Genomic DNA, 56,520 nt, shown 5'->3' on the forward strand with positions numbered 1-56,520 from the left:
GGGACGAGTGCTCGCGCAGTATTGCGAGCGCCTCGGCCAAGCGCGCGTCGTCGGTCAGGTCGGAGTCGAGGAGCTCGAGCAGCCTGGCGTCGGCCGGATCGTTCGGGTCGGCCTGGGCGCGGAAGATGAGGACCGGCAGCGTCGGAACGCCTTCGCGCAGGTCCGTACCAGGAGTCTTGCCGGACTGGCCGGACTCCGAGGTGACGTCCAGGATGTCGTCGGCGAGCTGGAAGGCTGCGCCGATCTCCTCACCGAAGGCTCGCAACGTCTCCTGGATCTCGTCGGACGCACCGGCGAACCGGGCTCCGAACAGAGCCGAGGTGGCGATCAGCGAGCCGGTCTTGTCCGCGACCACCGACAGGTAATGCGCGAGCGGGTCCTGCCCCTCCGTGACTCCGAGGGTCTCGCGGATCTGGCCCTCGACCAGCCGGCCGAAGGTCCGCGCCTGGATCCGGACCGCTTCGGGCCCGAGCGAAGCGACCAGGTCGGAGGCCCGGGCGAACAGCCAGTCGCCGGTCAGGATCGCGACCGAGTTGTCCCAGCGCGCGTTCGCGGTGGACGCACCCCGGCGCAGCGCGGCCTCGTCCATCACGTCGTCGTGGTACAGCGTCGCCACGTGGGTGAGTTCGACCACGACGGCGGAGTCCACCACCTCGGGGGCGACCGGCGTCGGACCGAACTCCGCGGCCAGCAGCACCAGCAACGGGCGGAACCTCTTACCACCGGCGGCCATCACGTGCTGGGCGGCTTCGGTGACGAACGGAGCCTCGGACCGGGTGGAGTCGCGGAGCGCTTGCTCGACGGCCTCCAGCCCAGCACGAACCCGGGCTTCGAGCGCCGAATCGACGAACTCGAACCCCAGGCTCTCAGCTGGTGACGGGCTCACCGGATGAACTCACCCGCTCGGGACGCCAGGTCGAGCACCGGACCGGGAACCAGACCGAGTACGACGGTGGCGGCGAGACCCAGCGCGACGGCGGTCGTGGTCTGCCACCCGGGCAGGGCCACGTCCGGGCTGTCGGCCGGCAGGTCGGAGAAGAACATCAGCACGATCACGCGGACGTAGAAGAACGCGGCGACCAGGCTGCAGAGCACCGCGACGACGACCAACGGCCAAGCACCACCGGTCCAGGCCGCCGTGAAGACGGCCCATTTGCCGGTGAACCCAGCGGTCAGCGGGATGCCTGCGAACCCGAGCAGGAAGAAGGCGAAGATGCCGGCCAGCAGCGGTGACTTCTTGCCCAGTCCGGCCCAGCGGGACAGGTGGGTGGCCTCGCCGCCGGCGTCGCGGACGAGCGTCACCAGCGCGAAGGCACCGATGGTCGGGAAGCCGTAGCAGACCAGGTAGAACAGCACCGCCTGCGTCGAGGTGATGCCGTTGGCAACGCCGCTGCCGCTTTGCGCCAGTCCGACGAACGCGGTCAGCAGGAAGCCCGCGTGCGCGATCGAGGAGTAGGCCAGCATCCGCTTCACGTCGGTCTGGGTGATCGCGACGATCGAACCGACCACCATCGTCAGAATGGCGACGATCCACATCATCGGCGCCCAGTCCCAACGGGTGCCGCCGAGTGCGACGTAGAAGACCCGCATCAGGCCGATGAACGCGGCGATCTTGGTGCAGGCCGCCATGAACCCGGTGATGGGGGTCGGAGCGCCCTGGTAGACGTCCGGCGTCCAGGAGTGGAACGGAACCGCGCCGACCTTGAACAGCAGGCCGACCCCGACCAGGCCGGTACCGGCGAGCAGGATCACGTCGCCATCGGTCTTGGTGGCGAGCGCGTCGGAGATCCCGGGCAGCGACATCGTCCCGGCGTACCCGTAGATCAGGGCGATGCCGTACAGCAGGAAGGCCGACGCGAAGGCGCCGAGCAGGAAGTACTTCATCGCGGCTTCCTGCGAGATCAGCCGGCGACGACGCGCCAGCCCACAGAGCAGGTACAGCGGCAGCGAGAAGACCTCGAGCGCGACGAACAGAACCAGCAGGTCGTTCGCCGAGGCGAACAGCATCATGCCGCCGACCGCGAACAGCGTCAGCGGGAAGATCTCGGTGTGCTCGACCTTGGCGGCCGTGCCCTCGCGCTCGGCCTCACTACCCGGTACTGCGGCAGCCTGGCCGGCGAAGGCGGACAGCCCACCGTCGATGGAGCGTTCGGCGAACAGCAGCACGCTGATCAGCGTCAGCGCGAGCAGGATGATCCAGGTGAACAGCGCCGGGCCGTCCACCGAGATGGCACCCTGCGCGGCGACCAGCGACTTCTTGTCGTGCATCAGGATCCCGGTCAGCACACCGGCCGCGACCAGCGCCACGATGGCGAGCGCGACCTGGACCAGGTGCCGGTAGGCGCGCGGCAGGAAAGCCTCCGCGACCACGCCGACACAGCCCGCGCCGAACACCACGAGCAGCGGAGCCAGCTCGTTGTACTCGATCTTCGGCTTGACGAAGTCCGCCAGCGGCAACACCTGCGCTGCCAGCGGCATGAGAACTGCACTCACTTCTGTCCCTCCGTCACGGGAACCTGCGGGGCCTTGTCGGTGACGCCCACGCGCTGCATCGTCGACTCGACCGCCGGCTTGATGATGTCGACCACGGGCTTCGGGTAGATGCCGAAGCCGATGATCAGCACGACCAGCGGAGCGATCGCGAGCACCTCGCGGACGTTCAGGTCCTTGAGCTTCTCGATGCCTTCACGGACCGGACCGGTCATCAGGCGTTGGTACATGATCAGGATGTAGAGCGCCGCGAAGACGATCCCGAGAACGGCGATCACCGCGATCACCTTGTGCTTGCTGAACGTTCCGGCCAGCACCATGAACTCGGAGATGAACGGCGACAGACCGGGCAGCGCCAGGCTGGACAGACCGGCGAACAGGAAGGTGCCGGCCAGTACCGGAGCCACCTTCTCGACCCCGCCGTAGTCCGCGATCCGGGCCGACCCGCGCCGCGAGATCAGGTAGCCGGCCACCAGGAACAGCGCCGCGGTGGAGAGACCGTGGTTGAACATGTACAGCGTCGACCCGGTCAGGCCCTTGCGAGGTGAGCGCGAAGATGCCCATCACGATGAAGCCGAAGTGCGAGATCGAGGTGTACGCGATCAGCCGCTTGATGTCGGTCTGCCCGATCGCCACCAGCGCGCCGTACAGGACGCTGATCAGGGCGAGCACCAGGACCACCGGGGTGGCCCACTTCGAGGCCTCCGGGAACAGGCCCAGGCAGAACCGGATCATCCCGAAGGTGCCGATCTTGTCCAGGATGCCGACCAGCAGCACCGACGTGCCCGGCGTCGCCTCGGCAGCGGCGTCCGGCAGCCAGGTGTGGAACGGCACCATCGGCGCCTTCACCGCGAAGGCGAAGAAGAAGCCGAGGAACAGCCAGCGTTCGGTGTTCTGACTCATGTCGAGCTTGACCAGGTCGGTCAGCAGGTACGACGGGTCGCCGTGCTTGGCCGAGATGACGTAGAGGCCGACCACGGAGGCCAGCATCAGCAGTCCGCCGAGCAGCGAGTAGAGCAGGAACTTCACCGCGGCGTACGAGCGCTGCGCGCCGCCGAAGCCACCGATCAGGAAGTACATCGGGATCAGCGTGGCCTCGAACAGCACGTAGAAGAGGAACACGTCGGTCGCCGCGAACACGCCGATCGACAGCATCTCCAGGCCCAGGATCCAGGCGAAGAACGACTTCTCGCTCCAGCGACCGGTCTTCGCGTCGTTCCAGGAGGCGATCAGCACGATCGGGGTGAGCAGTGCGGTGAGCACCACCAGCACGATCCCGACGCCGTCCAGACCGAGCGCGTAGTGCGCGCCGAACGCCTTGATCCAGGTGACGTCCTCGGCGTAGTCGGCCGGGCCGTTGCGGTGGTAGCCGATCGCGATCACGATCGTCAGCGCCAGCGTGACCAGCGCGAAGCCGAGCGCGACCTGCTTGGCCAGCAGCGCCTTCGACTTCGGCACCGCCATCGTCGCCAGGGCTCCTACGAACGGCAGGAGCAGTGTCAGGGTCAGCCAACCGATGTTCACGACAACCTCACCGCGAGGAGGGCGACGACCACGAATGCGGCGCCGAAGACCATGCTGAGTGCGTAGGAACGGACGAAGCCCGTCTGGAACCGGCGCAGCCGGCCGGACAGCCCACCGAAGAGCGCGGCCAGCCCGTTGACCAGGCCGTCCACCCCGCGGTTGTCGAGCCAGACCAGCGTCCGGGTGAGGTACTGGCCCGGACGCATCAGGACAGCCTCGTTCAGCGCGTCGCCGAAGAGATCACGGCGGGCGAAGGTGGTGACCGGCGAGACCCGGACGGGCGCCTCGCGCGGGATGTCGCGGCGGTACCGCAGTACCGCGATGACGATGCCGACGGCAACGACCGCGAGGGTGATCAGCGTCATCACCAGTGCGCTGACCGGTGCGTGCTCCTCCTCGTGACCGACGACCGGCTCGAGCCAGTCGACGATCCAGTGGCCGGCGAAGTACAGCGCACCGCCGCCGAGCGACAGGGCCGCCAGGATCATCAGCGGGACCGTCATCACGGCCGGCGACTCGTGCGGGTGCACGTCCTTCTCCCAGCGCTTCTCGCCGAAGAAGGTCATCAGCATCACCCGGGTCATGTAGAACGCGGTGATACCGGCGCCGAGCAGTGCGCAGAGACCGATCACGATGTTGTCCGCGAACGCGGCCTCGATGATCTTGTCCTTGCTGAAGAAGCCGGCGAACGGCGGGATGCCGAGGATCGCCAGGTAGCCGAAGGCGAAGGTGACGAAGGTGACCTTCATGTACTTCGCCAGGCCGCCGTAGTGGCGCATGTTCACGTCGTCGTTCATGCCGTGCATCACCGAGCCGGCGCCGAGGAACATGTTGGCCTTGAAGAAGCCGTGGGTGAGCAGGTGGAAGATCGCGAACACGTACCCGACCGGGCCGAGGCCGGCGGCGAGCATCATGTAGCCGATCTGGCTCATCGTCGAACCGGCCAGCGCCTTCTTGATGTCGTCCTTGGCGCAACCGATGATCGCACCGGCGAGCGCGGTGACCGTTCCGACGATCACCACCGCGGTGGAGGCCGACTCGGTGACCGCGTAGATCGCGTGCGAGCGGACCACCAGGTAGACACCGGCAGTGACCATCGTCGCCGCGTGGATCAGGGCCGAGACCGGGGTCGGGCCCTCCATCGCGTCCAGCAGCCAGGACTGCAGCGGCACCTGCGCGGACTTGCCGCAGGCCGCCAGCAGCAGCATCAGGCCGACCAGCGTCGCCCAGGTCTTCGACATCCCTTCGGCGCCGGCGTTCACCGTGGTGAAGGCCGAGGAGCCGAACAGCGCCCACATGCTCATCACCGCGAGCGAGAGGCCGATGTCACCGACCCGGTTCACCACGAACGCCTTCTTCGCGGCGGTCGCGGCCGAGTGCTTGTGCTGCCAGAACCCGATCAGCAGGTACGACGCCAGGCCGACGCCTTCCCAGCCGACGAAGACCAGCAGGTAGTCGGCCGCCAGCACCAGCAGCAGCATCGAGGCGATGAACAGGTTCAGGTACCCGAAGAAACGGCGCCGCCGCGGGTCGTGCGACATGTAGCCGATCGAGTAGATGTGGATCAGCGATCCGACACCGGTGATCAGCAGCACGAAGAGGATGGACAGCTGGTCGACCAGCAGGGTCACATCCACCTTGATGCTGCCGACCGAGAACCACTCGAACAGCCGGATCGTCGCCGACCGCTCCTCGCCGGACTTGCCCTGCATCTGGAAGAACAGCACGACTCCGCAGACGAATGAGGCCAGCGACGCCGCGGTGCCCAGCAGGTGACCCCACTTGTCGGTGGCTTTACCACCGAGCAGCAGGACCGCAGAAGATAAGGCCGGGATCGCGACCAGCAACCAGGTCAGTGTCACGGTCAGCTCATGACTCATCGGTTTCAGACCTCAGTACTTGAGCAGGTTGGCGTCGTCGACCGAGGCCGAGCGACGGGTGCGGAAGATCGCCATGATGATCGCCAGTCCGATGACCACCTCGGCCGCGGCCACCACCATCACGAAGAAGGCGGCGATCTGACCGTCGAGGTTGCCGTGCTGGCGGGCGAAGCTGACGAACGCGAGGTTGGTCGCGTTCAGCATCAGCTCGACACACATGAAGACGACGATGGCATTGCGGCGCACGAGGACGCCAAGCGCTCCGATGCTGAACAACATCGCCGACAAGACGATGTAAGGCTCAGTACTCACAGCTTGTCTCCTTCGCCGAATCCGGTCAGATCCGTGCCCGTGGGTTCGGGCGGGACCGTGTCGCCGGGGTCTCCTTCGCTGATCCGGCGGACCGTGGCGACCTCGTCGCGCTCCTCCGTCTCGGGGAACACCGTGCCACGTGCCTGCAGCACCCGCGAAACCGAGGTCGGCGCGATCGATCCGTCCGGCAGCAGCGCCGGGGTGTCGACGGCGTTGTGCCGGGCCAGTACGCCGGGGGTCGGCAGCGGGCCGGGGTGTACGCCGAGCTCGGCGTACTTCCGGATCCGCTCCTCCGCGTGGTCGCGCTGGGTCAGCTTCTTGGTCAGCCGCTCGCGGTGCGCCAGCATCATCGCGCCGAGCGCCGCCGTGATCAGCAGCGCCGAGGTGATCTCGAAGGCGAACACGTACTTGCCGAACAGCAGCTGGGCGATCCCCTTCGGGTTACCGTCCGGCTGCGCGTTGTTCAGCCCGACCGGGTCGCCGTAGACCGAGCTGCCGGTCGCGAAGATCAGCAGTACCGCGATGCCGATGAAGCCGATGCCGGCCCACAGCCGCTGACCCTTGATGGTCTCGACCAGCGAGTCGGAGGCGTCGACGCCGACCAGCATCAGCACGAACAGGAACAGCATCAGGATCGCGCCGGTGTAGACGATGATCTGGACGGCGAACAGGAACGGCGCGTCCTGCGCGGCGTACTGGACCGCCAGGCAGATCATCACCGTTGCCAGCAGCAACGCCGAGTGCACCGCCTTGCGGACCAGGATCATCGCGATCGCGGCCAGCACCATGATCGGTGCGAGCATCCAGAAGGCGACCTGGCCGCCGGTGACGAGACCGATCACTTGTCGCCACCACCCTCGGTCGGCACCGCGGCGCCGACCATCCCGCGGTAGTAGTCCTTGTCGGTGGTGCCGAGCTGCATCGCGTGCGGCGGCTCCTCCATGCCCGGCAGGAGCGGCGCCAGCAGGTCCTTCTTCTCGTAGATGAGGGACTCGCGGCTGCGGTCTGCCAGCTCGTACTCGTTCGTCATCGTCAGCGCCCGGGTCGGGCAGGCCTCGATGCAGAGTCCGCAGAGGATGCAGCGCAGGTAGTTGATCTGGTACACCCGGCCGTACCGCTCGCCGGGTGACATCCGGCCGCCCTCTTCGTTGTCAGCGCCCTCGACGTAGATGGCGTCCGCCGGGCAGGCCCACGCGCACAGCTCGCAGCCGATGCACTTCTCCAGCCCGTCGGGCCAGCGGTTCAGCTGGTGCCTGCCGTGGAACCGCGGCGCGGTCGGCTTCTTGTCGAACGGGTACTGCTCGGTGAACACCTTGCGGAACATCGTCCGGAAGGTGACACCGAACCCGGCTACGGGGTCCCAGAGGGACTCTTTGACGCTAGCCACGGCTGCCTTCCTTGCTACGGATATCAGTCTCGCTCTTCGTTTCGACGAGAGGTGGTGGGACCGGGAAGCCGCCGGCGAAGGCGTCGAACTCGCCCTCGCTGACCGGCTCGGCCTTCTCGGTCTTCTTTTGCGGCAGGAACGTCGAGATGATCGCGAACAGCAGCACGACCCCGGCGGCCACCAGCAGGTAGCTGCGCTGGTTGGCGCCGCTGGACTCGCGGCCGATCGCACGGACGGTCGCGACCAGCAGGATCCAGCCCAGCGAGACCGGGATCAGGACCTTCCAGCCGAGCTTCATGAACTGGTCGTAGCGCAGTCGCGGCAGCGTTCCGCGCAACCAGATGTAGAAGAAGATGAAGCACATCATCTTGCCGACGAACCACAGCACCGGCCAGTAGCCGGAGTTCGCGCCGTCCCAGATCGAGATCGGCCACGGAGCCCGCCAGCCGCCCAGGAACAGGGTGGTCGCGAGCGCCGACACGGTCGCCATGTTGATGTACTCGGCCAGGAAGAACATCGCGTACTTCATCGACGAGTACTCGGTCAGGAAGCCGGCCACCAGCTCGCCCTCGGCCTCCGGCAGGTCGAACGGCGCCCGGTTCGTCTCGCCGATCATCGAGATCACGTAGATCACGAAGGACGGGAAGAGCAGGAACGCGTACCAGCCCGGCACCGGGATATCGGCGCCGAACAGGTGCAGCGACTGGTGCGAGCCCTGCGCCGCGACGATCTCCGAGGTGGACATCGAGCCGGCGAACAGGAACACCGTCACCAGCGCCAGGCCCATCGCGACCTCGTAGGAGATCATCTGGGCGCTGGAGCGCAGACCACCGAGCAGCGAGTACGTCGAGTTGGACGACCAGCCGCCGAGCACGATGCCGTAGATGCCGATCGAGGCGATCGCCATCACGTACAGCACCGAGACCGGCAGGTCGGTGAGCTGCAGCCGGGTGTAGGTGTCGGTGAACGGGATCTTCACCGTCGGGCCGAACGGGATCACCGCGAAGGTGAGGAAGGCCGGGATCGACACGATCACCGGTGCCGCGACGTAGACGAACCGGTCCACGCCCTTCGGCATCAGATCTTCCTTGAACATCAGCTTCATGCCGTCGGCGAGCGACTGGAGCAGACCGAACGGGCCGTGCACGTTCGGGCCGATCCGGTGCTGCATCCGGGCCACCACGCGGCGTTCCCACCAGATGTTGAACAGCGTCAGCACGATCAGGAAGACGAAGATCAGCAGCACCTTGAGGCCGACCACCCACCAGGGGTCGTGGCCCACTCCGGCGTCAGGCACCGCGAGTGCGACGGTCATGAGTTCCCTCCGGCGATCGTCACGATCGAGCCATGGTCTGCGTGCAGCGACCGGCGGACGTGACTGTCGGCCGAGTTCGTCGGCAGCCAGACCACGTTGTCGGCCATCGCGGTGATCAGGACCGGCAGCCGGATCGAGCCGGCATCGGTGCTGACGACCAGTTCGTCGCCGTCAGCGACGCCGACCCGGTGGGCCGTGGTCAGTGACACCCGGGCCACCGGCTTGCGCGCGGTGGCGACCAGGTGCGGCTCGCCGTCGTTGCTGCGGCTGTCGTCGATCAGCATCCGCCAGGTGGCGAGCCGGGTCGAGTCGAACGCGCCGAGCGCGGGTCCGGGCCTGGTACGTCGGCTCGCTCGCGCGATCGCCGTCCCACCGGCCGAGCTCGTCGAGCTCCTTCTTCGCACCGGCCGGAGTGCTGAACCCGAGCGTGGCGTTCATCTCCTGGGCCAGTGCGGCCAGCGCGCGGACGTCCGGCATCGCGGCCGGAACCTTCAGCACGACCGGGAAGGGCCGCTCGCGGCCCTCCCAGTTCACGAAGGTGCCGTCCTTCTCGGCCGGCGGTACGACCGGGAAGATCACGTCGGCGTGCTCGGTGACCTGCGAACTGCGAACCTCGAAGCTGACTACGAACGGCGCGGCCTCGAGTGCGGCCAGGGCCGCCGCCGGGTCCGGCAGGTCGTCGATCTCGACGCCGGCAACCACCAGCGCCCGCAGCGATCCAGCCGCGGCGAGAATCTCGCTCGTGTCCCGGCCGCCCGTGCTCGGCAGGTTCTCGACGCCCCAAGCGGCTTGCAGGTCGACCCGCGCCGCCGCGTCCGCGACCAGGCGACCGCCCGGCAGCAGACCCGGGAGGCAACCGGCCTCGAGCGCACCACGGTCACCCGCGCGACGCGGGATCCAGACCAGGTGAGCGCCCGTGTCCAGTGCGAGTCGCAGTGCCGCGGAGTACGCACCCTGGACGGTCGCCAGGCGCTCACCCACGATGATGACCGAGTCGGCGCCGAGTGCGGCCCGCGCCGCGGCTCCGGCCTCGCCTGTGTTGCCGAGGTCGCCCAGTACTGCGGCCTCGGTGCCCGGCGAGGCCTGGACGACGACACCCTCGAGCTTCTCGACACCGCGCGACGCGAACGACGCGAGAGCGAAGACCTTGGTGCCGGTGTTGCGGACGCCCTTGCGCAGCCGCAGGAACACGGCCGGCGATTCCTCTTCCGGCTCGAACCCGGCCAGCAGCACGGATCCGGCCCGCTCGAGGTCGGCGAACGTCGTACCGAGTCCGGCGCCTGCCACCGCGGCGGCCAGGAAGTCGGCCTCCTCGTCGGAGTGCGGCCGGGCCCGGAAGTCGATGTCGTTCGTCCCCAGCGCGACCCGCGCGAACTTCGAGTACGCGTAGGCGTCCTCTAGGGTCAGCCGACCACCGGTCAGTACCGCGGCGTTGCCACGCGCGGCCGTCAGCTTCTCCGCCGCGAAGGTGAGCGCCTCGGGCCACGAGGCCGGCCGGAGTTCACCGTCCTCGCGGATCAGCGGGTGGGTCAGCCGGTCACCGGTGGTCGCGTAGTTGAACGCGAACCGGTCCCGGTCGGAGATCCACTCCTCGTTGACCTCGGCGTCGTCACCGGCGAGCCGGCGCATCACCTTGCCGCGCCGGTAGTCGACCCGGATCGCCGAGCCGGACGCGTCGTGCTCGGCGACCGACGGGACCGAGACCAGGTCGAACGGCCGCGAGCGGAACCGGTACGCCGCGCTGGTGAGCGCGCCGACCGGGCAGATCTGGATCGCGTTGCCGGAGAAGTAGCTCTCGAACGGCTCCTTCTCGTAGATGCCGACCTGCTGCAGCGCGCCGCGCTCGATCAGCGCGATGAACGGGTCACCGGCGATCTGCTCGGAGAACCGGGTGCAGCGGGCGCAGAGCACGCAGCGCTCGCGGTCCAGCAGCACCTCGGCCGAGATGTTGATCGGCTTCGGGAAGGTCCGCTTCACCGCGTCGAAACGGCTCTCGCCGGCGCCGTTGGTCATCGCCTGGTTCTGCAGCGGGCACTCGCCACCCTTGTCGCAGACCGGGCAGTCCAGCGGGTGGTTGATCAGCAGGAATTCCATGATCCCGTGCTGGGCCTTGTCCGCGACCGGCGACGTCACCTGGGTCCGGACCACCATGCCGTCGGCGACGGTGATCGTGCAGGAGGCCTGCGGCTTCGGCATCCCCCGGCCGTTACCGGCGTCGGGGATCTCGACCAGGCACTGCCGGCAGGCGCCGACCGGGTCGAGCAGCGGGTGGTCGCAGAACCGCGGGATCTGGATCCCGATCTGCTCGGCCGCCCGGATCAGCAGGGTGTTCTTCGGAACCTTCACCTCGATGTCGTCGATGGTGACCGTGACGGTGTCGGTTACCGCGACCTTCTCGACTGCACTATCTGCGGGCGGGTTCGCTTGGACGGTCATGCGCTTGCTCCAGCGGTCGCGAAGAGAGTGGACGCCATCGGGTCGAACGGGCAGGCGCCGTTCTCGAAGTGGGCCAGGTACTCGTCCTTGAAATGCTGGATCGAGCTGGTGATCGGCGCGGTCGCACCGTCGGCCAGGGCGCAGAACGACCGGCCGGTGATGTTGTCGCTCAGGTCCAGCAGGGTGTCGAGGTCTTCCTCGCTGCCCTTGCCGGCTTCCAGCCGCTCCAGGATCTGGACCAGCCACCAAGTGCCTTCGCGGCAAGGCGTGCACTTGCCGCAGGACTCGTGCTTGTAGAACTCGGTCCAGCGCAGCACCGACCGGACCACACAGGTGGTCTCGTCGAAGATCTGCAGCGCCTTGGTGCCCAGCATCGAGCCGGCCGCACCGACGCCCTCGTAGTCCAGCGGTACGTCGAGGTGCTCGCTCGTCAGCAGCGGCGTGGACGAACCGCCAGGAGTCCAAAACTTCAGCGTGTGGCCCTCACGGACCCCGCCGGCCAGGTCCAGCAGCTCGCGCAGCGTGATGCCCAGCGGCGCCTCGTACTGGCCGGGCCGGGTGACGTGTCCGGACAGCGAGTACAGCGTCATGCCCTTGGACTTCTCGGTGCCCATGGAGGCGAACCAGTCCGGGCCGTTCTTGATGATCGCGGGAACGGATGCGATCGACTCGACGTTGTTGATGACAGTGGGGCAGCCGTAGAGGCCCGCCACCGCCGGGAACGGAGGACGCAGCCGCGGTTGACCGCGACGACCTTCGAGCGAGTCGAGCAGTGCCGTCTCCTCGCCGCAGATGTACGCGCCGGCGCCGGCGTGCACGATCACGTCGAGGTCGTAGCCGGTGCCGAGGATGTCGGTACCGATGAACCCGGCGGCCTTGGCTTCCTCGACCGCCTGCTGCAACCGGCGGACGACGTGCAGGACCTCACCGCGGACATAGATGAAGGCCGTCGACGCCCGGATCGCGAACGACGCGATGATGACGCCTTCGACCAGGGTGTGCGGCGAGGCCAGCATGAGCGGGATGTCCTTGCAGGTCCCCGGCTCGGACTCGTCCGCGTTCACGACGAGATAATGAGGTTTCGGGTTGGCTGCGTCTTTAGCCGGGATGAAGGACCACTTCATCCCGGTCGGGAAGCCCGCGCCGCCACGGCCGCGCAGACCGGAGTCCTTCACCGCGGTGACGACGTCGGCCCGGCTGCATCCGCAGCGCGGTCTTCAGCGCGTCGTAGCCGCCGGAGCGCTGGTACGACGCCAGCGTCCAGGAGCGGATCTGGTCCCAGTTGTCGGACAGTACCGGGGTCAGCACGGTGATCAGTCCTCTTTCCGCGAGTCGGGAGTCGCCGGGGATCCGGTGCCTGATTCCTTGCCCGGCTGGTCGCTCGGACGCGGACCGGCCGCGGCCTCCGGCGACACGGTCTCCCGCAGCTCCGGCGTACCGTCGCTGTGGTTCGAGTCCGGCGCCGTCCAGTTGCGTTCGCGGGCCAGCCGCAGCCCGGCCAGGGTGGCCTTGCCACCGGTCGGGCCCTCGTCGGCGCGGCCGTCGGGGAAGCCCGCCAGCACCCGCTCGGCTTCCTTCCAGGTGCAGATCGTCGCACCGCGCGGCGACTTCACCTCGGTGCCGTCGCGCAGGTCGTCCACCAGCTGGGTGGCCGACTCCGGCGTCATGTCGTCGAAGAACTCCCAGTTCACCATCATCACCGGCGCGTAGTCGCAGGCGGCGTTGCACTCGAGGTGCTCGAGGGTGATCTTGCCGTCCTCGGTGGTCTCGTCGTTGCCGACCTCGAGGTGGCCCTTGAGCCGCTCGAAGATCAGGTCGCCGCCCATCACCGCGCAGAGCGTGTTGGTGCAGACCCCGACGTGGTAGTCGCCGACCGGGCGGCGCTTGTACATCGTGTAGAAGGTCGCCACCGCCGACACCTCGGCGCCGGTCAGCCCGAGCACGTCGGCGCAGGCCTCGATGCCTTCCGGGGTGACCCGGCCCTCGACCGACTGCACCAGGTGCAGCATCGGCAGCAGGGCCGAACGGCCGACCGGGTAGCGGGCGGCCAGCTCGCGCATCTCGGCGATCGTGGTCTCGGTGATCTTCGAGTCGCCCGTGCTGTACGGCACGGTCTTGTTCGTCGCAGTCGTGTGGTTCTCGGCCATTTAGCGGTCCACTCCACCCATCACCGGGTCAAGGCTGGCGACGGCGACGATCACGTCGGCGACCTGTGAACCCTCACACAGGATCGGCATCGCCTGCAGGTTGCAGAAGGACGGGTCACGGAAGTGCGCCCGGTACGGCTTGGTGCCGCCGTCGGAGACCAGGTGGCAGCCGAGCTCGCCACGCGGCGACTCGATCGCCACGTAGGCCTGACCGGCCGGCACCCGGAAGCCCTCGGTGACCAGCTTGAAGTGATGGATCAGCGCTTCCATCGACTCGCCCATGATGTGCTTGATGTGGTCGAGGGAGTTGCCCATCCCGTCGTTCCCGACGGCCAGCTGGCTCGGCCAGCCGATCTTCTTGTCGGCCACCATCACCGGCTCGCCCTCCATCTTGGCGAGGCGGTCGGCGCACTGCTCGACGATCTTCAGGGACTCGTGCATCTCCTGCAGCCGGATCCGGAACCGGCCGTACGAGTCGGCGGTGTCCCAGGTCGGTACGTCGAAGTCGTAGGTCTCGTAACCGCAGTACGGCTGCGTCTTGCGCAGGTCCAGGCCGTACCCGGTCGCGCGCAGCGGCGGGCCGGAGATACCGAGTGCCATGCAGCCGGCCAGGTCGAGGTAACCGACGTCCTGCAGGCGGGCCTTGAAGATCGGGTTCGCGTTGCAGAGTTCGGCGTACTCGGGCAGGTGCTTGTTCATCCAGGTGATGTACTCCCGGATCTTGTCCAGCGCACCGGCCGGCAGATCCTGGGCGACGCCGCCCGGCCGGACGAACGCGTGGTTCATCCGCAGCCCGGTGATCAGCTCGAACAGGTCGAGCGTCATCTCCCGCTCCCGGAAGCCGATCGTCATCACGGTCAGCGCGCCGATCTCCATCCCACCGGTGGCGATGCAGACCAGGTGGCTGCTGATGCGGTTCAGCTCCATCAGGAGCACCCGCATCACGTTCGCCTTCTCCGGGATCTGGTCCTCGATGCCGAGCAGCCGCTCGATCGCCAGGCAGTACGCCGTCTCGTTGTAGAACGGCGACAGGTAGTCCATCCGGGTGACGAAGGTGACGCCCTGGGTCCAGGAGCGGAACTCCATGTTCTTCTCGATACCGGTGTGCAGGTAGCCGATGCCGCAGCGGGCCTCGGTCACCGTCTCGCCCTCGATCTCGAGAATGAGCCGGAGCACGCCGTGCGTCGACGGGTGCTGCGGGCCCATGTTGACGACGATGCGCTCTTCGGGCTCGTCGCCCAGGCCGGCCACGACCGAGTCCCAGTCCTGACCGGTGACGGTGAAGACCTTGCCCTCGGTGGTGTCGCGGGTTGAAGCCAACGGAGCGTACGGGTCCTGTGTTTCAGTCATCAGTTGTAAGACCTCCGCGTGTCGGGCGGCGGGATGACGGCGCCCTTGTACTCGACGTCGATGCCGCCGAGCGGGTAGTCCTTGCGCTGCGGGTGCCCCGGCCAGTCGTCGGGCATCTGGATCCGGGTCAGTGCCGGGTGCCCGTCGAAGATGATGCCGAAGAAGTCCCAGGTCTCCCGCTCGTGCCAGTCGTTGGCCGGGTAGACCGAGACCACCGACGGGATGTGCGGATCCGCCTCGGACACCGACACCTCCAGCCGGATCCGCCGGTTGTGGGTGATCGAGAACAGGTGGTAGACCGCGTGCAGTTCGCGGCCGGTCTCGTTCGGGTAGTGCACGCCGCTGACGCCGGAGCAGAACTCGAACCGCAGCGCCTCGTCGTCGCGCAGGTGCTGCGCGACCTCGACCAGCTGCTCGCGGGCGATGTGCAGAGTCAGTTCGGTGCGGTCGACGACGACCTTCTCGATCGCGGCGTCGCCGACCAGGCTCTCGAGCCGCTCGGTGGCGCCGTCGAACCAGCCGCCGTACGGCTTGGCCGATCCGCCCGGCAGCGCGACCTGGCGCTGCAGCCGGCCGAAGCCGGAGGTGTCACCGGTACCGCGGACACCGAACATGCCCTCGCGCTGGTCGACCACCTCGGCCGCCGGCGTCTGAGCGTCGCCACCGGCCGTGGTCGCCGGAAGGTTCTCGGGTTGGGTATCGCTCACCGGAGCAGCCCCTTCATCTCAAGCGTCGGGGCAGCAGTCAGCGCGGCGGCCTCTTCGTCGGCCTGCAGCGCCTTCTTGTTCGCGCCGAGCTTGCCGTGCTGGATGTCGTCGTGCAGCTTCAGGAACGCGTCCAGCAGCATCTCCGGCCGCGGCGGGCAGCCGGGCAGGTACATGTCGACCGGGACGACGTGATCCACGCCCTGCACGATGGCGTAGTTGTTGAACATGCCGCCGGACGACGCGCAGACGCCCATCGCCAGCACCCACTTCGGGTTCGGCATCTGGTCGTAGATCTGGCGCAGCACCGGAGCCATCTTCTGGCTCACCCGGCCGGCCACGATCATCAGGTCGGCCTGGCGCGGCGAGGCCCGGAAGACCTCCATGCCGAACCGGGCCGCGTCGTAGCGGGGCGCGCCCGTGGTCATCATCTCGATCGCGCAGCAGGCCAGCCCGAAGGTTGCCGGCCACAACGATGCCTTGCGCATGTATCCCGACAGACCCTCGATGGTCGTCAGCAGTACGCCGGCCGGAAGTTGTTCCTCAACACCCATAGGTCAGTCCCACTCCAGTCCGCCGCGGCGCCACACATAGGCGTACGCGACGAAGACGGTTGCAATGAAGATGACCATCTCGACCAACCCGAACAGCGCCATCTGGTCGAAGGCGACCGCCCACGGGTAGAGGAAGATGATCTCGATGTCGAACACGATGAAGAGCATCGCGGTGATGTAGTACTTCACCGGGAAGCGCCCGCCACCGACCGGCTGCGGGGTCGGCTCGATCCCGCACTCGTAGGAGTCGAGCTTGGCCCGGTTGTAGCGCTTCGGGCCGACGACAAAGCTCGTCACCAGGGTGCCCGCCACGAAGATCGTCGCGAGAATCCCGAGGATCAGGATCGGTACGTAAGGGTGCATCGGAGCAGCTCCCTCCTTACTTGCGTCCGTACTGCCGGCTATGGACCTGCTACTTCGTCTGAACGTCTGCCTGCACTGTGTTATCAGTACCGCTGTGGCTCACGTCACTCGCCCCGCCGGTTTCAGGCGGCGGGGGCAACCTTCGTGAGCCCGTTGATGATCTTGTCCATCACGTCGCCGTCGCGCGGATCGGTGAGGTTGGCCAGGAGTTTGAGGGTGAACTTCATCAAGGTGGTGCGCGGCAGACCGTACTTCGTGCACAGCCGCATCACCTCCGGATTTCCGATCAGCTTCACGAAGACCCGGCCGAGTGTGTAGTACCCGCCGTACTCCTGCTTGAGCGCCTTCGGGTACGCCGAGAGGGCGCGCTCGCGCTGACCCGGCTGCCGGTGCAGCGCCTGGGCGGCGACCTCCGCGGCGAACGCCCCGGACTCCATCGCGTACGGGATGCCTTCGCCGTTGAACGGGTTGACCATGCCGCCCGCGTCGCCCAGCAGCATCAGGCCGCGGGTGTAGTGCGGCTGCCGGTTGAAGCCCATCGGCAGTGCCGCCCCGCGGATCGGGATGGTCTGGAACTCGTCGCGGAACTGCCACTCGTCGGGGGTGTTCTTCAGCCACTGCTTGAGCAGGTCCGAGTAGTCCACCTTGCCGAAGGCGTCCGAGGTGTTCAGGATGCCGAGGCCGACGTTGACCGTGCCGTCGCCCATCCCGAAGATCCAGCCGTAGCCCGGCAGCAGTTGGCGCTGGCCCGCGTTCTGCGGGTCGTCCGCCCACAGCTCCAGCCACGACTCGAGGTAGTCGTCGTCGTGACGGGGACTGGTGAAGTACGTCCGGACGGCGACACCCATCGGCCGGTCGTCGCGCTTGTGCAGGCCCATCGAGACGCTGAGGCGCGACGAGTTGCCGTCGGCGGCCATCACCAGCGGCGCGCGGAACTCGATGTCGGCGCCGTCGCGGCGGCCGTTGTCGTCCACCGGCTTGGCGGTGACGCCGACGATGAAGCCCTTGTCGTCCAGCACCGGGCCGACGACGTTGGTCCGCTCGCGCAACCGGGCGCCGGCCTTGACCGCCTGCCGGGCGAGCAGGTCGTCGAAGTCCATCCGGTTCCGGGTCAGCCCGTAGTTCGGGTGGCTGGACAGGTCCGGCCAGTCGAGCTGCAGGGTGTGCCCGGCGCCGCGGATCCGCAGGCCGTAGTTCTGGATCCAGCCGGCCTCGGGCGAGATGTCGATGCCCATGTTGATCAGCTGCTTGGTGCCGCGCGGGGTGAGCCCGTCGCCGCAGACCTTCTCGCGCGGGAACGCGGTCTTCTCCAGCAGCAGGACGTCGAGCCCGGCGTTGGCCAGATGGTAGGCGGCCGACGAGCCGGCCGGACCGGCACCGACGACGATCACATCCGCGGTCTCGGCCTGCCGTGGCGACGTGCTCTGACTCATCTCATCCCGGCCTGGAAGTTGGGGGCTGGTCACTCGTGAAGGGATTCACGAGGCCCGATCACCCGACAGTCTAGGACTGCCTGACGAGGACGCGAAACCGGCCCGGAGTCCCTTACCCGCAGGCGATTTACGCACTCTCCACCTTGCGTAATTCAGGCCCGCCGGTACTGCGAACCAGTGACTCAGGTGGTCTGTTCCAGCGGCTTCACGCCGCGGTGGATCGCCACCAGGCCGCCGGTGAGGTTGCGCCATTGGACTCCGGACCAGCCGGAGGCCTCGATCGTGGTGGCAAGTGGCTCCTGACCAGGCCAGGCGCGTACTGACTCGGCCAGGTAGACGTAGGCATCGGGGTTCGTGGAGACCGCCTTCGCGACCACCGGGACCGCTCGCATCATGTACTCCAGGTACGCCACCCGGAACGGCTTCCAGGTCGGGTGCGAGTTCTCCAGCACCACCAGCCGGCCGCCCGGCTTCGTCACCCGGAGCATCTCCTTCAGCGCGACCGTGACGTCGTTCACGTTCCGCAGCGCCCAGGAGATCGTCACCAGGTCGAAGGTCTCGTCGGCGAACGGCAGCCGCAGCGCGTCGCCCGCGATCAGGTCGAGCTCGGGGTAGCGGCGCTTGCCGACCCGGAGCATCCCGACCGAGAAGTCGCAGGACACCACCTCGGCGCCCGCCTCCCGCAACTTCACGCTGGAGGCGCCGGTACCGGCGGCTAGGTCGAGGATCTTCATCCCCTTCCGCGGCGCGATCTCCGCCAGCGTCTGCGGCCGCCAGTACAGTTTCTCCAGCCCCATCGTGGCCACCGCGTTCGTCCGGTCGTAGCCCTCGGCCACGTTGTCGAACATCGCGGCCACGGCTTCCGGTTGTTTGGTGAGATCTGCGCGGTTCACTTGTCTAGTGGATCACGGCTGCGACCGGCACTGAAATTCGCTGGACACAGGGCAGGCATACGCTTGCATGCCGTGAGTGCATCACTGATGAGTCGGTCGGCCATCGCGACCCGGGGCCGGAGCGCGAGCGAGGAGTGTTGCCGTGAGTTTGTCTGACCCGGTTCCACCCGGCCATCTGGCGGCGCCGCACCTGGTGGTCCGCAGCCAGCCGGTCGACGGCGTCGCGGACCGGCTGATGGACCACCTGCCCGACGACGGCGGAGTGGCCTGGGTACGGCGCGGCGACGGCCACGTCGGCTGGGGCGTGGCGGCCCGGCTGGACGTTGCCGGTAGCAACCGGTTCGCCAGGGCCCAGGCCTGGTGGCAGGAACTGGTCGGTCACGCGGTCGTCCGCGACGACGTCGGCGTACCGGGCTCCGGCCTGCTCTGCTTCGGTTCGTTCGGTTTCACCGACTCCGATCCGAGCCAGCTCGTCGTCCCCGAGGTGATCGTCGGCCGTCGCGGCAGCACCACCTGGGTGACCACCATCTCCCCGGCCAGCTCACTGGTCGCACCGCCGCAGCTGACCAGCTACGAGCCGGACCCGGTCGGCACGGTCGCCTTCGCCGACGGGTCGCGCTCCGGCACCGCCTGGTCCGGCATCGTGGCCGAGGCGGTGACCCGGATCACCAGCGGCGAGCTCGACAAGGTGGTGCTGGCCCGCGACCTGATCGCGATCGCGGAGAAGCCGATCGATCTGCGCTGGCCGCTGCGCCGCCTCGCCTCGGCGTACCCGAACTGCTGGACGTTCTCCGTCGACGGGCTGATCGGCGCGACCCCGGAGCTGCTGGTCCGGCGGGAGAAGGGCCTGATCACCTCGCGAGTCCTGGCCGGCACCATCCGGCGTACCGGCGACGACGCGCACGACCTGGCGCTGGCCGCGTCGCTGGCCCGGTCGAGCAAGGACCTGGAGGAGCACGAGTACGCCGTACGGTCGGTCGCTGACGCTTTGAAGCCGCATTGCAAGTCGATGAACGTGCCCGAGACCCCGTTCGTGCTGCACCTGCCGAATGTGATGCATCTCGCCTCCGACGTCGCCGGGGTCGCCGCGAACGGAGCGTCCGCACTCGGGCTTGCCGCCGCGCTGCACCCGTCGGCCGCGATCTGCGGTACGCCGACCGACACCGCGCGGGATCTGATCGGTGAGATCGAGGGCATGTCGCGCGGGCGGTTCTCCGGACCGGTCGGCTGGATGGACGCCGGCGGCGACGGCGAGTGGTGCATCGCGCTGCGCTGCGGCCAAGCGGACCCCGACGACCCGACCCGGATGCGGATCTTCGCCGGCGCCGGCATCGTCGCCGGGTCGGACCCGGAGGCAGAGCTGGCCGAGACGATCGCGAAGCTGGTTCCGATGCGGGACGCGCTCGGAGAATGAGCCGTTGTAGCTAGTGTCGCGTAAGCGAAGTAGCTTGAAAGCTGGAGGTGTCCAGGTGCGTGCCTGGGCGCCTCCAGCGTCAAGCTACTTCGCTTACGGGACACTTGAGGAGAACTGTGAAGCTCACGAAGTACAAGCACGCCTGTGTCCGGATCTCCAAGGACGGCAAGGAATTGCTGGTCGATCCGGGTGTCTGGGCCGAGGACGAGGCGTTCGAGGGCGTGGACGCGATCCTGGTCACGCACGAGCACTTCGACCACCTGGACGCCGACCGGGTCCGGGCGCTGGACGTGCCGATCTGGACGAACGCCGGCGTTGCCGCCGAGCTGGGCGCCGACCTCGCCGACCGGATCACCGTGGTCGAAGGCGGCCAGTCCTTCGAGGCAGCCGGTTTCCAGATCAGTGCCTATGGCAACGACCACGCGATCATCCTGCCGGAGCTGGGTGTTCCGTGCCAGAACGTGGGCTACCTGATCGAGGACGCCGTCTACCACCCCGGCGATTCCTTCACCAAGCCCGACCGCGAGGTACACACCAACCTGGTCCCGATCTCCGGTCCCTGGTTCACCCTCCCTGCCGCCGTCCAGTACGTCCGCGAGGTAGCAGCCCAGCAGACCGTCGGCATCCACGACGCCCTCCTAAGCGAGATCGGCCTCACCATGGGCGAACGCTGGATCGGCACCCAGGGCGGCAAGCCGTACCTCGGCCTGAAGCCCGGCGACTCGGTCGAGATCAACTGACCCGTACGCCGATCCACACCTCGTCTCGCCCACCGAGGCGGGTCGTGCGAGGGGCCGGACCAGGTTCAGGGGGTTCGGACAGTACGTCGGGACCTCGGACAGCGAATAGCCTGTACGCGGTCCCTGCTTGGTGTCCGAGGTCCCCAGAGGTCGGCCGCACCGCCTGGAGACGGAGGGCACGGAGCACGGCGCCAGGCTGTCGCTCGATCGGGTGCTGGAGATCACTCAGCAGATCACCGCCAAGGACTGGCAACTGACATTTGTCATCGCTACTGGTGATGGGTTCATGGGGCGCGAGGGCGTGGGGACCTCAGGCTGAGGGGTATGGACGAATCAGCGGTGATCAGGGCCGAGCGGCTGACGCGGCGGTATGGCGGTAGGACCGGCTTCGATGCTGTTCGTGGGGTTGATCTGTCGGTTCGGCGGGGTGAGTTGTTCGCGTTGCTCGGGACCAACGGTGCCGGTAAGACGTCGACTCTGGAAGTACTTGAGGGGCTGGCTGCGCCGACGTCTGGGACGGTTCGGGTGCTGGGGCGGGATCCCTTTCAGGAAAGGCGATTCGTTCGGTCGAGGATCGGGATTCTGCTTCAGGATGCCGGCTTTCCGATGGATCTGACGGTTGGCGAGACGGCCAGGACCTGGGCTGGGACGGTGTCGAGACCGCGGCCGGTCGGGGAGGTCCTCGAGCTCGTCGGGCTTGGCGGCCGGGAGCGGGTTCGCGTGCGGCAACTGTCGGGTGGCGAGCGGAAGAAGCTCGGCCTGGCGCTGTCGATCGTGGGACAGCCTGAGGTGCTGTTCCTGGACGAACCCACGGCGGGCCTCGATCCCCAGAGCAGGCAGCACACCTGGCGACTGATCGACCACCTGCTCGGTACCGGCACCACCATCCTCTTGACCACCCACTACCTGGCCGAAGCCGCCGAACTCGCGGACCGGCTCGCGATCCTTCATCACGGCCGTATCGTCGCCCTCGGCACGCCCACCGAGATCGCGGCCACCAGACCGGCCCGAGTCACCTTCAGCCTGCCCGCCGATACGCCGTTCCCGGAACTCGCGGGCACCGCCATCACTGTCGACGGCAGCCGGATCGTCCTCACCACCGAGGACCTCCAGCAAACCCTCGAGTCGGTTCTGTACTGGGCCGGCAACCAAGGCCTCAGGCTGCACGACCTCGCCGCCCGCCCCGCCTCGCTGGAAGAAGCATTCCTCGCCATCGCGGAGTCGGACGACAGCGAAGGAGTCGCGGCATGAACCCGGCAGCCGGCGACGGTGACGGTGACGGGGGTGCCCGCATGAACCCGGCAGCCGGAGTTGGGCGAGCATCTGCGGTGGGACCGGTCCGGGGTCCAGCGGATGACCGGTTAGATCCGGCTAGTGTCCCCGGAGCCCGGAGAGGTGCGCTCCGGAGAGTGGCCGCGCTGGGGCGTTCGGAGGGGGTGCTGCTGCGGCGCAACGGTCTCGCGGTTGTGATCGCGCTGGCCTTGCCAGTAAGCGCAGTACTCGGCCTGCGGTCCTCCCCTGAGCTCGCGGGCGTGATCGGGAGCGACACGGGCGCGGCCGTGGTGACAGCAGTCGCGGCGGTCTCGCTGAACCTCTTCGTCTACTACCACCTGGTCACAGCACTCGTCGCAAGGCGGGAAGAGCTGGTACTCAAACGCCTCCGCACCGGCGAACCCTCCGACCTGGAGATCCTGGCCGGCACAGCCGCACCAGTGGTAGCGGTCGCCTGGGCCCAGATAGCACTGGCCGCCCTAGCCGCAGCTATCTGGTTCGACGTCACCAGACCGGTCAATCTCCTACTGGTAGTCGCCGCCATCGTCCTCGGCACCGCGGTCTTCGTGCTCCTCGCAACAGCCAGCACAGCCCTCACCCCAACCGTAGAACTGGCTCAAGCGACCACCACACCGATGCTGGTCATCCCATTGATCCTCAGCGGCCTCTACCTCCCGCTGGCCGACCTGCCTCGCACAGTCGAACTAGTAGGCCGCCTGCTACCACTGACTCCAGTAGTAGACCTACTGCGGCTCGGCTTGTCGGGCACCACCACAGACGGCCGCACTGTCGACTTCGCGGGCAGCCTGGCGCCCGCCGTACCAAGTGTGTTGACGCTGCTCGCCTGGACAGTCGTCGGCGGCCTGGCGACTCGCCGCTGGTTCCGCTGGGAACCACGGCGCTGACCACGTGACAGGCTGACCTCCATGGTGTCCGTCCTTGGCTGGTGGCGTGAGCGCAGCAGAGCTGAGCGCTTCGACATCAGCCTCCGTTGGCCCCTGTACTTCGTAGTCGGCTCGGAGCCCTTCCTGGCAGTCCTGCTCATCGCCGGCAACCGGTCGACCTCCAGCCTTCGTGCCGGCATCTTCCTGCTGGTATCAGTTGCCCACACGGTCGCACTAGTGATGCTGATGCGAGCCAGCCTCAGCGCCTACCTGCACCGCCAAGGCCCTAGCAAGCGCCTGCTGATCACGGCCGTAGTCCTGACCGTTGTCGGTGTCACGGTCCTTCCCGACCATGCCGTCTCACTCCTGATGCTCGGCGGGTTCCTGACGCTGGCACTGTCACCACTCCCGCCGCTAGCGGCACTGCTCGGCCTCGTCGTACTCGGCTCTGTCCTCGCAGGTCTTATCGCAGACACGCAGGCAGCTTTCGCCTTCGCGTACGGTGTCGGCATCGCGGTGCTGACCGGCCGGTTCTCCGCCTGGATGCTCGGGATGGGCTGGGAGCTGGACCGTTCCCGGGCCATCTCCACCCAGCTCGCGGTCGCCGAGGAGCGGCTGAGGTTCTCGCGCGATCTGCACGACACCCTGGGCCGCAACCTCTCGCTGGTGGCAGTGCAGAGCGAACTCGCGGCGCGGCTGGCCGACAGGGGCGACGCGGACGCGGCAGAGCAGATGCTCGCTGTCCGGAGGATCGCCCACGAGTCGCTGCGCGAGATGCGCGCAGTGGTCGACGCGTACCGGAGTACGGACCTCAGCTCGGAGCTAGCAGGAGCACAGTCCGTACTACGGTCTGCCGGAATCAACTGCCGGGTCATCGGCGACGGGTCGAGCCTGCCGGACGCGACGCAGATCGCCCTGGCCTGGGTGGTCCGCGAGGCCACCACGAACGTCATCCACCACAGCGACGCGACCACCTGCAAGATCGAACTGGACGCGGCCGACAAGCAGAGCGTCGTACTGCGGATGGAGAACGACGGCGTGCGTACCGCCCGCACAGCTCTCGGTCCAGGCAACGGTCTGGTCGGACTGCGCGAGCGACTTGCCGAAGTAGGCGGCACCCTGACCGCTGAGCCGCAGCCGGGCGGCCGGTTCCTCCTCCAAGCCCAGTTGCCGACCGCATGATCCGCCTCCTCCTCGCGGACGACGAGAACCTCATCCGTACTGCGCTCGCCGCGCTGCTCTCACTGGAAGACGACCTGACGGTGGTAGCCCAGGCAGCCTCGGCCGCCGAGGCACTGGCGATGGCACGGCATCACCGACCCGACGTGGCCGTCCTCGACCTCCAGATGCCGAGTCTGCCGACCGGCGGTCTCGGCGGGATCGGCGTGGCCGAAGTACTGCGGGTCGAGCTGCCCGAGTGCGCCAGCCTGATCGTCACCGGACACGGGCGGCCCGGCCACCTCAAACAGGCCCTCGCTGCCGGCGTCCGCGGCTTCCTGCCCAAGACGGTGTCGGCCGAAGTACTGGCCGACGTGATCCGCACCGTCCACGCCGGCGGCCGGTACGTCGACCCCGAACTCGCCGCCGAAGCCATCAGCGCCGGCGACAACCCGCTCACCGCCCGCGAAGCCGATGTCCTGGAACTCGCCGCCGACGGAGCTCCGATCGAGGAGATCGCCCAGCGCGCGGCCCTCTCCCCCGGCACCGTCCGCAACTACCTCTCCTCGGCCGGCGCCAAACTAGGCACCTCCAACCGCCACGAAGCCGCCCGAATAGCTCGCACCCACGGCTGGATCTAGCCCACTACAAGCCGAACAGGCTGACGAGCAGGTCGTCGGTCTCGGGCGTCGAGTCGTTGGTGGGTGTGAGTGACACCGTGACCTGGCGAGTCGCGTCGGCGGAGTGGTAGCTCCAGGTGGAGTAGCCGAAGATCCCACCGGTGTGTCCCCAGACGACAAGGTTCGGCAGGGTCAATCGGCTGATGCCCAGACCGCCCGCGTGGAAGTCGGCGTCCGCCGGCCTGGTCGTCTGCATGGCCCGCAGTTCGGCCGGACGGAGCAACTCCCCGCTGAGCAGGGCCGCGAAGAATCGGTTCAGGTCGGTTGCCGTCGAGACCAGGCCGCCCGCGGACCACGCCTGGGTGGCGTTGAACTCGGTGATGTCGACCAGTTCGCCGTCCACCGGCAGGTACCCGCGAGCGTGCGGCTCCGGCAGGGCGACCTCGTCTCCAGGCAGTGAGGTCTGCTGCAGCCCGACCGGGGTCAGGATGCGGTTCCCCACCTCGGTCGCATAGGAGTTGCCGGTAGCGGCCTCGATCACCAATCCCAGCAGGACGTAGTTGGTGTTGGAGTACGACCAGGTGGCGCCGGGCTCGAACAGCGGGTCGTGCCCGGTCGCCATCGTGATCGCCCGCGCCGGATCCCAGTGCAGGGACCGGTCCCGGACGATCCCGGCCGCGTCAGGCAGATCGCTGGTGTAGTTGTAGAGCCCGCTCGTGTGGCTGAGCAGGTGCCGAAGCGTGATCCCGTCACCGCCGGGCACCATCCCGGGCAGCCAACGCTCCACCGGATCGTCGAGGCCCAGCACACCTTCACCCACCAACTGCAGCGCTACGGTCGCAGTGAAGGTCTTGGTGACACTGGCAATACGAAACGACCCCGCCGAATCGATCGGCGCCGGGCTGCCGATTTCGGCAACGCCGCTCGCCCCGACCCAGGGACCGTCATCATCGCGATAGTGCACCAGCACTCCCGCTGCCCCAGCGGCAACCAACGAGTCAAGGACACCCTGCAGACGTTCTCCGCGATCGGACATCACACCACCCTGCCTTGATCCGTGAAAGAGAAGCCCAAGAAGTCGGCGACCGGGCGGTAGCCGATGGTTGCGTAGATCTTGTTCGAGGTGGGGTTAGCGAGGTCGGTGAAGAGACAGGCAGCTGAGCCGGCGGCGAGGATCTGCTGAGTCACGTGGGCGGTGAGGGCGCTGGCATAGCCGTGGCCGCGGTACTCCGAGGGTGTGTAGACCGGGCCGATGCGGGTCGCACCGAAGGCCTCGCCCTGTCTGCCGACCAGGCTTGCCGCGCGTCCCTCGTCCTCCCAGAGCCAGAGTCGTTCGAGCTCGATCCGGCCGCGTACCCAGGTGTCCGCCAGAGCGCGCGACGAGTCGTGCCCGAGCGCGATGCTGTATCCCTGGGAGAGTTCAGCGGTGATCTCGACGTCCGCCAGGGTCGCCAACCTCGGAGTACCGGCAGCTTTCTGTTCGACGAACGAGATCAGCTGGTGCAACCGGGTGCCACGGATCTTCTGGAAGTTCTTGCCGACGCGGGCGGCGAACAGTTCGGCGAAGATGGGGGCCGCGGTCGCAGTACCCTCCGCTGACTCGGCTCCAGGGACCAGGTCGGCCAGTGCGTTGACGAGCGGCGGGACCAGGTCGTCGGCGAGCGAACCCAGCACGATGCCGCGCAACGCCGTCCAGAGGACGGCACCGACTACCTCGCCGCCTTCGTGGAGCGACACGTAGAGGGGAGGTTCGGGGTCGTGCATGATGCCCTGGATCCGGCCCTCGACGCTGCTCAGGACCACGCTGTTGAGGACCGGATCCTTTTTCAGGAAGGGAAAGACGGCAGCCCGGAACTCGACCGGATCGCCGGTCGAGCGGATTGCCGTGCTCACGCCTCGAAGGCGAAGTCGACGAAGTCCGCGACCGGGCGGTAGCCGGCCTGGAAGTAGATCTTGTTCGAGGTCGGGTTGGCCAGGTCCGTGTAGAGGCAGGCCTGATTGCCATCGGCAAGGATCTCGGCGGACACGTGACTGGTCAGCGCACCGGCGTACCCGTTGCGGCGGAATTCGGCCGGGGTGTAGACCGGCCCGACCCGGCAGACGCCGAACAACGGGAGGTGATGGCCGACCATGCTCACCGGCGTACCGTCGACCTCCCAGAACCAGAGCGTGCGGTCCCTCAGATGACGTTCTGCCCACTCGACGTCGAGCCCGGGCTCGTCCCTGAAGTCGACGGCCACCCATTCGGCGGCCAGCTGCACGTCGTCCTTCGTCATCAGGCGCGGACTTCCACCAGTGGCCTCGAGCATCGCCAGGTCGCCGAGCTTGTGCAGCCGGGTGCCCTTCGCCTCAGTGGCCGCGGTACTGCGGGCGTCGGACCAGCGCTTGGCGAACGCGGTGGCGGCCGGGCGGTCGCCCGCGACTCCGCTGAGCTCCGGGAGTACGTCGAGGTAGGCGTCGGCGACACCCTCAGCCAGAGATTCGGGCAGTGCGCCGAGGTACGCCGGACGGCCCGGCGTACGCATCGCGGCGCCGATCACCTCGCCGCCGTCGTGCGCCGACACGTAGTGTCCGAGCCCCTGCTCCTGGCGGTACGTCCCGGCGGCGCGCTCGGCGACGTTGCTCATGATGATCGTGTGCAGCACTGGATCCCGCTCCAGGAAGGGGAACGCGATCGCCTGGAATTCAGCCGGGTCGGTCGTCACACGGAGCTCCATGCGCAGTGAGATTACGCCTGCCACCGTCTCGCGGTCAGCCGATTTACACTGCGGACATGTCCACCACGCGGTTGCTGCTCCTCGGGGTCGTCCGGATCTTCCAGCCGGCCTACGGCTACCAGTTGCGCCGGGAGTTGCTGACCTGGGACGTGCAGGAGTGGGCGAACATCAACCCCGGCTCGATCTACACCGGCCTCCGCACCCTGGCCAGGCACGGGCTGCTGATGGAGCTCGAAGAAGGCGCCGGCAACAAACCCGGGCGTACGTCGTACAAGCTGACCACCGACGGCGAGAGCGAGTACTTCACGCTGCTGCGGAAGGCACTCTGGAGCGTCGACGGCTTCCAGCCGGATCAGATGCAGGCCGCACTCAGTTTCCTGTGGTCGCTGCGCCGGGACGAGGTGCTCGCGGCGCTCGAGTCGCGGATCGTCCAGCTGGAGCAACTGGCCAAGGCCGAGCCGTTCTCCGAGCGCCAGATCGAGGAAGACCCCGGTACGCCGAACCACGTGGTCGAGATGTTCCGCATCGCCGCCGCCCGCGACCGCGGCGAGCTCGAATGGACCCGCTCGTTCCACCAGCGGGTCACGGACGGCGCCTATTCCTTCGCCGGCGAACCGCCCGACTGGAACCCCACCCCCGCCATGATCGAGCACTGGCAAACCATCCCCGAACCCCCTGCCTAGCCCCGCCCAGCCCTGCCCAGCCCTGCCTGGCCCTGCCCAGCCCTGCCTCGCCCTGCCGAGCCCTGCCCAGCCCTGCCTTTCCCCCGCCTTCCTTCCCTTGCCTTCGCCACCCGCTGCGCGCCCGTCGCAGATTTAATCAATGTTGACTAGTCAATATTGAACCATCAGACTGGCCCGCATGATGATCGAAGCTCGCGGGCTTGTCCGCACCTTCAAGACCAAGCGCGGGCCGGTCCCTGCCGTGCAGGGGGTAGACCTGAATGTCGCCGACGGTGAGATCGTCGGCTTCCTCGGCCCGAACGGGGCCGGTAAGACCACCACTGTCCACTTTCGGTAGACGCTCCCTTCCGTGTCCTAGTCTTCGAGGTACGGGAGGTTGAGCGAGATGACGGTTGTTAGTGCGCTGGGTGTGTCTATGTGGGCCGACAAAATGGCGTTGATGCTGGGCGGCGCGAAAGTAATGGCGTTGAGCTATGCGCGGGCGAGTAAGGATCAGAAGCGCAAGAGCTATTCGGTTGACCAGCAAAGCGACATGAACAATGAGGAGATCGAGAAAAACGGGTGGACCAAACTCGGCGAGTACTCGGATAACGATGAATCGGCTTCGCGATTCAGGCGTAAGGCGGCTGGGCGGGAAGATTTCGCCGAGCTTTTGAAGGAGATCAAGACGGGTAAGGCTAATGTCTTGGTGCTTGTTGATGTTTCGCGGTCACAGCGAGATCTTGAAGTGTTCGCGATGCTGCGGAATCTGTGTTTTGAGAACGGCTGCTTCTTCTGGCTGGTCAACGGAAACCTTTATGACCTTCGGGTGACGGCGGACCGGAATTCACTGGCTAATATGGCGGTTCAGGGTGAGACGTTCTCGGATGCGGTGAGCGACGGCGTGAGCCGTGGATTGGCCAAACAGAAGAAGGACGGCCGTCCGGCGTCGCGTTGCCCGTATGGGTATGAGCGTTTCAAGGATCAGAAAACAGGCGCTTTCGACCGGCAGGTGTTTGACGTGACCGAGCGGACCGCTGTTCATACCGAAACCGGCACGGTAGAGGAATACACAACGTCCGATGTGGTGGAGAACATTTTCAGGCAGTTGCGTAAGTTGACGACTTCGGGTGCTATCGCCAGGGATCTCAACTCGCGGGGTATTCCGTCGCCGGGTGGTTTGCTGTGGTCGCGGCAGACAGTCGAGTTCATTGCGAGGAACGCGGCCTATATGGGGAAGCGGGCCAGTTACGGCACTGTGGTTTCTGATGGGCAGTGGGAAGGGATCGTGAGCCCTGCCGTATTCATGGACGTGCAGCGGATTCTTGATCGTGACGACAAAGGTCATGACAGGACCGGCAGGAAAGCGAAGGACAAGCCGGATGCTGAATGGCTGTTGTCGTATGCGGCTCGGTGTGCCGAGTGTGGCGCGTGGCTGGAAAGCAAGCACAAGTCCGCGAACAACGGTGCAGCGGTTGTTTACCGGTGCAGCAAGAAATACTGTTCGTCGGTAAACTTCGCGAAGTTCGATTCCTATGTCGAGTCGGTGCTGGTTGCTTGGCTTTCCCGTCCGGATGTTTACCAGCGGCTCATTTCACAGCGTCGGGTGAACGATGCGAGCATTAAGGCCCATGAGGACGACATTGCTTTAGCGGAACGGCAGTTGGGTGAGAACAAGGCTTTGCGGATGTCCGGCGCGATGCACCCGGATGATTTTGTGGACATGCAAAAGGATTTGCGTGACCGGATCGAGTTGGCTGAGAAAACGATCCGGGCTGCTGCCGTCCCGGATATCATTCAGGATTTGGTCGGGCCGGACGCAGCCGAGCAATGGGCTGCTATCCCGGAAGTAGCGACCCGCCGCGAGATCATCAAAATGGTATGTGCGCCGTTGCTGCACAAGGCGAACAAGAATCCGCGTATGCCGATTGAGAAGCGTGTTTCGTTCGGCGGTTTCATGAAGGATCTCGCCGCCTGAACTATCTAAAAGCCGACGCCCGCTGTTCCCCCGAGATGCTGAGGGGACAGCGGGCGTCTTTGTGTGTCAGTCGTCAATGATGCCAAGCACGCGGGCTAGCAGGGCAGCTAAGGCATCGTCAGGCAGTGGCCATTTTGCGGCTCTCGCGATGATGTCGGGATCGGTGGGTTTGTGGGGTTTGTCTTTCCAGTAGTCTCCGAGTTCGCGCGGCGAGGTTTTCGCCGCGCGTTGTTTCTGTGTGTTCTCCTTTCTCGCCTTTGCGGCGGGGTTTGAGGGACGTTTCCGGTTTGGCGTTGGTGATCGCCTCCTGCGGTCGGCGGTAAGGTCAGTTGCGCGTTAGTTCGCGCGAAACGTTGCCGGGTCACCCTGGTTGTGTTGCGGGCCGCGCGGGCTGGGCCGACGCGACCACCCCCGTCGTTGTCGGCCCAGCCATTCCGAGCCGGTTCACGGCACCGGCAATTTGGTGACTGTGTGTCACCGGAGTGGAAGTGTCTCGGAAGTGTTCGCGCCCCGGAGCGTGTGCCTCAACGTGCGGGCGCGCGCGAGATTCGTGCACAACTGGGACACCTGCGAACACTTACGTAACGTGATCCTGCGGGCGGGTGGTGGCCTTCCACCGGCCGTAGTCGGGGTTGGTCACGGTGCCGTCGGCCTGCCCCGCCTTGAGACGCCGGTAGATCCACGGGCGGCCCTTCCCGGTGGCCGCCTGCAACACGGCCAGGGTCACCCCCTCGCGCGGGGCGTCCCGCAGCGCGGCCCAGAGCGCCATTTCCGGCCCTGAGACGCCCAAGGGTGCCCCTGTGGTCTCCCGACCCCCTGACCGGCCGTCAGAACGGCTCTCAGAGGTTCCGGCCCCGGCTGTGTCGGCAACCGACCCGGTACGGGCGTAGGTGGCCGCTGTGTGCGTCACGTCGGCATCGGTGATGAGGAATGCGCGGCCACGGCGCGGCGTGTTCATTCCGGGTCCGGATACCAGGAATTTCCCGGCTCCATCAAACGACGTGGTATCCCACCCTGCCGACAGTTTCCCGGCACCCAAGATCAGATCTACGTCAGGCCGCTCATTCACTTTGAGGCAGAAGCGGATATTCATCTGTGACCGGATCGCCGACCCGTCTCCCATCGCCTTTTGGGTCGGACGCTGCGTCGCGATGATGAGATTCACGCACACCGCGCGTCCGCGCCGTGCGATCGAATCCGCGTATTTCTGTGCTTTCGCCGAAAGCTCCGCGTATTCATCGATAACAATGAACAGAGCAGGAGCGTCGAATTTCGGGTACCATTCACGCCGGCCGCGGCTTGTCAGAAATTCCGCGCGTTTCTCCAACTCTTCAACGCCTGCTTTCAGCAGACATTCCGCAGAATCGTTATCGGTAGCCAATCGCTGCAAGACATTCGACCAAGGGGCTAGCTCCATTCCCCTTTTCAGGTCGATACCCCAGATGACCGTATCGGCGCATTCAACGATCCGGGCCAGGATCACATTCAGCAACCCTGATTTGCCGGAGTCGGTAGCGCCACCGATCAGGACATGCTTCCGCAAGAGCGGCACGGTAATGGGCGTGCCGTCCTCGAACAACCCGACGATGATGGATTGGGTGATCGACAGGTGCGGTTTCCCGGTCACGGATACCGGGCGTGGTTCCCAATTCACAGGGGCGGCGTGCGGGTCGGTTTCGACCAAGCGCAACGTGAATTGCGACGCATCCTCGGTGACCGGTTCCGCGCGTGTCCCCCCGATCCGGGAACCCAATGCCGATTCGAGCTCGGGGAGATGTTTCACCACATCACCGTAGGTTTGGCCGCGCCGAAGTTTAATCCGTGCGGTCCATCCCCACCGGTCCATAACCGCCGACACCATCTTTGCCCCGGTCAGTCCGGCGGCATCGGCAGTGTCTGGGAATTTGTCGCGGACAATCCGAACGCGGGTCAGGCGTCGCCGGTCCTCTCGCCACAACCACGGACCAGCGAAAACCCCGGCACCCAAGAGAGCGAAAGATTCCATTGGCCCAGCGGTCGCGCCGTAAATGGCCGCACAAGACAGCCATGCCGACACGTAACCGATAAAACCGCCACCCCACAGCCGGACCCGCCACCGGGCCAGCAACGGAAACCGCTCGACCAAACGGGCCGGACGAATCGCGAGAGTCACAATTCCAGCGATACCGGCCAGTCCGGTCACTGGCCACCAATTGGAGTGCACTGCGTGGAGCCATGCCCCCGCGATAAAGCACCCTGCCAGCCAATACAGCGGGGCCAGCTCCGCGCGGTAACGCCACAACACGCGGAACAACTCGCCCACCCAATAGGCATCATTACCGCGTCCATAGTTGACAGGAATCATGAACATTTCGTCCCGGCGGCCACGACGACCGCCGGGGCGGCCCCGGTAAGGGGCCGCGCCACGGCGACGCATCAAAGCTGTTCACCTCCCCAAAAGATCAAGGGGAGAACATCGGCCAGCGGGTGAAAGACCGGGGGCGCGGCGAGGGCATCCGTGACGTAAAGCCACGGCGAGTCCAGCACCCACAACGGGGCAGGACGAGAGTCGTTCTCGACCGCTGCCAGCAACCCGGCACGGCACGCGGCTTCGAGAACGAAATAGCGGGAACGGAGACGCTTGATTTCCCGGACCAAGTCGGCAACATCGGCCGAAGAGATGACGAAAGCATCCACGCCGGTATCGGCGGGAAGGTTCAGGGGAGCCGCGCGCAAAGTCGCCTCAAATCGGGCGCGGGCTGCATCTACTTGCTCAAGAGACATACGACGTGCGGAATGCACGTTCAGAACAAATCACCGACCTTTGATAGACAACATGAACCCTGCAAAGACATAGAACTACTCCAAACGTGTTAGGAAATGACAGATACCGCTGGGAGTGGCCGGGCCACAAACTGCCTCCCTAGACAGTGGCCCGACCGTGTCAGCTACTTAGACACCGGACACAGCAATTACTTAGCGCCGAGGAACTCGGACAGGAACTGCCGGATATACGGCGCGAACTCGCTGGATGCCAGGAAGAACCCGAACAGAACACAAATCACAGCCTGAATGACCGTGAGACTTGTGTAGCGGATCAACACAAAGACACCGACAGCAAACGTCAGCAGCAGTGACACCGAAATAATCAGTACTCATCACCCCCTCTCGATTCTCCTCGGATAGTGAAGAGAGAGGGCAATGTCCCCGTGGATTGCCGGTCCGTGAGATTCACCGGCAACCTTTCGTCTGGCCGTTCCGCGCATAGGCGTAGCGGCGCAAACACTTCTCACAGCCAGCCCGGCCCCTGTCCTTTCGCGCAAGACATGCACAACGAGTCAGGTACCGCATTTGCTGACCGAGCTTCAAACAACCACCTCCGCATGAGTGACGAATCGTTCTCTATTGCCCAACACAACCACCTCTCGAATGTATTCCCAAGCTAATTGCAACAAGTTGCAAACCCCCTAACACACCGACGCAAATCGGGCTGCAACCGCACGATAGGCCCGCGACCGGCGCACGGAACACTTACCCCTCGGGGGGACGGGTAAGTGTTCCGTGAGTTGCGGTCACGGGTTACGTGTAAAAACTATTCAGTTGTGTTTCAGCAGTCCCCCGCTCGCTTGTGAAGTGCCATACGCAATCGAATGGGACGCGAGCGAGGGACTGCCGTCTATTGGAAACGGCGGGGCGCTACATGGTTCTCTTTTCCGTTGTGAGGGGCGGAATGGTTACGCCATGCCGCGCCCCGCCGAAGCCAGGATGACCGGGCAGAAACCTTGATGCTGCCCACCGGCCAACCTGACCGGTCAGAGTTACTCGACGTGTCCGGCAATCAGCACCTGAACCCCGTCAGCCGTGAAAGCCTGCAACGCGACCAGCGGTGGAGTACCTAAACCGGCGAGATGATGCACGCCCGGCAAGATCACTACACGTTCGCCCGTACCGTGCAGTTTCTCCGCCATGCGCGCGAAAGCGTCAGGGACCGTCTCCAACTCTTCGACAAAGATTTCGGCGATCTCCAACCCCCTCGCTCGCGCGAAAGCGATGATGCCCTGCTGGGCTTGCGCCATTTCCCGTGGCGTCATCAGCACATGCCGACGGATATACGCCGCGACATACGGTGCCGGTTTCTGCCCAGTGCTCACACTGTTCTCCGCAAGAATCGTCATTGACCCTCCCCGCTCGAAAGACTGCTCTTCCACTTCAGAATCGAAACCAACGGTAAAACTTTCACGTCCACGTCAAGTTCTTTGAACCTGTTAACCACCGACACGGCAGGCTCACTGTCCGGGAAATAGTTTGGCTCGGGCACAAGCACCACCCTGATACCGCGCGACTCGACCCGCTTAAGCAATGCCCTTAAAGCCACCGAAGAATCTTCCGGCTTCTCAACGAACAGGCCGACCACCTGCACGCCGCTCTCTACGGCAAACCGGCGCATAACCCCTTGGAGCGAATACACATCAGGCTTAGTCAACGGCGGCACATGCCGCAGATAGACCAACGCATACCGCTTGAGCCAGTCCCCGCAGTCATCCATCAGGCCGACCCAGAACCCGACTCATCGCGACGCATAGACGCACGAATCGCAAGAATCGTCGCGAAGTCAGCCAAGGCCAGCACGGCCAGAACCACCGCGCCCCAATTGGCCGCACTCTGGATATCCATCAGCTATCTGACCTCCTCCTGTCGCACCGTCTCCCTGGGCCTTGGTCGGCCATACGGAGTAGCCTGCTAGGTGTTGGACGTTGAGACCAGGGATCCGCTGTCTACAAGCCGTCTACAAATGGCGTGACGGTGCGGACATCAGCGCTAGGAGCGGGGCACGATGGGCAGTAGCTTTGGGGAAACCCTTAGATCGGTGCGGAGCTCGCGAGACCTGAGCCTCCGGGGCTTGGCCCGTCTCGTGTACTTCTCTCCGGCGTTCATTGGGCACGTCGAAACTGGATTGCGACAACCAACCGAAGCATTCGCGCAAGCTGTGGACCAAGCGCTAGAAACATCTGGCTTATTCACAGAGCTTGCGCGGTTAGGAGATGATGACGAAGTGTACCGCCGCACCCTTTTGAAGGCGCTCGGAACGCTAACGAGTGTGGGCGCAATTGCGCCGAGTGCAGTCGCAGAAACGTTGCGTCATTCTCTTGATCGAGCGGCGAGCCTTGTCACTGATGCCGACGATTGGGAAAGCATCGTCTCTACTTATGGTCGAGGCTTTATGACGGAACCACTTTCTGAACTGTCGCAGAGAGCCATGGGTGACTTGCTCGTTTTGTCGGCCAACCCCCACCTCAGAGGAAGGCACGGCGTCCGGCTCGCAATGGTCTATGGATCGTCAGTTGCTAGCCTTGGTGATCCCGTCACCGCCAAACGTTGGTATAACACCGCTGTTAAGTTGGCCGATCATTCCGGTGATAGAGATATGCGTGCGTGGAGTCGGGCCAGACTTGCGTATCGCGTGTTTTATGAAGGCGGCGAAGATAAAGAGGTCCTGCAATCTGCTGACTACCCGATCACGTTCGGTGGTCCAGCGTCAGCCCTGATCGAGGCGCACGCGGCGAAGGCTCATGTCTTCGCTAGCCAAGGGGATTCGAGATCTGCAAATCAGGCTTTAGGTTCCGCCTACCGGTCACTAGAGTTGGCTCAAGACCAAGATGGTTCGTCAATCTTCGCGATGCCGGGTTGGCGTTTAGCTATCGCCGCTAGTTGGACCTACACGGCGCTAGGTGATATTGCCAAAGCCCAGGCTATTCAGGCCGAGGCCGAGAAGCTTCCCAAAGCTGCGATCCGTTGGCGTGCTCAACTTGATATGCACCGAGCTTGGGGCGTTGTGCAAAGCGAAGACATTGATACTGGCGCTGGCCAAGCTCGCCAACTTCTAGAAACCGAACGGAGCAAGGTAATTCACGGTCTCGGTCAGCGCGTATACCTCGCCGTGCCACCGAGTGAACGAGATAGAACTTCCGTTCGCGACCTCGCCGAGGCGCTAAAGGTTCGATGATGACGGCTTTACAGCAAGGCTGGATCTTCTGCGCTGACGGCTTCGGCTGGTTGCAGCGCCTGACGCCCGAAGGTCTGCTAAGCCCGGACTCTATGAGAGTCGATATTTCGAGCATTACAAGTCCTGCTGACTTGCCGGATACATGGAGTGAGTTCCTGTCGGGCGACGGGTGGTATATCGGCGTTCCGGTAAGGATGGTCAACGAACTTGCAGCAAATCACGGAGACGTGATTGATGTGCAGTCCTCCTACATTGATTGGCAGACGCCTTCTGCGGACTCAGATAACCCCAGATGACGAGGCAGCCTGAACCGCTGAGGGTCGGTGGCCCTGCGGGGAGGCGTGTGACCCTCTCCGTGGGCCGCTACGGGCTGCGCGGCAGGCCACTGAAAGTGGCTCTGACCTGCGGAAACGTCAAGGGTGCCAGTCCTGCAACTTGACTACGATGCGGATGCTGGCGACCCTGATCAAGCCGACCAGCGGTTCGGCCACCGTGGCCGGCTGCGACCTGGCCGAGGACCCCGTCGGCGTCCGCCGCGGCATCGGCTACGTGTCGCAGAGCGGTTCCACGCTGCCCGAGGCGATCGCCGGCGACGAGGTCGTCGACCACGCCCGGCTGTACGGCGTACCGAAGAAGCAGGCGATCGCGGACGGCCGGCGCCTGTTCGAGGAACTCGACCTGCCCGGCCTCTGGAAGCGCCAGTGCAAGACCCTGTCGGGCGGTCAGCGCCGTCGCCTCGACATCGTGATGGGGCTGATCCACGACCCCAAGCTGATCTTTCTGGACGAGCCGACCACCGGCCTCGACCCGCAGGCCCGGGCGAACCTGTGGGAGCACATCCGCGGCCTCCGCGATCGCGGCTCGACGATCTTCCTGACGACCCACTACCTGGACGAGGCAGACGCGCTCTGCGACCGGATCCTGGTCATCGACCACGGCAAGATCGTTGCCGCCGGCAAGCCCGAGGAGCTGAAGCAGCAGGTCTCCGGCGACGGCGTCCGGCTCGGACTCGCGGATGCCTCCCAGGCACCCGCCGTGAGCAAGATCGTCGAGGAGCTGAACGGCGCGGTCGCGATCGAGACCGATGGCGACGTGGTCGCGTTCCGGATCCCCAAGGGCGGCTCGGTGCTGCCGGGACTGCTCCGATCGATCGATGCCCAGGGCATCGAGCTGAACGGCGTCGAGGTACACCGCCCGACGCTGGACGACGTCTTCCTGACGATGACGGGCCGCTCCCTGCGCGACGAGGACAGCGCGGACGCAGTACAGGACGAGAAGCAGAAGGAGACAGTGGCATGACGGTGCTTCGCGAGACCTGGATCGTCTTCAACCGCGCGATGCGGCTGTCGCTGCGCAACCCGATGTGGTCCATCCTGATGCTCAGCCAGCCGTTGATGTACCTGTTCCTGTTCGGCCCGTTGCTGAAGCCGATCACCGCGCAGATCAGCCAGGGCGCGACCACGAACGCCTACCAGGTGTTCATCCCCGGCCTGATCGTCCAGCTCGGCATGTTCGGCGCGATGTTCGTCGGCTTCGGCCTGATCGCGGAGTATCGGGCCGGTGTGATCGAGGCGGATCGGGTCACCCCGGCGTCCCGGATGGCGCTGATGGCAGGTCGCGTACTGCGTGACGTGGTGGTCCTGGTCGTGCAGTCGATCCTGTTGCTGGTGGTGTCCATCCCGATGGGCCTGCGTGCGCCCTGGGGTGGCGTCCTGCTGTCGTTGGTGATTGTGGCGCTGCTCGGCGCGACCTTCGCCTCCCTGTCGTACTCCGTAGCGCTCATCACCAAGAGCGAGGACGCGCTGGCGCCGCTGCTGAACGGGATCGCGATGCCGTTGCTGCTGCTGTCCGGCATCCTGCTGCCGATGCAGATCGGCCCGACCTGGCTGCAGCGGCTGTCCGACATCAGCCCGCTCAAGCACGTGGTGAACGGTGTCCGGGCCCTGTTCCGCGGCGACATCGGCAGCAGTTCGTCCCTGTGGGGTCTGTTCTGGGTCGTCCTGCTGACGGTCGTGGGACTCACCGTCGGCGCCCGCACCTTCCGCAAGGAATCCGCCTAGCCAACTGCGACTGCTTGCGTCCGAAGCCCCGAGGGTCCTGACCTCGGATTCTTCGGACACAAGCAGATTTCAGAGGCAAGGCGTTGTTCATCGGGGCGTCGCTCTGCGTGGTTAGCGTCGCAGTCATGCGTATGCCGTCGCCGTTGGTCCGTGGGCTGATCGGCTCTTGCATAGTCGCCGCTGCATCGCTGGTGACGTCCGTAGTGCCCGAGTCGTCGTGGGTGGCGTCGCTGCCGATCGCCAGTGAGCTGCGGTCTACTCTGCCCGGGCGGATGACCGGCCTGACCTTCATGGTCGCCGGACTCGGACTGATGGTGTGGGCGTGGTTATCGGTCGGCCGCGACGTACTTGCCGGCGTACGGCATCGCATCACCCCACTGGTGATCGCCTGGAGCGCGCCGCTGCTCCTGACGCCGCCCCTGTTCAGCAGAGACGCCTGGAGCTACGCAGCGCAGGGTGCACTCGTCGCCAAAGGCTTCGACCCGTACGCCGTGGGCCCCGGCGCTTTGTCCGGCCACATCGTCGAGGCAGTCGACCCGATGTGGATGGCGACTCCTGCGCCGTACGGGCCGGTGCCGCTCGCGTACGGCGGGTTGATGGCGCGCCTGACCATGGACCCGTACCTGCTGATGCTGGCGCATCGGGCCCTGGCATTACTAGGGATCGTGTTGATCGCCTGGGCAGTGCCGCGACTCGCAACCGCCTGCCGGGTCGATCCGAGGATCGCTACCTGGCTTGTCGTCGCCAACCCGGTGCTGATCACGCACGGCCTGGGTGCGGCACACAACGACGTACTCATGCTCGGTGTTGCGTGTGCTGCCTTCGCAGTTGCTCTCACCGGTCACTGGGGAACCGCCGCAGTACTAGCTGGTGCTGCAGCAGCAGTGAAGTTGCCTGGTGGGCTAGTGGTGATCGCAATCGCTGCAGTGATGAGCCCACTCGCCCGGCCTCGTCCACGGATTGTCAGTCTCGCTATAGCCGGTGTGGTCGCCGTGGTGACACTGGCAACCGTCGGCGAACTGACCGGCGTCGGCTCAGGCTGGCTGAGCGCTCTCGACGTACCAGGACTGGTCCGCTCGCCACTGTCGATCGCAAACCTCATCGGTCTCGGCGCTGCCGGCGTACTGGGCTGGCTAGGGGAAGACACCGCCGCCAAGCAAGCACTCCAGCTCGTACGCCTGCTCGGCATGCTCACAGCAGTCGGCCTGATCGCCGTACTCGGTCTGCGCTCATCCATCCACAACGCAGCCCGCGCAGTAGGAATCGCCTTACTGGCCGTAGTTCTGCTCGGCCCCACAGCTCACGACTGGTACTTCGTCTGGTGCTTGCCGTTCCTAGCAGTAGCTCGCCCGGGCCGTCGCCTCACCACCGCCCTCATCGGCGTCAGCACCATCCTCACCATCGCCGCCCCACTCAACTCATCTCTCCGCGGCGCGGTCATCCCCATCCTCGTCACCACCTCCCTGGTCCTGGTGGTCGCCGGCACCTTGCTAGGCCGAGTCCACACCATCCAGCCTCAGGTACGCGGGAAAGGCCGGACAACAATCAAAGAGGGCACCCTGCTCGTCGACCCGATCCGCACGCCCACCAGTGGAGAGATCCGCGCGGCAACATCCACCATCCGGTCATAGGTCCTTGGCAGATCGCGGCTGTGTATCGGCTCCTGGTGAACAATCCGTGGGTCGCGTTCGCGCGAGCAACCGCAACCCTTCGCCGCGTCGACGGCGTCAGGTTGACCACCGGGTCGACGTACCAAGGGAGCTGCGCACCCTGGGCAATCGCCCAACGGCTCAGTTGGCGATCCATTGCGTTCCTCAGACCAACCTCGACGTAGTGCAGCGACTCGTAGAAGGCACCGCTGATCTCGGAGTTCCAGCCGTAGAGCGACAGCCCGGCGGGTGGATCGCCTCCTGCCGCGGCGAGGTACGGGTGCAGGCGCGCTCGTGAGAGAAGGATGGTCCAGCGCTGTCTTGCCACAGGTGGTGCCGTCCAGGTCTTCTAGATGACGTTTGGCTGCGCAGCGGCGATGGTCTACCTTTGTGGTTAGTGAGTGCCCCGGGAATCACGGCGTACCGGCTTCGGCCAGGGAAACCCCCCGGGGCCTTTTCTTTTGCCCGCGAAGGGTTTTGAGCCGTTTCTGCGCACGCCGAGCCTAGCCAGCCGCCTGAGGTTCCGGCAGCCAACTTGAAGTACCTGTGGACAACCGTCCTACGGCTGGATGAGGGCTTGGCTGGTGGCTGCGGTGAGGGCAGCGGCAAGGGCGCGGTGGGTGGTGCGGTCTAGGTGGGCTTCTACTACGTCGATGCCGGCGACTGTGGGGGTGAGTGCTGCGCGGAGGGCTTCTTGGGTTTCGACCAGGTGGTGGGGGATGTCGGCGGCGGCGCAGAGGGCGGCGAGGTTGGTGTCGTGAGGGGTGCCGAAGATGCGGTCGAAGTGGTCGGCATGGGCGTCGGCGCCTTGTTCGAGGGTGGAGAAGATGCCGCCGCCGTTGTCGTTGACGACCACGATACGCAGGTCGGGACGCGGTTCGGCCGGGCCGATGATCAGTCCGTTGAAGTCGTGCAGGAACGCCAGATCGCCAACCAGGGCGTGGGTTGCGCCGGCGTTGGCCAAGGCGGCTCCGACTGCCGTCGACAGAGTGCCGTCGATGCCGGCTAGGCCGCGGTTCGCGACAGTGCGGATCGGTACTACGGGCGCCAGGTCCAGATCGCGTACCGAGTTCGACGACGCTACGACGAGCATGCCGTCGGCTCCCACCGCCTCCGCAACGATCGCGGCGATCGCAGGACCGGTGAGTCTGTCAGCCAGCACCTTGTCGATCGCGGGACGGGCTAGCTGGTCGGCGTGCTGCCAGCGAGCGAGCCAATCGGTGTCGTCGGAAGCTGTCACCTCCAACCCGGTGACGACAGCGGCAGCGCGACGGCCCGCGTCCGGCCACAAGCCGGTCGGCGCAACCACGACGACCTCTACGTCTTGCCGAGCAAGTAGCTTCATCACAGGCCTGGACAGCGTCGGATGCCCGAACACCAGCACCCGCTCGATCTCCCCCGACAGCTGCGAAGATGCCGATAGCAACAACCTGTAAGCCGAGATGACGGCGGGCCCGGTCCTCGCCCGGCTTGAGGGCTCCGCGAAGAGCGGCCAACGCCCTGCTTCGGCGATGAGCCGCGCTGCCTGCGAGGCACCATCGCCGGCAACCACTACGGTCTTCGGCCCAGCCGCCACCGCTGTCGGCTGCGCAGCACCCGCATGGACACTCGTCCACGGACCGCTACGCCCCTCAAGCGACTCCGGCCAGTCAGGCCCATCACTAGTAGGCACCAGCGGCTCGGCCAACGCGCAGTTGAGCTGCACCGGCCCTGGATCCGCAGTACGCGCACCGACAGCAGTAGATACAGCGCGAGCGATCGTCGAACGCCAGTACGCCACCTGCCCGAGCTCCTGCGTCGGAGTACCGACCTCGTGGAACAACCGCACAGCAGACCCGAACACCTTCAGCTGATCCGTCGTCTGGTTGGCCCCGCTCCCCCGCAACTCCGGCGGCCGGTCCGCGCTCAACACGATCAACGGCAGCCCGCTGTGCGATGCCTCGAGAACGGCCGGATGCAGGTTGACCACCGCAGTACCGGACGTGGTCACCACTGGCACCGGCAGCCCGGTCCCACGGATCAACCCGATCGCTAGGAACCCCGCAGTACGTTCGTCGATGCGTACGTGCAGCCGTAGTCGCCCCTCCCGGTCTGCAGCCGCCAGCGCCAACGCCAGCGGCGCACTACGAGATCCCGGCGCCAGCACGGCCTCTCGCACGCCAGACCGAATCAGCTCGTCGACCACTACAGTCGCGAACGCCGTGGACGGGTTCATCCCACACTCCCCTTCAGGAGGTTCTCGACCCGGGCATACCGGGCTTCCCAAGCTGCAGCGATTCCTGGATCGGCAGTAGCCGCAGCCAGCAACTCCATATCGGGCTGGGGCCGTCCGACACGCAGGAGGCCGTCTACTGGCAACAGCGGCTCGGCCACGACCTCAGAGGTGAACATCGAGACAGTGGCCAGCCCACACGCATAGGGAAGCTCCGGCAGGGCTGCAGCAAGAGCAACCCCGGCCGCGATCCCCACTGAAGTCTCCAGCGCCGACGAGACCACCACAGGCAGTCCGATCTGCTCAGCGATGTCCAGGCACGCCCGCACACCCCCGATGGGCTGCACCTTCAGTACTGCGATGTCGGCGGCCTCGAGCTTCTTCACCAGCATCGGATCCGCCGCCTGCCGGATGGACTCGTCCGCAGCCACCAGTACGTCGGTCCGACGGCGTACGGCGGCCAGGTCTTCCACCGAGGCGCACGGCTGCTCGACGTACTCCAAGTCGAAGCGCGCGAGCTCCTTCAAGCTGCGCAGCGCCTGGTCGACGGACCAAGCGCCGTTGGCGTCAATCCGCACCTGCCCTGAGCCGATCGCGTCCCGGACGGCCTCGACCCGCTCCAAGTCGTCCGCCAACGTCTGCCCGGGCTCAGCCACCTTCACCTTGGCAGTGCCACAACCAGAAGCCCTGACGATCTCCGCAGCCTTCTCTGGACCGACAGCAGGCACAGTGCAGTTCACCGGTACTACGGAACGCACCGGCGTCGGCCACCCGTCCACAGCCGCCTCACGAGCAGCCCGAAGCCAGGCGACGCAAGTGGCGTCGTCGTAGTCCAGGAACGGACTCCACTCCGCCCAGCCGGCCGGCCCTTCGAACAACATTCCTTCGCGAACCGTGATGCCACGGAACCGGTTCTTCAGCCCGATCGCATAGGTGATCACCGCACGCCCTCCAGCAGGGACTGCCGATCAACCTTGCCCGAGGCAAGCATCGGCAGCTCTGGCAGCTCGATCGCGTCGCGCGGCGCCCAGGTCCGGGGCAACACCTCGGCCACGAAGTCCCGCAACTCGTCAAGGCCGACGACCTCGCCGACCACGAACGCGACGACCCGGCTCCCCCACTCGGCATCGGGCACGCCCAGCACGACGGCGTCCTTCACCGTGGGATGTTCGAGCAGCCGGGCCTGGACCGCGGTCAGCGTGACGTTCACGCCACCCGAGATCACCACGTCGTCGAGGCGGCCGACGACTTGCAGCCGCCCGTCCACGAACCGGCCGCGATCCTGCGTCCGGAACCACCCGTCCCGCAGCACCTCCGCGGTGACCGCCGGCCGGAGCCGATACCCGGAGAACAGAGTCGGCCCGCTGATCAGGATGCGCTCGTCCTCGAGCCGCAACGAGGTCCCAGCCAGCGGCTCCCCGGCGTACACGCAGCCGCTGCCGGTCTCCGTCATCCCGTACGCCGGGATCGCGGCCACCCCGGACTCCCGGACCAGTTCCTTCAGCTCGGCCGGCATCGCGGCGCCGCCGATCACGATCGCGTCGAACGACCGCAGCGCGTCCAGTTCGGTATCGAGGTAGCGAGCAAGCTGAGTCGGCACCATCGCGGTGTACCGCCGCGCCCCGGTCATCGCCGCAGCGGCCGCGGTAAGGCTCGGGTGCTCCCAGGCGATCACCGGCGCGTGCCCAGCGAGCACCGACCTGGTGAGGACCTGCAGCCCGCCCACGAAGTACGGCTTCATCGGTAGCAGCCACTGCCCCGGCCCACCGAGTCGCTCATGCGTAGCCGTGGCAGACGCGACCAGGGCTGCCCGGGACAGCATCACGCCCTTCGGCTCGCCCGACGACCCGGAGGTGGTCAGGATGACAGCGCAGTCGTCCGACTCCAGCGGCTCGTCCGGTGCCACCGCCTGTTTGACCCGCTCGGCCGACGCCGCGTCAGCCGGTACCGGGGCGAACGGCGTACCGGTTCCGTCCAGTACGGCCGTCAGCGCGGGCAACACGGCATCGGGAGTGCCAGGGACCAGCCGCAACACCCTCCCCACCGCTTTCCTTCCTTCTCTTGTCGTAGACATATCTCTCCGAGCGTACGGCGCGGCCCGCACCCGGCCGCAGCCCGTCCCGCCTGCAAGCCCTTACCAGCAGGCTGACAGAATCGTTGCTCATGGCCACCCCTGCCCAGTGGATCGAAGGCGCTCGCCCGCGCACACTCCCAGCTGCCATTGCTCCCGTGCTCGTCGGTACGGGCGCGGCCGGCTACCTCGACGCCTTCGTCTGGTGGAAGGCGCTGCTGGCGCTCGGCGTCGGCTTGGCGCTGCAGATCGGCGTCAACTATGCCAACGACTACTCGGACGGCATCCGCGGTACGGACGAGAACCGGGTCGGCCCGCTCCGCCTGGTCGGCTCCAAGGTCGCCACCCCCAGGCAGGTGAAGACAGCGGCGTTCACCTGCTTCGGTGTAGGCGCTGTACTCGGCATTGTGCTCTGCGCGACCTCCAGTTGGTGGCTGCTGGTCGTCGGGGCCGCCTCGCTGGTCGGCGCGTGGTTCTACACGGGAGGCAAGAAGCCCTACGGGTACCGCGCGCTCGGTGAAGTCAGCGTGTTCCTCTTCTTCGGCCTGGTCGCAGTACTCGGTACTACCTACGTGCAGGCCGAGAAGCTGAGCTGGACTGCCGTCGCCGGTGCAGTAGCAATCGGAGCGATTGCCTGCGCTCTGCTGGTCGCCAACAACCTTCGCGACATCCCTACGGACACCGTGACCGGCAAGCGGACGCTGGCCGTAGTACTGGGTGCTGGGCGGTCCCGGAGGCTCTATGCCAGCCTCGTCATCCTGGCGTTCCTACTGGCCATAGTGTCCGCGCTGGCGACTCCGTGGACGTTGCTGGCCCTGATCGCGCTGCCGCTGGGCTTCCGCGCGGTCAAGGTAGTCGTCAGCGACGCGGTCGGCCCTGCGCTGATCCCTGTCCTCAAGGACACCGGCCTGACCGAGCTTGTCTACGCCATCGGCCTCGCTATCGGCTTGGCCCTCGGCGGCTAGCGCTGGCCCTAACTCTGGCGGCTGGCTCTAGCGCAGGCGGCTGGCCCTAGCTCTGGCGGCCGGCTTTAGCGGACTGGCTCGCGCCAGCGGCCGGTGGCGGCGAAGCCTTCCAGCGTCTCGGCGTACGGCGCGAGGTCGATGCCGTTCCGCTTCAGCCACTCGTCGTCGTAGTACGTCTCGCTGTAGCGCTCGCCGGCGTCGCAGAGCAGGGTGACGACGCTGCCGCGAGTCCCGGTACGCCGCATCTCGGCCGCCAGCCGCAGCGATCCCCACAGGTTGGTCCCGGTCGACCCGCCGACCAGACGGCCCATCACCTTCGAGCAGAACCGCATCGCCGCGATCGAGGCCGCATCCGGTACGGCGATCATCCGGTCGACGACTCCGAGCACGAACGAGGGCTCCACCCGCGGCCGGCCGATCCCCTCGATCCGGGACGGCCGCCCGGTCGCGAAGTCGCCGTCGCCGGACTCGAAGGCCGGGAAGAAGGCCGAGTTCTCCGGATCCACCACGGCCACCGAGGTGTCGTGCCGCTGGTAGCGCACGTACCGCCCGATGGTCGCCGAGGTGCCGCCGGTGCCCGCGCCGACCACGATCCAGGTGGGGATCGGGTGGTGCTCGAGTGAGAGCTGGCCGAAGATCGACTCGGCGATGTTGTTGTTGCCACGCCAGTCGGTGGCCCGTTCGGCGTACGTGAACTGGTCCATGTAGTGGCCGCCGGTCTCCTCGGCGAGCCGCTTGGCCTCGCCGTAGATCTGCCCGGACCGCTCGACCATGTGGCAACTGCCGCCGTAGAACTGGATCAGGTCGACCTTCTCCTGGCTGGTCGAGCGCGGCATCACCGCGATGAACGGCAGCCCGAGCATCCGGGCGAAGTACGCCTCGCTGACCGCGGTCGACCCGCTGGAGGCCTCGATCACCGTCGTACCCTCGCGGATCCAGCCGTTGCACAGCGCGTAGAGGAACAGCGATCGGGCCAGCCGGTGCTTGAGCGAGCCGGTCGGGTGCACGGACTCGTCCTTGAGGTACAGGTCGACGCCGGTGCTCTCCGGCATGGGGAACACGTGCAGATGCGTGTCCGCGCTGCGGTTGGCGTCCGCATCCACGATCCGGATCGCCTCCGACACCCAGGCCCGATCCTTGTCGTTCCGCCGGTCGACCTCCCGGCACGGCAGCGGCTTACCAACCCCGTAGACTTCACTCATTGGGCCAGGCTAGCCGTACCGTGCCGGGTTGGCTTCAGCAGTCGCGCGTTCGGCTGTAGGTGGCTGGGCCGGGGTAGGCGACCCAGGTGGAGGTGCCGAACAGCGCGGCCACCACTACGCCGTCCTTGATCTGTTCGTAGTGGAGGTGAGGCGCGGTGACGTTGCCGGTGCCGCCGACGTGGCCGATCTGCTGGCTGTCGGTGACCTGGTCGTTGACTGCCACCCCGCGGTTCTGCAGGTGGGCGTAGAGCGTGTGCCAGCCGTCGCCGTGGGCGATCTCGATGTAGTTGCCGTACCCGCCGGCGTCGTACGCCGAGCGCACCACGGTCCCCGCCGCACTGGTCTTGACCGGCTTGCCGAGGTCGTCGTCGCCGGCACCCCAGTTGAGGTCCACGGCCCAGTACGACGGGCTGTGGCCGCTGCGGCTGGCGCCGGACCAGTTCTCACCACACCGGAACGGCACCCGGAGCAACGGCCGTGCAGTCACTGACTGAGCTACCTGGGCCCGCACAGCTGCCGCCTTGGCAGCCGGTACTGCGGCCCGCTGCGCCATGTAGCTCTGCGGGGAAGGGGACGGATCCTGTACTGCGCTGGCGGTGAGCGCCGGCGCGATGGCCAAGGCTGCGAGTGCGACTGCAGCCGTGAGGGCAGGTCTGATCATTTGATCCTCCATAGGGCGGTAGGAGAGTTCTCATCCACAGCCTGGGAGCCGGGCGCGGCTACGGCGAGTAGATCGACCAAACTCGACCAGACCCCGGATCGAGCTACCTTGGGACCCACACGCCGATCTGTGGGGGAACGATGACCGACAACGACGAGCGGCCGACCAGGACCAGGGTCACGCTCACCGACATCAGCTCGCGCGCCTGGGAGCACCCGGCCGACCGCGGTGCGCTGGTGGCGCTGCGGCAGCTGAAGGGGTTCGACTTCGTCCTCCGCAAGATGTCCGGGCTGATCAACGAGCGCGCCTTCCGGCTGCAGTTCCTCGGCTCCGCGATCCGGGTCGACGAGCGGCAGTTCCCGAAGATCCACCGGCTGTTCACCGAGGCGGCCTCGACCCTGGACATCCGGGAGCTGCCCGAGCTGTACGTCACCAACTTCCCGATGTGGAACGCGATGACGATCGGCATGGACAAGCCGTTCATCGTGCTGAACAGCGCGCTGGTGAAGGGTCTCGACGACGAGGAGCTCCGGTTCGTACTCGGCCACGAGCTCGGTCATGCGCAGAGCGGTCACGCGCTGTACCAGTCGCTGCTGTTCTGGCTGATGCGGCTCACCGGCGCGCTGAACTGGATGCCGATCGGCGCCCTCGGCCTCCGCGCGATCATCGCCGCGCTGCACGAGTGGGCACGCAAGGCGGAGTTGTCCGGCGACCGGGCCGGCCTGCTCGCAGTACAGGATCCTGCCGCCGCTCTGCGGGTGCAGATGAAGCTCGCCAGCGGCGGTCAGTTGGAGGAGCTGGACACGACCGCGTTCCTGGCCCAGGGCACGGAGTACGAGAGCGCGGGCGACCTGCGCGACAGCGTGCTCAAGCTGCTGCTGCTCGAGGCGGCGTCGCACCCGCTGGCCGTCGTACGGGCGCATGAGCTGCGGCGCTGGGTCGACGAGGGTGAGTACACGGCGATCGTCTCCGGGACATACCCGAAGCGGCAGGAGGACGGCGACGCCTCGATGTCGCAGGAGGCGAGGAACGCGGCCAAGTCGTACTCCGACTCCTTCGCCCGCTCCCAGGACCCGCTCGCCAAACTCCTCCGCGACATGGGCGACGGCCTAGGCGGCGTCAAGGACTGGGTCTCCTCCAAGATCCGCTGAATTGAGGTTGCCCTCGGCCTCCTCGGCGGAGAAGCTGTCCCGGTGATCGAGCTACGTGAACTGACTTCCGACGACTGGCCGGCTTGGCGCGACCTGCGCCTGGCCGCGCTGGCCGACGCCCCCGCCGCCTTCGGCTCTCTCCTCGCCGACTGGATCGATGCCGACGAGAGCCGCTGGCGGGGCAGGCTGAACGTCCCCGGCTGGCACAACCTGATCGCCGCCCTGGACGGCACCCCGGTCGGCATGGCCACCGGCGCACCCGCGGACGACGAGGACGGCGTCGTCCACATCCTCTCGATGTGGATAGCCCCCGCCGGCCGAGGCAAAGGCATCGGCGACCACCTGATGACCGACATCGAACACTGGGCTCGCGCCAACGCTGCCCACACCCTGAAACTCTCAGTTGTCAAAGGCAACGAAAAAGCGCACGCCCTCTACCTCCGCAACGGCTACGTAGACACCGACGAGCCAGGCGACCTGATGCCCGACGGAGTAAGCCGCGAACTGATCATGCGCAAGGTCTTGAAGGACTAAGCCTTTCCCACGCACCTCCTACGTCGGCGCTGCGATCAGAGAATCCAGTCGCCCGTCTACACGACCACTGGGGGGTGGCATCCCCCCCGGTGGTGCGGGCGGCATGTTCGCTAGTGGGGCGTGTCATTAATTAGGTAACGGTTGGTGGTGGGTCAGAATGGGGTATGGCGAACCGTCCTGCTGCCGCGTTGGTGCTTCGTGAGGGTGATCGGGAGCGGTTGGTGTCGTTGACGCGGTCGACGACGGTTCGTGCTGGGTTGGCGTTGCGGGCGCGGGTGGTGTTGCTGGCTGCGGGTGGGGTATCGAATACGGCGATCGCGGAGCAGGTGGGGTTGTCTCGTCCGAAGGTGATCGGGTGGCGGCAGCGCTACGTGCGCAGCGGGATCAAGGGTCTGGATGATGCCGAACGGGTGGGCCGGCCCGCGCGAGATCGATCACGCGATGATCGTGGCCGAGACGTTGAAGCCGCCGCCGAAGCGGCTGGGGGTGACGCACTGGTCGTCTCGGCTGCTGGCCGTGCGGCTCAAGGTCGGCAACGCGACGGTCGCGCGGGCGTGGCGTGACTATGGGGTGCAGCCGTGGCGCAGTGAGACGTTCAAGTTCTCCACCGATCCGGAGTTGGTCGCCAAGGTCACTGATGTGGTCGGGCTGTATCTGGCGCCACCGGACAACGCGATCGTGTTGTGTGTCGACGAAAAGTCGCAGATCCAGGCTTTGGACCGGACTCAGAAGATGCTGCCGATGCAGCCTGGTTTTCCCGAGCGCCGCACCCATGACTACGTCCGGCACGGCACCAGCACGTTGTTCGCGGCACTGGAGATCGCCACCGGCACGGTGACCGCGGCCTGCAAACCCAGGCACCGCCACCAGGAGTTCCTTGCGTTCCTCAAGCAGATCGACCGCGCCTACCCCGACGACGGCACCGGTCAGGAACTGCACCTGGTGATGGACAACTACGCCACACACAAACGGGCCGAGGTCCGTGACTGGCTGGCCGCGCACTCCCGGTTCAAGGTCCACTTCACCCCGACCTCCGGGTCATGGCTCAACCTGGTCGAGGTCTGGTTCGGCATCATCGAACGACAAGCCATCCACCGCGGGACCTTCACCTCGGTCAAAGACCTCAACACAAAGATCCGAGCCTTCATCACCGGCTGGAACGACCGCTGCCACCCCTTCGTCTGGACCAAGACCCCAGACCAGATCCTCAAGAAAGCCAACCGTCACCGAACTTCAGAAACGCTCCACTAGGGGGTAGGTCTGTCCCGACGGACAGGTAATGGCCGGCGGCATCTAGTGCACTGAAGCGCAATCGACCTCCCGCGTACGGCGTACTAGTGGTGCACTACCTGTCGGTCGGGACGGGTTTGGCCGATTGGTGGTGATGCCGAGCGCGATGGCGCTCGCGAAAGAGGCCGGTCTGACCGGTGATGACCGGGAAGACTGTCACCTGGACGCGGTCGACCAGACCGGCGGCCATCAGCGCCTGGTACAGCGACAGGCTGCCATGCGAACGCAGTGGCACGTCAGACTCCGCCTTGAGCTTCGCGATGGCGGCAACGGCGTCACCGCTCACCAGGGTCGCGTCCGGCCAATCGAGAGGGCCTTCGAGCGTCGACGACACCACCGTCAACGGCAGATGCCGCATCCGCGTGATCCACGATTCCTCCCCCCTCGAACGCCTCGGGGAACGCGGCCGCCATCTCCACGTTGTCCCGATACGTGGTGCCCCCGAACACCATCCGCTACTCCTCGCCGTACTGCGCCAGGCGACGCTCGAGGAACTCCGGACCCTGCTTACCCCAGTAGCCACCCCAGTCACCAGTGTGGGAACCGAAGCCGTTAAGGCTGCAAAAGACATCGAACGTGTAGCTAGCAGTCACTTCGTTCTCCTTGAGTTCGGGGCTGCACCCGTTGTGGGTGGCACTCACCACTGCTACGAACGCATCCCCTCCGATCCGACTCCTCCCCCGGACTTCTTTCAAAGACTTCCCGGAGCGACACCGTCGTGATGATGGAGTCGGGTGGCCGGCCCGCAGACTCAAACTGAATGTCGGTGGCGGCCGCTAGTTTCATGGAGATGAGCGCTCCATGGACCATCGCGTTGGCCACCGTCGCCGAGCAACTGAACGGCGACCGCATCGAGTGGATGCTCCTCGGCAGCGCAGCAACAGCACTCCGAGGTGTACCGATCGTTCCGGGCGACATCGACATCGCCGTCCTGACAGCCGACGGCGTCACCCGCGCCGCGACCGTCCTTCCGACGCCGGATGCGCTGGATGCGCCGGAGCGAATTCAGTCCGGCGTACCGTCCGACTGGATCAGCACGGCGGCAGAGCCGACCCTTCAATTCGGTCACATCCGCGAGCGGTGGACCTTCGGCCGATGGATGATCGACGGTGTCAAGGTCGAACTTGCCCACATCGACCAACCCGCCGTCGCCGCCTTGATGATCGAGACGCGGGCACGGCTGGTATGGCACGAGCGGGAGACTCTCAACTGCCATGGACAGCCCGTTCCGACTGTTCCGATCGAGGTGCAACTCGCCACCATGATTGCCCGGCAGCAGGACACCCGACTCGATGCGACCATGGCCGCGATCGACACGACTCGACTCAACCTGCCACTCCTGCGCCGCGCGATCTCGGACAAGCAGGCAGAAGTCCCCGCGATGACGGTTCCCCAATCGCTACAGCGCCTTCTCACGATTGCTCAAACCACGACCGACTGAGCCCGAGTGCTACCTATCCTCCCGCGCTGCGCGCCCGGCAGAATATTCATCGGATGTTTTGTCCTGCCCGCGTGGGCCAGGTAGGAATGTCCCATGCCTTTTGCGGGAACGAGCTCATGATGACGGCCACCGACTACGACAACTTCGCGAAGGCCTACGCGGCCGAGAACGAATCCGGGCTCTTCAACGCGTACTACGCGCGGCCCGCGGTGCTCCGCCTCGCCGGCGATGTCTCGGGTCGCCGGATCCTCGACGCGGGATGTGGTTCCGGGCCGCTGTCGGTGGCGCTTCGCGACGAGGGTGCCGTCGTCGCCGGTTTCGATGCCAGTGCGGCCATGCTCGACCTGGCTCGCGAGAGGCTGGGTGACGACGCCGATGTGCAGGTGGCGGACCTCCGCGCGCCGCTGCCGTACGCCGATGCCGAGTTCGACGACGTCGTGGCATCCCTCGTCCTGCATTACCTGGAGGACTGGACCGGCCCTCTCGCCGAGCTGCGACGTGTGGTGAAGCCGGGCGGTCGACTGATCGTCGCGGTGAACCACCCCAGCGCCTACGCGATCGTGTATCCCGAGGCCGACTACTTCGCGGTCACCCAGTACTCCGAGGACTACGTCATGGACGGCCAGACTGTGTGGCTGACCTTCTGGCACCGGCCCCTGCACGCCATGACAGATGCCTTTGCCGCGGCCGGGTTTCGCATCGTCACTGTCAGCGAACCACCGCCGGCGCCGGACACCCCCGCGGAACTGCTGCCCGCGGAACTGCCGGCAGGCCAGTCGTTCATGTGCTTCCTCTTCTTCGTCCTCGAGGCCGCCTGAGACCGGACTCGGGACCCACCGCGCAGTACCAAGTGCTGTTGGGTTCAGGCCAGCCAAGAGGCATAGAAGATCCCGAGCCCGAGCGCGACGAAGATCCCGGCGACGATCCAGAAGCGGATCACCACGGTCACCTCGGCCCATCCCAGGTGCTCGAAGTGATGGTGGATGGGAGCGATCCGGAAGATGCGACGCCCCGTGCCCGTGAGCCGCCTGGTCAGCTGGAAGTAGCTCATCTGCAGGAGCACGGACAGGGTCTCGAGCACGAACAGTCCGGCGACGACGGCCATCAGGACCTCGGTACGAGACATGATCGCCAGCCCGGCCACGACGCCACCGATGGCGAGGGAGCCGACATCGCCCATGATGATGCGTGCGGGCTTGGCGTTCCACCAAAGGAAGCCGACACAAGCCGCGGCGATGGCGGCCGCGAAGACCGCGAGGTCGAGAGGGTCGCGCACCTGATAGCACTGTGACTCCACCGCGGTGGGCCGCGAGGAGCCGCATAGCTGGTTGTTCTGCCAGATATTCACGATGGTGTAGGCACCGATGATCAATGCCGAGGCGCCGGCGAGCAGCCCGTCGGCGCCATCAGTGAGGTTCGCGCCGTTGGAGGTCGCGGTGACGATGAACCAGATCAACAGCAGGATCACGATCAGGGGCAGCTTGATCCCCCAGTCATGGGTGATGGAAACGTACTGCGACGCCGGCCTGACACCGCGCTCGTCGGCGAAGAACTGCGTGGACAGGACCCCGAAGACGAGCGCGACCAGCGTCTGACCCGCCATCTTGGCCCGGCTGCTCAGCCCCTGGTTGTTCTGGGTGTAGACCTTGATGAAGTCGTCGAGGAACCCCACCGCCCCGCAGCCGAAGAACAGCAACATCAGCAGCCAGGCGCTGGCACTCGGCGACCCGCCGGTCAAGATCGTTGCCGCCAGATAGGCCGCAGTCGCACTCAGCAGGATTACGAGACCGCCCATGGTCGGCGTACCCCGCTTGACGTGATGTGTAGTCGGTCCGTCGTGCCTGATCGGCTGGCCGAACCCGTGCCGGGCGAACCACCCGATAGCGAACCGGGTCCCCAGCAACGAGCACACCACCGCCAGCGCGCCGCTCAGGAATATTGCCCGCAAGACATCCAGCCCCTCTCGGCCAGTCGACTGGTCGATCCCGTCGAAGCGAGAGGGGAGTCGTCCGGCCGCCCATTGTGACTGAGTCGAGGTGTAGGTGTCGCACCCGGTGCTCCCCAACCACCTCGCACTCACCGAGTCGCGACGTAGCAGCGGCGAACTGGGGTGGGTGGGTCGAGCGCTGACGGAGGAGGCGCGAAGCGGGCGTAGTACGAAAGGAAGGGCCACACTCCCGCCCCCGGGGTGTGGCCCTTCCAGTTATTCGCCAGGTCAGCCGATGTGGACCGGCTGGCCGTCGTTGGCGAGGTCCTTGTGCTTGACGTTCAGGCCGAAGAAGGTGATGGCCGCGGCGCCGAGCATGATGAAGCAGGACACCAGGAACGCGGTGGTGAAGCCGTGAGTGGTGGCGAGCGCCGTGGCCTGGCCTTGGAGCTGCTTGACCTGGTCAGGCGATGCTCCGCCCTGCGCCGCCTTCGCCACGCCCGGTGCGAGCTCGGCGAACTTGTCCTTGATGGCGTTGGTGGAGACCGTGCCGAGGAGCGCCAGGCCGACCGCACCACCGATCTGCTGGACCGTGTTCAGTACTGCGGATCCGACACCGGAGTCCTGGTCCGCGACGCCACTGACCGCGGTCAGCGTGAGCGGTACGAAGATCAGGCCCATGCCGAAGGCGAGCACCAGGATGAAGGGCAGCAGGTGGGTGAGGTAGGTGGAATCCACCTCGAGCCGACTGAAGCCGAACATGCCTACCCCGACCAGGACCGCGCCGACACCGGAGATCCAGCGCGGGTCGACCCGGGCCACCAGGGTCGACGCGACCTGCGCGGCGACCACGATGCCGACGCTGAACGGCAGGAACGCGAAGCCCGTCTTGATCGCGCTGTAGCCCATGATGTTCTGCACGAAGATGCCGAGGAAGTAGAACATCGAGAACATCGACGCGCCGACGAGCAGCATCACGAAGAAGCTGATCCCACGGGTCCGGTTGGCGAGGATCCGGAACGGCATCAGTGCGTGCCGGGACCGGGCCTCGATACCGAGGAAGACAGCGATCAGGGCCAGGCCGCCGAGGATGAAGGCGAGCGTGACGCCGTTGCCCCAGCCCTTCTGCGCGGCGTGCGTGAGGCCGTAGACCAGTGCGGTCAGACCGACGGTTCCGGTGATCGCACCGGGGATGTCGAACTTGCCCTTCTGCCGGGCGGACTCACCGAGGTAGCGGATCGCCAGCACGGCCACGACCAGGCCGATCGGGGTGTTGATGAAGAAGGTCCAGCGCCAGGAGGCCTCGGTCAGCACACCACCGAGGATCAGACCGACGGCCGCACCCGCACCGGACATCGCGGCGTACACGCCCATCGCGCGGTTACGCTCTTTGCCGGCCGGGAAGGTGGTGGTGATCAGCGCCAGCGCGTTCGGCGAAGCCGCCGCGGCGCCCAGGCCCTGCAGGATCCGGCTGGCCAGCAGCAGGGTCTCGTTCTGGGCGATACCACCCAGGAAGGAAGCGATGCCGAACAGCACGACACCGAACATGAACACCTTGCGGCGGCCGAGGATGTCCCCGATCCGGCCACCGAGCAGCAGCAGACCACCGAAGGCCAGCGCGTAGGCGTTGACCACCCACGGCAGCGAGGCGTTGCTGAAGCCCAGGTCGAGCTGGATGTGCGGAAGGGCGATGTTGACGATGGTGCCGTCGAGCACCACCATCAGCTGCGCCATGCAGATCAGCGCGAGTGCGACACCGAGATTGCGGTGGCCGTGCGCCGGCACCGAGTCGACCGGCCGCTCCGGCGGATCGGCCTTGATGACGTCTTCAGACATGCTGGAAAGTCCCCTCTTGGGTGTTACTGGCTAGTGGTCGCTGAGTCCGGCCCCACACCGGTCAGCTCACCTGCGACCCCCGCGCCGCAGGCAGAATCACGTGGTCGATGACTCGCAGGATCAGGTCCTCGGTCGGCTCGACGCCGAGCACGAAGGCGTGGTGGATGATCAGTGCGGGCAAAGTCTGGGCAAGCAGTTCGACGTCGACATCGGCGCCGATCTCCCCCCGCTGTACGGCGCGTGCGTACACCCCGTTGGTGATGGCCACCCGGGGCGCCAGGAAGCGCTCCTTGAAGGCTTTCTGCAGATCCGCGTCCCGGTGCAGCGCGGTCAGCAGGCCGGCCATCACCGACATCGGCATCTCGGAGGTGAAGCCGCCCTCGCTACAGGCCAGCGAGATCAGGTCGCCCCGAAGGCTGCCGGTGTCGACGTCCTCCTGCACCGAGCAGCCCTTCGCCCGGCTGATCGCGTCGACGACCAGCTCGGCCTTGGTCGACCAGCGGCGGTACAGCGTCGCCTTGCTGGCCTTGGCGGCCGTGGCCACCGCGTCCATGGTCAGCCGGTCGTAGCCCAGTTCGGCGACGACCACGACGGTCGCGTCGAGGATCTCGTCCTCGCGGCCGCCTTCGACCCTGGGCCGCTGACGCGGGCCGGCTTCAGCACTGTCTGACATGAGTTGATGATCACCCTGTGTGACTAATCGGGCACCGATAGAACGAAACGGTTTCGTTTCATCAACCACGATAAGACTCATGTGAAGGAATGCACAAATGATTTTGCGGCAAAAGACAGAGTGGTCTACGTCACACTGCGTACCAGTCGTGCGCTGGTACCACGAATTCCAGCCCGGCTCAGCGTGCTGGTTGAAATCAGTCCTCGTCCTCAGCGGAACGGGCCGCCTCGACGCGGGAAGCCATCCGGCCCGCGCGTTGTTCAATATTGGCCGCAAGCCGATCTCGGGCGGCCCGAAGGACGAAGATCGACAGGATCGACGTAACGATCAGCGCCAGCAGGAGCAGCGACCAGATCGACAGCCGACCATGCAGGGCGACCCAGAGCACCCCGAAGCAGACCGCGAACAATACGAATCGCAGGCCGGTGTAGATCCCGAATTCCTTCACCACAACTCCTCAAGCCGATCCCAGGGCTTCAGCATCACAGGCCCGCTCGGCGCTGATGACGACCCCCTGCTGCGATTACGCTGCGGATGCGATCACCTACTTTCAGTAAGGATCAGTCATCATGCGACTCCGCAGAGCACTGTCATTCGTCGCCGTTCTCGCGCTGGCCTCCGGATCGGCTCCA

At 66.1% G+C, this 56,520-nt stretch carries 55 protein-coding genes and 3 pseudogenes (2 of these 58 only partly in view); 21 read left to right on the forward strand and 37 right to left on the reverse strand.

All coding sequences use genetic code 11. The features are described from left to right. The 18 genes and pseudogenes from F1D05_RS16135 to F1D05_RS16215 form a co-directional block, all read right to left on the reverse strand. Positions 1-886 carry the 5' portion of a polyprenyl synthetase family protein gene (locus tag F1D05_RS16135; RefSeq protein ID WP_185448438.1) on the reverse strand. It extends 131 nt beyond the left edge of the window, so 886 of the gene's 1,017 nt are visible here — the first part of the coding sequence; it begins with the start codon at positions 884-886; its stop codon lies beyond the left edge, outside the window. Then, positions 883-2,478: an NADH-quinone oxidoreductase subunit NuoN gene (gene nuoN / locus F1D05_RS16140; protein ID WP_185449195.1), complete on the reverse strand. Its 1,596-nt coding sequence runs from the start codon at positions 2,476-2,478 to the stop codon at positions 883-885. Before nuoN ends, F1D05_RS16135 begins: the two co-directional genes overlap by 4 nt. 11 nt (positions 2,479-2,489) lie before the next feature. Then, positions 2,490-3,954, reverse strand: a pseudogene (locus F1D05_RS16145) (NADH-quinone oxidoreductase subunit M). Between the two features lie 56 nt (positions 3,955-4,010). After that, positions 4,011-5,894, reverse strand: coding sequence for an NADH-quinone oxidoreductase subunit L (gene nuoL / locus F1D05_RS16150; protein ID WP_185448439.1), 1,884 nt, complete (start codon positions 5,892-5,894; stop codon positions 4,011-4,013). Positions 5,895-5,906: 12 nt separating this feature from the next. Continuing rightward, a complete protein-coding gene (gene nuoK / locus F1D05_RS16155) occupies positions 5,907-6,206 on the reverse strand; it encodes an NADH-quinone oxidoreductase subunit NuoK (RefSeq protein ID WP_185448440.1) in 300 nt (99 codons plus the stop codon). Next, a complete protein-coding gene (locus F1D05_RS16160) occupies positions 6,203-7,048 on the reverse strand; it encodes an NADH-quinone oxidoreductase subunit J (RefSeq protein WP_185448441.1) in 846 nt (281 codons plus the stop codon). Before F1D05_RS16160 ends, nuoK begins: the two co-directional genes overlap by 4 nt. Next, positions 7,045-7,593 carry an NADH-quinone oxidoreductase subunit NuoI gene (nuoI, locus tag F1D05_RS16165; RefSeq protein ID WP_185448442.1) on the reverse strand — a complete coding sequence of 183 codons (549 nt, stop codon included), beginning with the start codon at positions 7,591-7,593 and terminating at the stop codon, positions 7,045-7,047. Before nuoI ends, F1D05_RS16160 begins: the two co-directional genes overlap by 4 nt. Further along, positions 7,586-8,908 (reverse strand): NADH-quinone oxidoreductase subunit NuoH, encoded by a 1,323-nt coding sequence (nuoH, locus tag F1D05_RS16170; RefSeq protein WP_185448443.1) that lies wholly within the window; start codon positions 8,906-8,908, stop codon positions 7,586-7,588. The genes nuoI and nuoH overlap by 8 nt, the downstream gene beginning before the upstream one ends. Beyond that, a complete protein-coding gene (locus tag F1D05_RS40315; protein WP_246486743.1) occupies positions 8,905-9,117 on the reverse strand; it encodes a molybdopterin dinucleotide binding domain-containing protein in 213 nt (70 codons plus the stop codon). The genes nuoH and F1D05_RS40315 overlap by 4 nt, the downstream gene beginning before the upstream one ends. Next, entirely contained in the window at positions 9,080-11,344 is a 2,265-nt protein-coding gene (locus F1D05_RS16175) for an NADH-quinone oxidoreductase subunit G (protein ID WP_246486744.1), read from the reverse strand. Before F1D05_RS16175 ends, F1D05_RS40315 begins: the two co-directional genes overlap by 38 nt. Beyond that, positions 11,341-12,661: pseudogene (gene nuoF, locus F1D05_RS16180) on the reverse strand (NADH-quinone oxidoreductase subunit NuoF). The gene F1D05_RS16175 and the pseudogene nuoF overlap by 4 nt, the downstream one beginning before the upstream one ends. Then, entirely contained in the window at positions 12,658-13,491 is an 834-nt protein-coding gene (nuoE, locus tag F1D05_RS16185) for an NADH-quinone oxidoreductase subunit NuoE (protein ID WP_185448444.1), read from the reverse strand. The pseudogene nuoF and the gene nuoE overlap by 4 nt, the downstream one beginning before the upstream one ends. Continuing rightward, positions 13,492-14,841 carry an NADH-quinone oxidoreductase subunit D gene (locus tag F1D05_RS16190; RefSeq protein WP_185448445.1) on the reverse strand — a complete coding sequence of 450 codons (1,350 nt, stop codon included), beginning with the start codon at positions 14,839-14,841 and terminating at the stop codon, positions 13,492-13,494. After that, complete coding sequence (locus tag F1D05_RS16195) at positions 14,841-15,548, reverse strand: NADH-quinone oxidoreductase subunit C (protein ID WP_185448446.1); 708 nt, start codon at positions 15,546-15,548, stop codon at positions 14,841-14,843. Before F1D05_RS16195 ends, F1D05_RS16190 begins: the two co-directional genes overlap by 1 nt. Further along, complete coding sequence (locus F1D05_RS16200; protein WP_185448447.1) at positions 15,545-16,099, reverse strand: NuoB/complex I 20 kDa subunit family protein; 555 nt, start codon at positions 16,097-16,099, stop codon at positions 15,545-15,547. Before F1D05_RS16200 ends, F1D05_RS16195 begins: the two co-directional genes overlap by 4 nt. Positions 16,100-16,102: 3 nt before the next feature. Beyond that, entirely contained in the window at positions 16,103-16,462 is a 360-nt protein-coding gene (locus F1D05_RS16205; protein ID WP_185448448.1) for an NADH-quinone oxidoreductase subunit A, read from the reverse strand. Positions 16,463-16,584: 122 nt separating this feature from the next. Beyond that, entirely contained in the window at positions 16,585-17,895 is a 1,311-nt protein-coding gene (locus tag F1D05_RS16210) for a geranylgeranyl reductase family protein (RefSeq protein WP_185448449.1), read from the reverse strand. A 182-nt stretch (positions 17,896-18,077) separates the two neighbouring features. After that, positions 18,078-18,788, reverse strand: coding sequence for a demethylmenaquinone methyltransferase (locus F1D05_RS16215; protein WP_185448450.1), 711 nt, complete (start codon positions 18,786-18,788; stop codon positions 18,078-18,080). A 142-nt stretch (positions 18,789-18,930) separates the two neighbouring features. Here F1D05_RS16215 and F1D05_RS16220 point away from each other — a divergent pair, with 142 nt between their 5' ends. From F1D05_RS16220 to F1D05_RS16245, 6 genes are all read left to right on the forward strand, one after another. After that, positions 18,931-20,202 (forward strand): isochorismate synthase, encoded by a 1,272-nt coding sequence (locus tag F1D05_RS16220; protein ID WP_185448451.1) that lies wholly within the window; start codon positions 18,931-18,933, stop codon positions 20,200-20,202. A gap of 116 nt (positions 20,203-20,318) precedes the next feature. Beyond that, a complete protein-coding gene (locus F1D05_RS16225; protein ID WP_185448452.1) occupies positions 20,319-20,942 on the forward strand; it encodes an MBL fold metallo-hydrolase in 624 nt (207 codons plus the stop codon). Between the two features lie 324 nt (positions 20,943-21,266). Continuing rightward, the gene (locus tag F1D05_RS16230; RefSeq protein ID WP_185448453.1) at positions 21,267-22,193 is read left to right on the forward strand and encodes an ABC transporter ATP-binding protein; all 927 of its coding nucleotides are present in this window, start codon (positions 21,267-21,269) and stop codon (positions 22,191-22,193) included. A gap of 158 nt (positions 22,194-22,351) precedes the next feature. Further along, complete coding sequence (locus F1D05_RS16235; RefSeq protein WP_206686232.1) at positions 22,352-23,119, forward strand: ABC transporter permease; 768 nt, start codon at positions 22,352-22,354, stop codon at positions 23,117-23,119. Between the two features lie 21 nt (positions 23,120-23,140). Then, positions 23,141-24,280 (forward strand): sensor histidine kinase, encoded by a 1,140-nt coding sequence (locus tag F1D05_RS16240; protein WP_185448454.1) that lies wholly within the window; start codon positions 23,141-23,143, stop codon positions 24,278-24,280. Next, positions 24,277-24,897 (forward strand): response regulator transcription factor, encoded by a 621-nt coding sequence (locus F1D05_RS16245; RefSeq protein ID WP_185448455.1) that lies wholly within the window; start codon positions 24,277-24,279, stop codon positions 24,895-24,897. Before F1D05_RS16240 ends, F1D05_RS16245 begins: the two co-directional genes overlap by 4 nt. Positions 24,898-24,901: 4 nt before the next feature. Here F1D05_RS16245 and F1D05_RS16250 read toward each other — a convergent pair whose 3' ends face one another. The 3 genes from F1D05_RS16250 to F1D05_RS16260 are packed head-to-tail and all read right to left on the reverse strand — an operon-like array spanning position 24,902 to position 27,581. Further along, a complete protein-coding gene (locus F1D05_RS16250) occupies positions 24,902-25,912 on the reverse strand; it encodes a serine hydrolase domain-containing protein (protein WP_185448456.1) in 1,011 nt (336 codons plus the stop codon). Further along, entirely contained in the window at positions 25,912-26,769 is an 858-nt protein-coding gene (locus F1D05_RS16255) for a GNAT family N-acetyltransferase (RefSeq protein WP_185448457.1), read from the reverse strand. The genes F1D05_RS16250 and F1D05_RS16255 overlap by 1 nt, the downstream gene beginning before the upstream one ends. Beyond that, positions 26,766-27,581 (reverse strand): GNAT family N-acetyltransferase, encoded by an 816-nt coding sequence (locus F1D05_RS16260; protein WP_246486745.1) that lies wholly within the window; start codon positions 27,579-27,581, stop codon positions 26,766-26,768. Before F1D05_RS16260 ends, F1D05_RS16255 begins: the two co-directional genes overlap by 4 nt. Before the next feature lie 68 nt (positions 27,582-27,649). Between F1D05_RS16260 and F1D05_RS16265 the strand changes: the two genes are divergently transcribed. The 3 genes from F1D05_RS16265 to F1D05_RS16275 all read left to right on the forward strand — a co-directional run bounded on the left by F1D05_RS16265 (position 27,650) and on the right by F1D05_RS16275 (position 30,233). Then, on the forward strand, positions 27,650-28,276 hold the full coding sequence (locus F1D05_RS16265; RefSeq protein WP_185448459.1) for a PadR family transcriptional regulator: 627 nt from the start codon (positions 27,650-27,652) through the stop codon (positions 28,274-28,276). A gap of 178 nt (positions 28,277-28,454) precedes the next feature. Beyond that, complete coding sequence (locus tag F1D05_RS16270) at positions 28,455-28,613, forward strand: ATP-binding cassette domain-containing protein (RefSeq protein ID WP_281388954.1); 159 nt, start codon at positions 28,455-28,457, stop codon at positions 28,611-28,613. A gap of 48 nt (positions 28,614-28,661) precedes the next feature. Then, a complete protein-coding gene (locus F1D05_RS16275) occupies positions 28,662-30,233 on the forward strand; it encodes a recombinase family protein (protein WP_246486851.1) in 1,572 nt (523 codons plus the stop codon). 577 nt (positions 30,234-30,810) lie between these two features. Here the strand turns inward: F1D05_RS16275 and F1D05_RS16280 are convergent. The 5 genes from F1D05_RS16280 to F1D05_RS16300 form a co-directional block, all read right to left on the reverse strand. Beyond that, a complete protein-coding gene (locus F1D05_RS16280; protein ID WP_185447480.1) occupies positions 30,811-32,535 on the reverse strand; it encodes an FtsK/SpoIIIE domain-containing protein in 1,725 nt (574 codons plus the stop codon). 113 nt (positions 32,536-32,648) lie between these two features. Next, a complete protein-coding gene (locus F1D05_RS16285) occupies positions 32,649-32,996 on the reverse strand; it encodes a hypothetical protein (RefSeq protein WP_185444046.1) in 348 nt (115 codons plus the stop codon). A gap of 188 nt (positions 32,997-33,184) precedes the next feature. After that, positions 33,185-33,352: a hypothetical protein gene (locus F1D05_RS16290; RefSeq protein WP_206685912.1), complete on the reverse strand. Its 168-nt coding sequence runs from the start codon at positions 33,350-33,352 to the stop codon at positions 33,185-33,187. A gap of 678 nt (positions 33,353-34,030) precedes the next feature. Next, positions 34,031-34,387 (reverse strand): hypothetical protein, encoded by a 357-nt coding sequence (locus tag F1D05_RS16295; RefSeq protein ID WP_185447478.1) that lies wholly within the window; start codon positions 34,385-34,387, stop codon positions 34,031-34,033. Beyond that, positions 34,384-34,758, reverse strand: a complete 375-nt coding sequence (locus F1D05_RS16300; RefSeq protein WP_185447476.1) for a hypothetical protein — start codon at positions 34,756-34,758, stop codon at positions 34,384-34,386. Before F1D05_RS16300 ends, F1D05_RS16295 begins: the two co-directional genes overlap by 4 nt. 288 nt (positions 34,759-35,046) lie before the next feature. Between F1D05_RS16300 and F1D05_RS16305 the strand changes: the two genes are divergently transcribed. From F1D05_RS16305 to mptB, 5 genes are all read left to right on the forward strand, one after another. Then, positions 35,047-36,216, forward strand: coding sequence for a helix-turn-helix domain-containing protein (locus F1D05_RS16305; RefSeq protein ID WP_185447475.1), 1,170 nt, complete (start codon positions 35,047-35,049; stop codon positions 36,214-36,216). Continuing rightward, positions 36,216-36,512 (forward strand): hypothetical protein, encoded by a 297-nt coding sequence (locus F1D05_RS16310; RefSeq protein ID WP_185447474.1) that lies wholly within the window; start codon positions 36,216-36,218, stop codon positions 36,510-36,512. The genes F1D05_RS16305 and F1D05_RS16310 overlap by 1 nt, the downstream gene beginning before the upstream one ends. A gap of 148 nt (positions 36,513-36,660) precedes the next feature. Continuing rightward, positions 36,661-37,515, forward strand: a complete 855-nt coding sequence (locus F1D05_RS16315; RefSeq protein ID WP_246486746.1) for an ATP-binding cassette domain-containing protein — start codon at positions 36,661-36,663, stop codon at positions 37,513-37,515. Further along, the gene (locus tag F1D05_RS16320) at positions 37,512-38,276 is read left to right on the forward strand and encodes an ABC transporter permease (RefSeq protein ID WP_185448460.1); all 765 of its coding nucleotides are present in this window, start codon (positions 37,512-37,514) and stop codon (positions 38,274-38,276) included. The genes F1D05_RS16315 and F1D05_RS16320 overlap by 4 nt, the downstream gene beginning before the upstream one ends. A gap of 125 nt (positions 38,277-38,401) precedes the next feature. After that, positions 38,402-39,907: a polyprenol phosphomannose-dependent alpha 1,6 mannosyltransferase MptB gene (gene mptB, locus F1D05_RS16325; protein ID WP_185448461.1), complete on the forward strand. Its 1,506-nt coding sequence runs from the start codon at positions 38,402-38,404 to the stop codon at positions 39,905-39,907. Positions 39,908-40,484: 577 nt separating this feature from the next. Here mptB and menD read toward each other — a convergent pair. Genes menD through menE form a run of 3 tightly spaced genes read right to left on the reverse strand, consistent with a single transcriptional unit; the run spans position 40,485 to position 44,181 of the window. Further along, positions 40,485-42,140: a 2-succinyl-5-enolpyruvyl-6-hydroxy-3-cyclohexene-1-carboxylic-acid synthase gene (menD, locus tag F1D05_RS16330; protein ID WP_185448462.1), complete on the reverse strand. Its 1,656-nt coding sequence runs from the start codon at positions 42,138-42,140 to the stop codon at positions 40,485-40,487. Beyond that, a complete protein-coding gene (locus F1D05_RS16335; RefSeq protein WP_185448463.1) occupies positions 42,137-43,078 on the reverse strand; it encodes an o-succinylbenzoate synthase in 942 nt (313 codons plus the stop codon). The genes menD and F1D05_RS16335 overlap by 4 nt, the downstream gene beginning before the upstream one ends. After that, positions 43,075-44,181, reverse strand: coding sequence for an o-succinylbenzoate--CoA ligase (menE, locus tag F1D05_RS16340; protein ID WP_246486747.1), 1,107 nt, complete (start codon positions 44,179-44,181; stop codon positions 43,075-43,077). The genes F1D05_RS16335 and menE overlap by 4 nt, the downstream gene beginning before the upstream one ends. A 119-nt stretch (positions 44,182-44,300) precedes the next feature. On the opposite strand from menE, the gene F1D05_RS16345 reads away from it, so the two are divergent. Next, positions 44,301-45,173: a 1,4-dihydroxy-2-naphthoate polyprenyltransferase gene (locus F1D05_RS16345; protein ID WP_185448465.1), complete on the forward strand. Its 873-nt coding sequence runs from the start codon at positions 44,301-44,303 to the stop codon at positions 45,171-45,173. Positions 45,174-45,238: 65 nt separating this feature from the next. On the opposite strand, the gene F1D05_RS16350 is transcribed toward F1D05_RS16345, so the two are convergent. Both F1D05_RS16350 and F1D05_RS16355 read right to left on the reverse strand, forming a co-directional pair. Next, the gene (locus F1D05_RS16350) at positions 45,239-46,375 is read right to left on the reverse strand and encodes a PLP-dependent cysteine synthase family protein (protein WP_185448466.1); all 1,137 of its coding nucleotides are present in this window, start codon (positions 46,373-46,375) and stop codon (positions 45,239-45,241) included. Positions 46,376-46,409: 34 nt separating this feature from the next. Beyond that, a complete protein-coding gene (locus tag F1D05_RS16355) occupies positions 46,410-47,036 on the reverse strand; it encodes a M23 family metallopeptidase (protein ID WP_185448467.1) in 627 nt (208 codons plus the stop codon). A gap of 140 nt (positions 47,037-47,176) precedes the next feature. On the opposite strand from F1D05_RS16355, the gene F1D05_RS16360 reads away from it, so the two are divergent. The 3 genes and pseudogenes from F1D05_RS16360 (at position 47,177) to F1D05_RS16370 (ending at position 49,972) form a co-directional block, all read left to right on the forward strand. Next, on the forward strand, positions 47,177-48,187 hold the full coding sequence (locus F1D05_RS16360; RefSeq protein WP_185448468.1) for a M48 family metallopeptidase: 1,011 nt from the start codon (positions 47,177-47,179) through the stop codon (positions 48,185-48,187). Positions 48,188-48,229: 42 nt separating this feature from the next. Next, positions 48,230-48,721 (forward strand): GNAT family N-acetyltransferase, encoded by a 492-nt coding sequence (locus tag F1D05_RS16365; RefSeq protein ID WP_185448469.1) that lies wholly within the window; start codon positions 48,230-48,232, stop codon positions 48,719-48,721. Between the two features lie 164 nt (positions 48,722-48,885). After that, positions 48,886-49,972: pseudogene (locus tag F1D05_RS16370) on the forward strand (IS630 family transposase). 94 nt (positions 49,973-50,066) lie between these two features. On the opposite strand, the gene F1D05_RS16375 reads toward F1D05_RS16370, so the two are convergent. After that, a complete protein-coding gene (locus F1D05_RS16375) occupies positions 50,067-50,369 on the reverse strand; it encodes a dihydrofolate reductase family protein (protein WP_343066607.1) in 303 nt (100 codons plus the stop codon). Between the two features lie 97 nt (positions 50,370-50,466). Next, a complete protein-coding gene (locus F1D05_RS40320; RefSeq protein ID WP_246486995.1) occupies positions 50,467-50,604 on the reverse strand; it encodes a hypothetical protein in 138 nt (45 codons plus the stop codon). A gap of 197 nt (positions 50,605-50,801) precedes the next feature. Between F1D05_RS40320 and F1D05_RS16380 the strand changes: the two genes are divergently transcribed. Further along, the gene (locus F1D05_RS16380; protein WP_185448470.1) at positions 50,802-51,452 is read left to right on the forward strand and encodes a hypothetical protein; all 651 of its coding nucleotides are present in this window, start codon (positions 50,802-50,804) and stop codon (positions 51,450-51,452) included. A 119-nt stretch (positions 51,453-51,571) separates the two neighbouring features. Further along, a complete protein-coding gene (locus F1D05_RS16385) occupies positions 51,572-52,270 on the forward strand; it encodes a class I SAM-dependent methyltransferase (RefSeq protein ID WP_185448471.1) in 699 nt (232 codons plus the stop codon). A gap of 44 nt (positions 52,271-52,314) precedes the next feature. On the opposite strand, the gene mraY is transcribed toward F1D05_RS16385, so the two are convergent. The 4 genes from mraY to F1D05_RS16405 form a co-directional block, all read right to left on the reverse strand. After that, positions 52,315-53,400 (reverse strand): phospho-N-acetylmuramoyl-pentapeptide-transferase, encoded by a 1,086-nt coding sequence (gene mraY, locus F1D05_RS16390; protein ID WP_185448472.1) that lies wholly within the window; start codon positions 53,398-53,400, stop codon positions 52,315-52,317. 267 nt (positions 53,401-53,667) lie between these two features. Beyond that, the gene (locus F1D05_RS16395) at positions 53,668-55,215 is read right to left on the reverse strand and encodes an MFS transporter (RefSeq protein ID WP_185448473.1); all 1,548 of its coding nucleotides are present in this window, start codon (positions 55,213-55,215) and stop codon (positions 53,668-53,670) included. 61 nt (positions 55,216-55,276) lie between these two features. Next, positions 55,277-55,888 (reverse strand): TetR-like C-terminal domain-containing protein, encoded by a 612-nt coding sequence (locus tag F1D05_RS16400; protein ID WP_185448474.1) that lies wholly within the window; start codon positions 55,886-55,888, stop codon positions 55,277-55,279. Positions 55,889-56,084: 196 nt separating this feature from the next. Beyond that, entirely contained in the window at positions 56,085-56,336 is a 252-nt protein-coding gene (locus F1D05_RS16405) for a DUF4229 domain-containing protein (RefSeq protein WP_185448475.1), read from the reverse strand. Between the two features lie 121 nt (positions 56,337-56,457). On the opposite strand from F1D05_RS16405, the gene F1D05_RS16410 reads away from it, so the two are divergent. Beyond that, on the forward strand, positions 56,458-56,520 hold the beginning of the coding sequence (locus F1D05_RS16410; RefSeq protein WP_185448476.1) for a hypothetical protein. The gene runs 699 nt beyond the window's last position; only the first 63 of its 762 coding nucleotides appear in the window; its start codon is at positions 56,458-56,460; the stop codon falls past the right edge of the window.

This window comes from Kribbella qitaiheensis (genome assembly GCF_014217565.1).
Lineage (GTDB): Bacteria > Actinomycetota > Actinomycetes > Propionibacteriales > Kribbellaceae > Kribbella > Kribbella qitaiheensis_A.

Coding starts and splice junctions, on each gene's coding strand:
- nuoN (WP_185449195.1), bottom strand. CDS start 2,478: ATGCCGCTGGCAGCGCAGGTGTTGCCGCTGGCGGACTTCGTCAAGCCG.
- nuoL (WP_185448439.1), bottom strand. CDS start 5,894: ATGAGTCATGAGCTGACCGTGACACTGACCTGGTTGCTGGTCGCGATC.
- nuoH (WP_185448443.1), bottom strand. CDS start 8,908: ATGACCGTCGCACTCGCGGTGCCTGACGCCGGAGTGGGCCACGACCCC.
- F1D05_RS16175 (WP_246486744.1), bottom strand. CDS start 11,344: ATGACCGTCCAAGCGAACCCGCCCGCAGATAGTGCAGTCGAGAAGGTC.
- nuoE (WP_185448444.1), bottom strand. CDS start 13,491: ATGGCCGAGAACCACACGACTGCGACGAACAAGACCGTGCCGTACAGC.
- F1D05_RS16190 (WP_185448445.1), bottom strand. CDS start 14,841: ATGACTGAAACACAGGACCCGTACGCTCCGTTGGCTTCAACCCGCGAC.
- F1D05_RS16200 (WP_185448447.1), bottom strand. CDS start 16,099: ATGGGTGTTGAGGAACAACTTCCGGCCGGCGTACTGCTGACGACCATC.
- F1D05_RS16205 (WP_185448448.1), bottom strand. CDS start 16,462: ATGCACCCTTACGTACCGATCCTGATCCTCGGGATTCTCGCGACGATC.
- F1D05_RS16210 (WP_185448449.1), bottom strand. CDS start 17,895: ATGAGTCAGAGCACGTCGCCACGGCAGGCCGAGACCGCGGATGTGATC.
- F1D05_RS16230 (WP_185448453.1), top strand. CDS start 21,267: ATGGACGAATCAGCGGTGATCAGGGCCGAGCGGCTGACGCGGCGGTAT.
- F1D05_RS16240 (WP_185448454.1), top strand. CDS start 23,141: ATGGTGTCCGTCCTTGGCTGGTGGCGTGAGCGCAGCAGAGCTGAGCGC.
- F1D05_RS16245 (WP_185448455.1), top strand. CDS start 24,277: ATGATCCGCCTCCTCCTCGCGGACGACGAGAACCTCATCCGTACTGCG.
- F1D05_RS16250 (WP_185448456.1), bottom strand. CDS start 25,912: ATGTCCGATCGCGGAGAACGTCTGCAGGGTGTCCTTGACTCGTTGGTT.
- F1D05_RS16265 (WP_185448459.1), top strand. CDS start 27,650: ATGTCCACCACGCGGTTGCTGCTCCTCGGGGTCGTCCGGATCTTCCAG.
- F1D05_RS16270 (WP_281388954.1), top strand. CDS start 28,455: ATGATGATCGAAGCTCGCGGGCTTGTCCGCACCTTCAAGACCAAGCGC.
- F1D05_RS16275 (WP_246486851.1), top strand. CDS start 28,662: ATGACGGTTGTTAGTGCGCTGGGTGTGTCTATGTGGGCCGACAAAATG.
- F1D05_RS16285 (WP_185444046.1), bottom strand. CDS start 32,996: ATGTCTCTTGAGCAAGTAGATGCAGCCCGCGCCCGATTTGAGGCGACT.
- F1D05_RS16295 (WP_185447478.1), bottom strand. CDS start 34,387: ATGACGATTCTTGCGGAGAACAGTGTGAGCACTGGGCAGAAACCGGCA.
- F1D05_RS16300 (WP_185447476.1), bottom strand. CDS start 34,758: ATGGATGACTGCGGGGACTGGCTCAAGCGGTATGCGTTGGTCTATCTG.
- F1D05_RS16305 (WP_185447475.1), top strand. CDS start 35,047: ATGGGCAGTAGCTTTGGGGAAACCCTTAGATCGGTGCGGAGCTCGCGA.
- F1D05_RS16310 (WP_185447474.1), top strand. CDS start 36,216: ATGACGGCTTTACAGCAAGGCTGGATCTTCTGCGCTGACGGCTTCGGC.
- F1D05_RS16315 (WP_246486746.1), top strand. CDS start 36,661: ATGCGGATGCTGGCGACCCTGATCAAGCCGACCAGCGGTTCGGCCACC.
- F1D05_RS16320 (WP_185448460.1), top strand. CDS start 37,512: ATGACGGTGCTTCGCGAGACCTGGATCGTCTTCAACCGCGCGATGCGG.
- mptB (WP_185448461.1), top strand. CDS start 38,402: ATGCGTATGCCGTCGCCGTTGGTCCGTGGGCTGATCGGCTCTTGCATA.
- menD (WP_185448462.1), bottom strand. CDS start 42,140: ATGAACCCGTCCACGGCGTTCGCGACTGTAGTGGTCGACGAGCTGATT.
- F1D05_RS16345 (WP_185448465.1), top strand. CDS start 44,301: ATGGCCACCCCTGCCCAGTGGATCGAAGGCGCTCGCCCGCGCACACTC.
- F1D05_RS16350 (WP_185448466.1), bottom strand. CDS start 46,375: ATGAGTGAAGTCTACGGGGTTGGTAAGCCGCTGCCGTGCCGGGAGGTC.
- F1D05_RS16355 (WP_185448467.1), bottom strand. CDS start 47,036: ATGATCAGACCTGCCCTCACGGCTGCAGTCGCACTCGCAGCCTTGGCC.
- F1D05_RS16360 (WP_185448468.1), top strand. CDS start 47,177: ATGACCGACAACGACGAGCGGCCGACCAGGACCAGGGTCACGCTCACC.
- F1D05_RS16375 (WP_343066607.1), bottom strand. CDS start 50,369: ATGCGGCATCTGCCGTTGACGGTGGTGTCGTCGACGCTCGAAGGCCCT.
- F1D05_RS16380 (WP_185448470.1), top strand. CDS start 50,802: ATGAGCGCTCCATGGACCATCGCGTTGGCCACCGTCGCCGAGCAACTG.
- F1D05_RS16385 (WP_185448471.1), top strand. CDS start 51,572: ATGACGGCCACCGACTACGACAACTTCGCGAAGGCCTACGCGGCCGAG.
- F1D05_RS16395 (WP_185448473.1), bottom strand. CDS start 55,215: ATGTCTGAAGACGTCATCAAGGCCGATCCGCCGGAGCGGCCGGTCGAC.
- F1D05_RS16400 (WP_185448474.1), bottom strand. CDS start 55,888: ATGTCAGACAGTGCTGAAGCCGGCCCGCGTCAGCGGCCCAGGGTCGAA.